The organism is Actinomadura rubrobrunea NBRC 15275 (assembly GCF_001552235.1).
Taxonomy (GTDB): domain Bacteria; phylum Actinomycetota; class Actinomycetes; order Streptosporangiales; family Streptosporangiaceae; genus Spirillospora; species Spirillospora viridilutea.
The window spans coordinates 1-43,943 of the sequence record NZ_BCQU01000058.1 but is presented as its reverse complement, the minus strand read 5'-3'; the positions used below and the strand labels follow the sequence as shown (position 1 = coordinate 43,943).

Sequence of the window (43,943 nt, the reverse complement as noted above, 5' to 3'; positions counted from 1 at the left end):
CGTCCGCGTCGCGGCCCTCGGCGCGGTCGGCGCCGCGCTCGGCGCGCCGCGCGTCGGACGACCCGTCGCCCCCGGCACCGGCGGAGCGGCTCCTGGCGCGCTCCGACCCGGGGGAGGGGACGGCGACGAGAGAGCGCTGCCCCGCGCCGCGCTCCGCGGTGGACGTCGGCGACGCCGCGCCCACGGCCGCGGGCTGCCGCACGGTCAGACCGTTCTCGGTGGTCCGCTCGGCCACGACCTGCGGCCCGGTGCCGCCGCGCCGCGCCGTCGGCTCGACCACCAGCTCGCGCGGGATGACGACGACGGCGGTGGTGCCGCCGTAGGCCGAGCGCTTGAGCGACACCTGCACCCCGTACCGCTCGGCCAGCTTGCCGACCACGAACAGACCCAGCTGCACCGAGCTCTGCATGTTGAACTCGGGCGGGTGGGCGATCCGCTCGTTGATCTCGGCGAGCTTCTCGTCGGTCATGCCCAGGCCGCGGTCCTCGATGTCGATGGCGAAGCCGCTGGCCACCATGTGCCCGCCGACCTGCACCACGGTGTCCGGCGGGGAGAACGACACGGCGTTCTCGATCAGCTCGGCCAGCAGGTGGGTGATGTCGCCGACCGCGCGCCCGGTCAGCTCGACCGGACCGAACGGCAGCACCTGGACGCGGGTGTAGTCCTCCACCTCGCCGACCGCGGCGCGGACGACGTCCACCATCGGCACCGAGCGCCGCCAGCCGCGCGCCGGGATCGCGCCCGACAACACGATCAGGTTCTCGGCGTTGCGCCGCATTCGGGTCGCCAGGTGGTCGAGGCGGAACAGCTCCTGCAGGTCCTTGGGGTCGATGTCGCGGCGCCGCTCCATCTGGTCCAGCAGGCTCAGCTGACGGTGCACCAGCGTCTGCGTGCGGCGGGCCAGGCTGAGCAGAACGTCCCGGATGCCGCGGCGCAGTTCGGCCTGCTCGACCGCGGTGCGGATCGCGGTCTCGCGCACCGCGTTGAAGGCGCGTCCCACCTGCCCGATCTCGTCGGTGCCGAACGCCAGCGGCGGCGCCTCGGCGGCGACGTCGACCTTCTCGCCGTGCTCCAGCCGCTGCACCACGCCGGGCAGCCGCTCCTCGGCCAGTTCCTGCGCCGCGTTGCGCAGCTTCTCCAGCTGCCGCACCAGCGCCCGGGCGGTGGTGATCGACACGATGATGGACGCGATGACCGCGATCATCCCCAGACCGCCGGCGAGCACCAGCCGGAGGATCACGCCGACGGCGATGGGCGCGGAGCGCTTGACCAGCCGGTCACCGGTGGCCTGGATCCGCTGGCGCATCTCGGCCACGGCGGGCTCGGCCACGGCGCTCCACTCCTGCGCGCTGAGCGGCAGCCGGTTCGCGGCCCGGCTCTGCCGGGCGGGCGGCCGGTACTGCATGACCCTGTCCTCCAGGGCGCGCACCTGGGCGAGCCTGGCGCTCTTGGTCATGCCGTCGTAGAGGACGTGGTCCGAATGCTGCAATTCGGTGAGCGCCCGCGCGGTGTTCAGCCGGCGGGCGCCGACGAGCTGGGTGAACTGCGTGTGCTCGGCGGCGGTGAGCCGGCCGCTGGTGAGCGCGCCGACCAGCAAAGCGTCTTCCTGGGACAGCAGTTCCCACTGCCGGTTCAACTGCAGCAGCGCCCGGGTGTCCTTGGCGATTTGTTCGTCGTCCAGCGCGGAAATCTCGTCGTACGCGCGGAAAACCGATTCCACGGCCTCGCTGTAGAACGACACCACCTGGGGGCGGCCGATCGTCCTGGCGTCGATCTGGCGCCGGGTGCCGTCCAGCCGGTCCAGCTGGGCGAGCATCTCGTTCACGCGGCGCATGAGGACGTCGTCCGCCGCCATCTCCAGGCTGCGGCTGCGCGCCAGCCGCCGGACCGTCGCCCGCTCCTTGTCGGTCCGGGCCCGCTGCGCGTCCAGCGCCTGCCGCTGCGCGGTGCCGGGCGAGGCGAGGTAGACGGTGCTGAGCCGTCGCTCGCGCTGGAGTTCGACGAGGAGCGGGTCGGTGGGGGTTGCGAGCTGGCTGTCGTAGGTGGTGACCCAGAGCAGGTTGATCCCTTCCCGGAGGGTCACCCAGGCGGCGAAAGCCCACAACGCGGCCAGTGACACGAGCATGGCCGTGACCTTGGTCCGCAGTCTTGAGTTGCGGAAGCGCATTTACAACCGACCCAACAATAGGTAAGGGAGTGCCCGCGAACTGCGGCGCGCTGATTTGCGGTCGCGAAACACTTGACAGTAACGCGCGGAGAGGTGCCGGAGTGCGCCGTTCCGCACCGCCATGCACCTTAGCAACGCGGGGAAACCCGCTCAAGGCGGATCGGTGAAGTCGGTGGACGTTAGCAGCTATCTTCGCGCTATAGGTGTGTTGTATTTCACCTTCTCGAAATGAGCTGCGCGCGTTCGGCCAGGTAGAGGGCCGACAGCACCGCGGCCTGGATGATCGCGCCCGGGGCGTACAGATCCTTGTCATGCCACAGGGGCGGGTCCGCCGCCGCCTCGGCGGGCGTGCGCCCGGCGTAGCGCGACAGGAAGCGCGCCCCGCGTGCCGCGACGGTCCCGGACGGACCCTCCGCGGCCCCGGTGAGGAGCAGGACCAGCAGGGCGTACGCGGTCTCCTCGGCGGTGCCGTCCCACCATCCCCACGAGCCGTCGGGGCGCTGGGTGCGGGCCACCCAGTCCACGGCGCGCCCCACCGCCGTGGCGGCTTCGGGGCCGCCGAAGCGGTTCAGCGCCAACGCGCAGCAGGCGGTCGCGTAGTACGGGGAGGCGTGCCAGCGATCGCGCCAGCTTCCGTCCTCCTCCTGGCGTTCGCACAACCAGTCCGCCACCTTGGCGACGGCGGCCGCGTAACGGGCGTCGCCGTCCGCGGGGACGTCGGAGGCTGCGGGCGTCTCTCCGTCGGGGGACGCCGAATGCCGGGCGAGGTGCCGGCACCAGTGTCCGAACGCCTCCAGGACATGGGCGTTGGTGGTGACTGATTTGCCGTCTTCACCCTGCCATGTACAAAAGTGCGTCTCGGTCTCGTACGCCCACAACGCGTCGGGAGGCTGCGGAGCGCCCAGCAGCGACAGCGAGGTCAGCACCGCGCCGGTGGTGTCGGCGTCGGCGGGCAGCCCCGGCGTCGTGACCGCGCCGCGCGGGCCGACGCTCTGCGCGAGCTCCTTCGCCATGGACTCCGGGACGGCGACGGGCACACCGCACCGCAGCAGCCACGACAGGACCCAGGACCGTTCCATCACCGTGATCGGCGTCGCGCACGGCATGAGCCGGTCATGCCGCCGCACCGCCGTCTCCAGATAGCGGCGCGCCGGATCGTCGTCCGCGGGCTCGTGTCGGCCGAGCCAGGCGGCGGTGGCCGCCGGTGCCGCGCCGATCGCTCCCGTCTCGGGCACCGGGCCGACGGCGCGGGCGCGGACCGCGTCGTCGCCGGCCACCTCCAGCGCATGCCACAGCTTCTCCGGCAGCGGCGTCCCCTTGCGCAGCGCCGCGGAGAGCAGGGTGAGCCGCCGCGTCCCCATGTCGGGCGGGAGGGGCAGCCGGCGGTCCGCCCAGTGCTCCAGGCCCGGCACCGGCTCCCGCGACAGCGTCTCCAGATGGCGGTTGATCGACGCGATGAGGCTCGGGGTGATGAGCTCGATCGCCGGCATGTCGGGCAGATCCGTCAGCTCTCCGTCCAGCCATCCGGAGAGGGCGCGCAGCCCCCGGTCCGCAGCGGCGGCGAGGCGCGCCGACGGCACGTCCCGGGCGGCGCGGCGACCGTGCTCTCCGCACAGCGCCGACAGCAGCGCCTCGGTCGCGCTCAACGTCGGCACCAGCGCGTAGCCGGGACGCGAGGGCCCCCACGCGCCGTCGTCGCGTTGCGTGCCGAGCAGGTGGGCGAGCCGATCGGTGTGCCCGGTCAGCCATGGGGCGAGCGACGCCACCCGCCCCGTCTCGTACACCGAAGGAGAAACGTGTCCCCATGGACGCTCCTCCATGTCGGCGATGAGGGCGGCGGCCTGCGCGGTCAGGTCGGCGCCCGCCGGAGGGGCGGGGCCGTCGGCCGGGTCGACGGGCTCGGCCGGAGGGCGTTCCGCGATGTCACGGGCTTGACGTAGGACGGGGTCGTCGATGGTCACAGCTCACCCCAGTAGTCGGTCCCTCCGTAGAACCCGAGGCTGTAGCCGATCTGCCGTTCCAGATAGCGGACCTCGCGGGGGCACGCCTCCCGCAGCGGAGCCAGGAGCCTCCGCGAGCGGTCGATGCGCTCGCCGATCTCGCGGGTCACCGTCGACCGCTCCACGCCGGGCAGCAGCAGGGCGTTCAGGTCGCCCCAGTTCACGTCCCGGTGGTAGGTGGCGAGGTCGTTGAGCAGCCGCAGCACGCGCTGCACCTCGTCGCTGGCCTCCCGCAGCGCGTCCAGGCGGTCGAACGCGGCGGCGTCGCCGGTGACGATCCAGTGCGACACGTTGACCAGCGACGAGCCGAAGTTGTCGGCGTTGTCGAGGTACTCCTGGAAGGACGGCCGCGCCGCCCCGTGCTTCCACTCCCATTCGCGGGCCATGGCCCGCAGCATCCGGGCCAGCTCGTCCCGCCAGACCGGCCGCAGCCGCTCGAACGCGGGCGCCGCGGCCAGCCGGTCGCGCAGGTCGGCGAGGAAGCGGGTGAGCGGCGTGGCGTCGTCGTCCGTGCCGTCGGCCGCCGCCAGGCACTCCGCGACGATCCTGTCGACCGTGGCCCGCTCCTCGGCGAGATAGTCGATCTGCCAGTCCAGGGCGAAGATCCACAGGGAGGTGCGGGCGGCGACGGCCACGTCGTCCGCGCGGTCGTCGGGGGAGCCGAACGCGTTGGCCAGCGCCACGGCGCCGAACAGCGTGGCGTCGAACGGCCGGCCGGTGAACAGCTCGGGATACGCCTCGGCCGCCTGCTGCAGGTCGCGTTGGACCTCGGCGGACAGCGCGCAGATCCGTCCGTGCTCGGCCGCCTGCGCGAGCGCGTCGCCCTCCGCGGCGCCGCGGGGGAGCGACGGCGAGGCGGCCGAGTCGGTTGCCGAGTCGGTTGCCGCGGCGGTCGTCATTCGGCGCCGCTCCCGGAGCCGTTCGCGATCGGGGTCAGGCGCATCTCGACCTCCACCTTGGGGCGCAGCGTGGCGCCGATGCGCGGACGCGCCGGGACCTCGCCGGTGAGCTCGAAGTCGAACCGGGACAGGATGCCGGTCAGGATGAGCTGGGCCTCGGCGTTGAAGACGTGGCGTCCGATGCACTGGTGGGGCCCGCCGCCGAACGGGTAGTAGGCGTAGCGGTGGTAGGTGCGGGCCCGGTCGGGCCGGAACCGCTCCGGGTCGAAGTCGTAGGGGCGGTCCCACACCGACTCCAGGTGGTGGGTCAGGTACGGGCTGATGATCACGATGTCGCCCGGCTTGATCTCGACGCCGCCCAGCGTGGTCGGCTTGGTGGCGATCCGCGAGAACGCCCAGCCCACCGGGTACAGGCGCAGCAGCTCCTGGATGACCTGGGTGACGTACGGCAGCTCGCGCAGGTGCGCGACGGTCACCCGGTCGCGGCCGACCACGCTTCGGATCTCCTTCTTCAGCCGCGCGGCCACGTCCGGGTGCTCGTGCAGCAGCGGCCACAGCCACGTCAGCGCGGTGCTCGTGGTCTCCGTGCTGGTGGCGAACATGGCCATCAGGTTGTCGCGCAGCCACTTGGCGGTGGGCTCGGCGCCGTCGGCGGTGCGGGCGTTGCACAGCGCGGTGAAGATGTCGGTGCCCTCGCCGGGATCGTCGCGGTACCGCTCGACCAGCTCGTAGAGCGTCTCGTCCATGATCCGCTCGCCCTCGCGGTACGCGCGGTCGCCGGGCAGCGGGATCGCGTCCGGCACGAACGGCAGCAGGAACCGGAAGGCGATCGACGTGGCGACCTGCTCCATCGCGGGGATCAGCCGGTCCGCCTCCACCGGAGTGATCTTGCCGCCGAACAGGATCTTGATGACCGTCTCGTTGACGATGCGGCTCATCTCCGGCATCACCTGGATGGGCCGCCCCTCCCGGGCCGGCTCCTCCAGCTTGTCGATGGCGGTGTTGATCGCCTCGGCCATCGCGTCGGTGAGGGTGCGCAGGTGGCGCGTGGAGAACACCGGCTGGAGCACCCGCTTGCTGTGCTCCCACACGGCGCCCTCGGACATGATGCTGTCCCCGAACAGCTTGGCGAGCGGACGCCAGAACGTCCCCTCGCGGATGAAGGTCTCCGACTCGCGGCGCAGCACCTGCTGGACGTGGTCCGGATGGGTCACCAGGTAGGGGCGGGACGCGCCGAAGTCGAGCCGTGCGATCTCACCGTTCGCGGCGCGGCTGATGCGCTCCAGCTCCGCCATGGGGTCGCGCATGAAGCCGCGGATGGTGCGGTAGAGGCGAAAGGTCCTGGCCTTGCGTCGCGTGGAGGTCGGGTCGACGGCAACGGACATACTCGGCTGCCCCTCTTGCGATATCCGGTTGTCATGTGAGCCGTCCGTGCGGGGTGTGCGACGAACAGGCGTTTTTATGGTGCTTGTTGACTTCTGGGCACGTTGTGAGCTATGGGGGGTTTTGCGGCAGTATCACATGATCAATTAACGCGATCAAGGTGCTGCGGGGTGAAAAATGTGTACATCCAGGAGTGATGTTGGTCACTTGCACGGATGTTGTCTATGACGTTAATGATTTCTTGACTGACACGAGACAGTCAACGATCAGTGTGAGCCGGACCGCATCCGGGACAGGTGATCGAACGAATCATCGATATCGGCGATGCCCAATGAGGGCGTCCGACTCGGGCGGGGGCATGCGTCGTCCCGCCGAGAGGAAACAGCGGAAGCCCGTCCCCGGAACGGGACGGCGGACTCAGCGCTTGAGAGCGGCGTCGGCGATCTGCGCGTTCAGCGGCGTCGGCAGCAGGTCGGTCCACGGCCGCTTCGTGGACACCTTGAAACCCCCGACGATCGTCCGGCCGCCGCAGCGGGCCGTCACGTCGTACAGGCCGGGACGCGCGTCGCGTCGGATCACCGCCGTGCCGACGCCGAGGTCGTCCTCCCCGCCCAGCGCGACCGTCCCGGTGAACGCCGCCGACCGCGCCCAGCGGCGCTCGGCCGCCGTGCAGCCGGGGACGGCGATGTCGACCCGCTGGCCGGGACGCGGCGTGCTCGGGGACACCAGCACCGGCCGCGCGCCGATGGCCGTGATCTGGCCGGAGACCGGGCACACCAGTCCCGCCGCGATCAAAGCGGTGCCGACCACGGCGAAGCCGCGCAGGCGCAACCGTACTCCTCTTGTGTCCGAATGCGGGGAGGCGCCGTCCTCGGGGACGCGCCGAGCGGCACTCTAGTGGCTTCCGGGCGCTCCCTCTAGGGATGTCCGCAAATACCGGAAAAGGTCAGGCGGCTTCGGGGGCGGGGCGCCGCAGGGTCCGGCGCGTCCGGCGCCCCGCGGACATGCCGTCCACGGTCAGCACCACCAGCGCCGCCCACACCAGCAGGAACCCGATCCACCGGCTCGCGGGCATGTCCTCATGCTGCACCAGCAGCCCGATGAGGAACTGCAGCACCGGCGCCAGATATTGCAGCATGCCGACCACGCTCAGCGGGATCCGGGTCGCCGACGCGTTGAACAGCAGCAGCGGGATCGCCGTCACCACCCCGGCGCCCGCGAGCAGCACCATGTTGCCCAACCCGTGGTGCCCGAACGCCGCCGAGCCGTCCGCCTCCAGGACCAGCGCGAGGACGAACGCCGGCGCGAACATCGCCGCGGTCTCCACCGCCAGGCTCTCCACCGACGGCGTGTTCGCGTACTTCTTGATGAGCCCGTACACCCCGAAGGAGCAGGCGAGCACGAGCGCGATCCACGGCAGCCGCCCGTAGTCGGCGGTGAGCACCGCGACCGCCGCCGCGCCCAGCCCGACCGCCGTCCACTGCCCGGCCCGCAGCCGCTCCCGGAACACCGCCACCCCGAGCAGGATGCTGATCAGCGGATTGATGAAGTAGCCGAGGGACGCCTCGATCGTCTGACCGGTGTTGACGGCATAGATATAGGTGCCCCAGTTCGCGCTGATCACCAGGGCGGCGACGCTCAGCAGCAGCACCCGCCGCCGGGTCAGCGCGCGCACCCACGACCAGTGCCGCAGCGCCGCGCACAGCACCAGCGCGGCCGCCAGCGACCACATGATCCGATGCGCGAGGATCTCCACCGGCCCGGCCGGCTTGAGCAGCGGCCAGTAGAGCGGGAACAGCCCCCACAGCCCGTAGGCGGCGATGCCGTACAGCATCCCCCGTCGATCTACCACAGCGCCCACCGTACCAGGACGTAATCCCCCAAACCTGGTCACGGTCCTGTCGATCGCCCCCTTCAGGGCGCCGACACGGCGAGCTAGTGTGGACGACATGTTCGGCTTCACCAAGACCGAGATGGTCTCCCCGGAGAAGGCGCTTCCCGGCCGGGACGAGCCGATGCCCGTCCCGCCCCGCCACGAGGTGCTCGACGCGCCGCTCACCCCGCCCTACCCCGAGGGCTCCGAGGTGGCGGAGTTCGCGCTGGGCTGCTTCTGGGGCGCCGAACGCACGTTCTGGCAGACCCCCGGCGTTATCTCCACGTCCGTCGGCTACGAGGGCGGCTACACGCCGAACCCCACCTACGAAGAGGTCTGCACCGGCCTCACCGGCCACGCCGAGACCGTCCGCGTCGTCTACGACCCCGCCAAGATCTCCTACGAGGAGCTCCTGCGCGTCTTCTGGGAGGCGCACGACCCCACCCAGGGCATGCGCCAGGGCAACGACATCGGCACCCAGTACCGCTCGGCCGTCTTCTACCACGGCGACGCGCAGCGCAAGGCCGCCGAAGCGTCCCGCGACGCCTACCAGAAGGTCCTCGCCCAAGCCGGCTACGGCCGCATCACCACCGAGATCACCCCGGCCGCGACCTTCTACTTCGCCGAGGACTACCACCAGCAGTACCTCCACAAGAACCCCAACGGGTACTGCGGCCTGGGCGGCACGGGCCTGTCCTGCCCCGTCGGCGTCGCCCCCGCCGAGTAGGGACGTCAGTCGCGCCGGGCGCCGTCCGGCCAGAAGACGCGGACGGGGATGCCGTGTTCCCGGGCGTAGGCGACGACGTCGGCCGTCCCGCCGTAACCGCGTGCGGGCTTGCCGTCCCAGACGGCCCACAGCTCGTCGGCGCGGTCGAGCATGAAGGCGCTCGCGGCCATGTGCGCCTCTGAGTCGGACTCGACGTAGGGCAACCGGTGCACCGTGGCGGCGGCCGCCAAGAGCCGGTCGTACTCCGCGTGGGCCTCCTCGGGCAGACCGTCGCGGTACTGCTCGGCGGGGACGATGACCTCAAGTGCGTATCCGTGGTCGTGGACGGCCCGGGCGAAGATCTGGTCGGCGCCGTCCGCGAGGCAGGACAGGCCGACGATCGGGCCGTCATGGTCGGCGATGGCGGCGCGGAGGGCGCGGTCGACGAGGCGTTCCGTCTCGGGCGGCAGTCCGCGGTGCCCGGAGATCGCGATTCGCGGCATGGTCGCTCGTTTCAGGCCAAGGTGGCTCGAAGACGCCGGTCGAACTCTCGTACTTTCGGGGTTATAGGACCGGAGTACTCCCGACGGAACCGCCGGGCCCGCTGGATGACGCGCTCGGACGCGTAGGTCACGCCGGTGCCCAACGCCTCGTCCGCGAGCCGGAACGCCTCGTCCACTTGCGCGTCGTCGTGACGGCGCTGACCGCCCTGACGGACGGCGGTCGCGACCTCGAGCATGATGACGGCCCGCTGCTTCGGCGCGGGCTGGGCGCTCGTCAACGACTCGGCGAATGCCGCGAGCGCCGGGCCGGGCTGGCTGAGGCGGACCGCGACCAGGGCTCGGTATCCGGCGAACTTGGCCTGATCGAAGGGGAAGACCCACGGCCAGGGCGGCGGCGACTGCGCCGCCTCTTCGACGGCCTGCTCCGCGACGAGGAGCGCTCGTGTCGCCTCGTCCTCGTTCCGGCGCGCGGAGTGCGCGAGCGCCTCGATCGACGCAAGCCATGCCCGGGGCGTGGGGTGCTGCTTCGGCCCCATCTGCTCGCGTGCTTCGTTGAGAAGAGCGAGCCCGAGCACGGGGTCGCCCGCGTCGATCTCGAAAGCGGCGAGGCTGCCGAGCATGTAGGCGGCGAGCAGGTCATGCTGCGCGCGGCGGGCCCTGTCGATGGCGTGGCGGTAGTAGGTGCGGGCGGTGCCGATGTCGTGCATGTCGGCGTGCAGCCACGCGGCGAATCCCGCCGCCTCGCTGACCGCGGCGGCGATGCCGGACGCGAACGGGGACCGTTCGGACCGCGCGTAGAGCCGGTTCGCCATCTCCACGTGGCCGGTCACGCTGCGGACCAGATCTCGCGCCGGAGTGCCGGCGTCCAATCTCCGCTGGCTGCCGGTGATGGCGGTCAGGGTGGACGCGGTGCTCTCGTCGACTTCGCAACGAGCGGGAACTGGGAGCATCGCCAACGCGATGGTCTTACCGAAGTCTCGGCGCTTCGTGGTGCTCTCCCCTTCTGGTGTACCGAAACGGAGCAAATGCACGGGTATTCCGAGTTTGTGGGAAATCTCCCGAATCTGGTCGACGGTGAGCGGCTGGACGCCCCTGAGCACCTTCGACACCCAGCTTTGGGAGTAACCGAGCGCTGCCGCCAGATCGGTCTGCGCCCACCCGTGGGCGCGCCTGATCTCATCGAGAAGCGTCGGCATGTCGCAGCAAGAAAGCGCAGCGGCGACGGCAGGCGCGGACCAAAACTCCGGTGGCAGGCTCCGCCCTGTCTGACCCATGAGCATAAGGCTACGTCCGCACCCTTGTTCCCTCTCATTCCTCAACCGCATAGGCATTAGTCGCCTCTGTGGTAGCCGCTACCGCACGCGCTCGTGAGCTCCGAGGATCCCTGACAGTACGACAATCCTTGAGAAAGGCAGACTGTGGAGTACGCGACCGTAGGAGCGCACTTGGCCGGCTTGGGGGCGCATCTGTCCGCGCGGCGCCTCGCAGTTGGAGTCGCCAACCGGGCGGTACAGGGCAAATGCACCGAGGTGGCGCATGCATTGGGCATGATCACCTTCCGGCGGCGTCCCGAGAACATGGGAGTGCAGTGGTTCTCCACCAGTCGCCAAAAGTCGATCGCCTTGGTGGACCAAATCGAAGAAGCAACTCTCTATGTATCGCGATGCCCAGTATCGGAGAGGGCGACGTGATGGCCGCGCGGTGGCCGAAGGGAGAGGTGACGCAGGGCTCAGCCGAACTGGACGCTCCCCGCGCCCTGGCCGAACTGCGGCGCGCATTCCCAGGGGTGATGACCTGGTACGGGCACCACACCGATCGATGGTTCGCCTTGCTGGGACGGGGGCGTGGCGCACGACTCCTCGAGGCGGCATCGCCTGCGGACTTGGGGCGGATGCTGAATGCGGCCGGTCTGCGATCGGCTCACCCGGTCTCGGGTGCGGACAGGTTGATGCCGGCCGTCTGCTCTACCTCTGCGCTGTCGACGAGACCGCCATCGGGATCGCCGTGCCCAGCACCCCCATCGTCGCGATCGCGAGGGCAGCATGAGGCGGCGCGGCGACAGGGGTGGGTGCACCGACTGCTGGATGCGGTGACCTGGAACAAGAGCTGGTCGCCGTGATGAGCCACCGCAGTCACGGCACGTGACGCGGCAAGCCGTGACTGCGCGCTGGGCCTCGCGCCGCGGGTGACCCGCCCCCTTCCTCGCGGTGCGAGGCGGACCCTCGGGGCGCCGCGTTCTTCCCCGCCCCGAGGGTCCTTCCAATCGCTCGCGCCCTGGATACCCACGCCAGGTGGTTGATCGCCGCTGTGCACGACGCACCATCGCCACACGCAAGGTCTCCGTTGCCGAGAACACTCTCCTTGAGGCCGAGGCCATCGCACCGGACTGGATGCGCCACCACGCCCTTGCTCGCGACGTGGTGCGCGAGGTCGCCGAGCGAACCAAACGGCGCACGACGCCGATTCAAGAGCTCGCGCAGCGATTGCGCGTCGAACTCTGAAGCCGACTCGGGCGTGTTTCGAAGTAGGTGGAGCCATTCGTTGATCCCGCATTCCACAGCGTGGCGGCCCCCGGGAGTTGACCGGGTCGAAGGCAGGGGATGGCCACCGCGGCCGCCCTGCCGCTGCCGGGCCGGGTCGGCCAGGACGGGCAATGCCACGGCGGCGCAGCTGGGCACGGTCGCGCGTAGGAGGAGACGCCTTGTCGGCGCGCACCCGTTCGGGGGGCCACGGACGGCCGATGCGGGCGATGCCGAGGCCGCCCAATCACGGCCTCGAACCGCCGAGCATCTGCGCGCCGGCCAGCGGTCACCACCGGCGACAGCGGCGTCTGCCGGCCGGCTCGGTGGCTGCGGCTTGACTTTTGCGGACGTCAGTGCGAATAGCGCATGCAGGCAGGTGGTCGGTGCCCCGGCGCATCAGAAGAGCCAAGGGCGCAGCCGTGGTGCAGGCCGCTGACACTCGGTCTTTGCGCAGATGTGCGGGGCCTGGTGCGGGAGCATCAGACTGGCGGCCGGTCAGGCCGCGTGGGCGTCCAGGATGTCGCGCACGTCCGGAATGTCGCGGAACGGCTCCAGTTTCGCCAGGACGACACGGCTCCGCGCGGTCGTCCGGTCGCTCGCGATGTCGGCCGTGAGGCTGAGCATGTGGTCTGCCGTGCGGGCCGCCTCTTCCGGCTCGTTGGCGTCCACAAGGGCGACCGCCAGCCAGGAGAGATAGAAAGCGAACTCGCGCGTGTGCGCCGCGTCGTAACGACTCAAGACTTCGTGTAGGAGGGGGACGGCGCGCAGAGGCTTTCGCAGCTCGGTGTAAACGCGCGCGTCCATCACGTCGAGTTCTTCGGGGGAAACCCAATAGGCCCAGAGGGGCGCCTCTTCGTGTTCCCCGGCCGCCAGTGCTTCGTGAGCCTGGCTCAGAGCGCGCATGGCGAGCTGTGCTTGTCCCGCCATGGTGTGCGCCCAAGCCACGCGGTCGAAGTAGAGAGCTCTCGCTCTTGCCGGGGCATCGGGGCCCGCCTCTTCAAGCGCCGCGTGTGCGAGGCTTACTGCCTCATCCTCGCGTCCCGTGTTCGCGTACTGGTAAGCGAGGCTCCCGGCGATGTGGCCCACGAGGGCGGCATCTCCCGCTTCCCGTGCTGCCGAGACACCGAGCCTGTACGCCCGTTCCGCCTGGTCATGCCGTCCCGCGTCGCTTGCGATCCATCCCGCGATCTGGGCGATCTCGCCGATGCCGGCGAGCAGGGCTCGGCCGACGTCCTCCGTGTGCGTCGTCTCACGGTAGAGCCGGACGGCCCGGTTCAGCTCCCGGAACGCCGGGGCCAGCAGATCCCCGCCCGCTACCACATCATCGGCGAGGCGCAATCCGTGTGCTCGGGCAGCGAGGGCCGCCGCCGTTGACGCCCCGACACGGTGGCCTCCCGCGTCGGCGAGCGGCCCCAGGTGTTCGCCGTCCTCGGGGAGGAGTACCGAGAGAGGCTCAGCCGGGCCGGGCGCCGCGGTGTAGCTTGTGGTGCCTCGGGCGTAGGCCGCCGCCCGTTCAAGATCGTCCAGTGGAACCTGCAGGGCCGCCGCCAAGGGCTGTAGCCAGACATCGGGGACCCGTTCGCCGCGCTCCCAACGGCTGATCTCGTGGCGGGTGACCGACGCCGTACCGGCAATCCGGCACAGCAGTTCCGCCAATTGCCGCTGGCTTTTGCCCGTATTGCGGCGCAGTCGCGCGAGATGTTCGCCGAACCGCTTGCGTCTCTCATTGATCACGATGGCCCCCTCTCTTTCCCAGTCTGACCTTTCTCTGGCCCCCTGGCTGGCTCCTCTGGGGAATCCGTGCGGACGGCAGGCTCAGAGACAGGCGACTCCGGTGGGGAACGCAATGCGCGAGCCCGAAGGAAACCACATGAGCGACAACGGATGCGTTGTCTCCGGTGGACGAAACGCCTCCGAGCGCAGTGGCGAACGTACCGGCCGGGGTCTTGGAGCGACCTGGTGAGGAGGTCAACCGTCCATGACAGCCGCCCCTAAGGTCAGATACAACCCATTGGCGGCGCTGGGTGCGCGATTGTCCGCGAGCCGGATGGTCGTTGACTACGCCGCGCGCGGGCTCAAGGTGAACAACCCGGCGGTGCCAGGGTGCTGTGCGGAGGTGGCGCACCCCTCGGTCCTGATCACATGTCGGCGGCGGGCCGATGACGGTGGCCGCAAGTGGTTCTTCACTTCGTGGGGCGAGGCGCTCGCACCCGTCGACGAGGTGGACGATGCGGCGATGTTCGTCGTCGGGTACCTCGTCAGACAGTCGCAACAGGCTCATCTGGAGCGAGCGCGATGCCTGCCGACATGAATCTGTTGGCGGTGCTGCGGCATCGCTACCCCGGGATGCTCATCTGGTACGGCGGCTGTACCGGTGGGTGGTTCGCGTTACTGGGGCGTGGCAGAGAGGCGGCGTTGATCGAGGCGTCCAGTCCTGCGGAGTTGGGGCGTTTGCTGGATGCGGCAGGTTCGCATTCGACTGCCCGCCCGGTGTCAGGGCCTGCTGGGACGGGTGGGCTGGTGTCGGCTCTGTGGTCGTCTCCGGTGCATCCGCCTCGGCCGTCTTCGGAGCGGCGGCCGCCGTCGCCTCCGCGGTCGTCATCCGTAGCGTCCCGCTCCTTGCACTCGTCGGGGACGCGGGGGCGGCATGAGGCGGCGCGGCGGCGGGGGTGGGTGCGCCGACTGCTGGATGCGGTGACCTGGAACAGGAGCTGGTCCCCTTGAGGGGGCCGCTGTCGGCGTCGTCATAAGCCACCGCGGTCACGGCACGTGGCGCGGCAAGCCGTGACTGCGGTGCGATGGCTCGTGCCGCGGGTGACCGTCCCCTTCCTCGCGGTGCGAGGCGGACCCTCGGGGTGCCGCGTTCTTCCCTGGCCCCGAGGGTCCTTCGAGACTGCTGCCACGGGAGCTGCGGCCTTCCATCCAAGTGGGTAACGGCCGGCCTGGCGAGGGTCGCATCCACTCGGAGGGGCCACCGATAAGGAGGGCCGCAATCGCCGTTGTGGCCGTTTCGCCTGGCTGTCGCTTTGGGTAAGAGCCGCGCCGACCGGAACTGTGGGCTGCTGGCTGTGGTCGAGGGTTGGGTCTCGCGCGGTGCGGTAGGGGTGGGCGTCCATTGCGTTTGCCGAGGGCTGTGGACGCACGTGGCGGGTGCTGCCCACGCGCAACGCGGGCGGTGGCCGACGCGTACCTGGCTCCGCGCGCAGCAAGGGCCTGACGGCCGTCTATCCCACCTGTCGCGCGTTCACTAGATCAACGGTCGAGGAGGCTGGGCGAGCGAGTCACTCCGAGTCTGGCGACCAAAATCTGCATCCGGCCAGATTCATCCAGCGGACCACTTGTGAGTCCTCGTGCGCTCCGGGCATCGGGCCAGGGCGTTTCAATGTCTGGACTGTCCAGGAGGATGACTGGAGGATGTGCCATGTGAAGCTCGTGACATCTGGATTTCGGATGACCGATCCAGCATGGGACCGTAGAAGAGAGAGCAGCGGCCAAGTGGCGCCCGGCATGTTGAGCGGTGATGACGGATGCTGATCATCGTCTGGACTGGGCTCGGGCTCCTGGTCGTGCCGCTCCTGATGGGTGTGGGAATCGTCGGCGCGATCCTCCTGGAGAACCTGATCGGCCCCGTCGGCATGCCGGTGGGGCTGGCGATCGGCACCGTCCTCCTCGTTGTCCTGGGCCGGGCCATGAACAGGGACTACAACGAGCACTCCCTGTACGGCATCCCTGTCCAGCACTGGGCGTGGATTCAAGGATTTTTCACCGTGTTCAGCGTCGTCCTCATCCTGCTGTCCTGATCGCTCCCAGATAAATCGCCACCTTGACGAATAGGCGCCGTGCGCGTCGCCTCGGTGGCCTTTGGGTCGTGGGCCGGCCCAGGCGGAGCGGTCGTGACCTGGTTGCGTGACGGACCTGGCCGAACAGGCCGCTCGACTCTTGGATTGTGTCGACAAGGATGACGCCGATCGGCAACGAGGGCCTCGAATACATGGGTTTGATGCACGTCCAGAAGGCGGTTCGGGCGTCGGGCTCCTCGTGGCCGTTCTGGGTCTGCTCAGACACATCGGGACTTTGACGCCGACGCGGCGGGGGAGGTCCTGCGCACTGGTTGCGCGCCTTCAAGGCGCCGCTGAAGAACTCCCCGCCATCGGCGGCAGTCGTGCTGTGGTGCGCGGGTGTTAAGCGGAGTCCTCCTGGTCGGAGGACCGCCAGATGCCGCGCAGCGGACGCATGCCCTCCTCGACGTAATCGGCGATGGGACGGCTGCCGCCGTCCAGGTACCACTGTTCGAGCGCGGCGAAATAGCCGAAGACGAGGGCGTTTGCTACCACGCGGGCCTGTGTTTCGGTCAGCTCGCCTGTCGCCGCGATCAGCGGGGCGATCCGCCGGCCGGCGCGGTCGAGATTGGCGCAGACGGCCACGCGGACCGACGGCTCGGCGAAGAAGTAGCGGACCCTGCGCCACGGACTCTTCTTGAACCGGGGGCCTTCGCCCGCGTCCTCGGGCTCGGATGAGCCCTTCGCCGCGGCTTCGTAGGCGCGGACGGCTCGGAGCAGGCTGTCGATCGGATCGCCGGAGCCCAGGAAGTCCTTGAGCGCCTCCGGGCTCATCCGGTCGAACTCGTCGGCGACCAGGATCCCTTCCTTGGTGCCGAAGAGGCGGTACACCGACGACGGCGACACCTCGGCCGCGGCCGCGATCTCCTCGATCGTGACCGCGGCGAATCCCTTCTCATCGAACAGGTCGAGGGCGCGTTCCTGGATCGTGTGCATGGCCTTGAGCCGCCAGCGCTCGCGAAGCCCGCTCATGCCGCCCAGGCTAGCAGAAAGCGAGACGCTGGAGAGAGTGACTGTCAGCAGACATTGACTGTCTGAACCGAAGTTCGTACAGTCGCTGCCTAGAGAAAGTGACTGTCTCAATGGATGTGGCAGCCGAACGGCCCCGGTCTGCCTAGGCGCGGGGGGCTCATGGCGTTCTGGAACGCCCCGGCCGCCACCTCACCCGCTCACAAGGAGGACGCATGCCATGACGACGTCGAAGCACAGATCGCGTAACCGGACCCCTGAGGCGCTGATGTACATCGGGGCGGGGCTCACCGCGGTCGCCACCCTCTTTCCGTTCATCGACCGATTCACGACGACCGTCCTGGCAGACCACATCAGGGCGGGCTATCCGGACTACACGCCCGACGCGATCGACTCCGCTGTCACCGCGTATCTGGCGATCCTGTCCACGGTCGGGGTGCTGGGGCTCCTCGGCTGGCTCGGCACTCTCTGGGCGATCCGCGCCGAGGTGCGGTGGGCTCGCCGGCTCGCGGCCGGGCTGCTCACCATCGGGATCTGCTTCGCAGTCGCGGTACTGACCGTCCGGGACACCTCGGGCGATGTCGGCCTCGCGCCGCTGCTGGGCTGGCTGCAAGTTCTTCCATGCGTCCCCGGGCTCGCCGCAGTCGTGTTGTGGGGAGGGAGAGAGTGAGCGAAGGTCCTGCTGAGGCGCGCAGCATGAGTCGTGTGGTTCTAGGCGGGGTCGCGGCCCTCAAGCGCGTGATGTACCGAGGTGGGCGGCCGAACACGTTCATGCGATTCGTGAACCGGCTTGACGTCCTGCTGTACGGGGCTCGGCGGCTGTCACCACGTTCTGGTGCCGTGCTGAAGGTGAAGGGACGCCGCAGCGGGAACATCACTTCGGTCCCGGTCGCTGTCACGACCTACCGCAACGCCGAGTTCCTCGTATCGATGCTCGGGCCGGACGCGAACTGGGTGCGGAATGTCCAGGCCGCAGGCGGCAAGGCCACGCTCCGCCGGCGGGGGCGCGAGACACCGGTCCTGCTTGAAGAGGTCCCGGCCGAGCAACGCGCTGAGGTACTGCGCCGCTACGTCGCCGTCGCGCCTGGTGCAAGGCCGCACCTGGGGCTGGGTCCGACGGCGCCGTTGCCGGAGTTCCGCCGGATCGCCCCGCGTCATCCCGTGTTCCGGATCCGCGAGCGCCCCCGTTAGCGAGCGGCGAACGATTGAGCGGCGGCCGACTTGCGGCACTGCCGGTGGGGTTGCATGACTCTCAGCAGCCCGGCTTTCCAGAAGCGACGGCAGCGCACGAGCGGGGGCGCGTCGACGCGGAGCCCGCGCCGAGCTCTGCGCCGGCATGTCCGGTGTGCTGGACGCCGTCCTCCTCGCCAGGCGGCGTGGCAAACGAGGTGTCGACCGCGGGGCCCGGCGGGTTGGCGCACCTAACGCTCACATTGGCAGGGCCGACGTCGCTGGAGGACGGCGGTGATGCCTTCCAAGGGGCTTTCCGCGCCTGCGGGTGTGGACTATGGCGTCGACTGATGCGTCTGGCTGAGCAGCCTGACGCGGATGCCGCGGCGAGAATCGGACGTCTGCGCGCTGGCATTCCTCTTCAGGCCACTGGAGGTGCGGGGCTTGCCGCTATGAGCTTTGGGACCTATGCGCGGCGGGTGCGTGACGAGAGCCTGCCCGCGGGACTTCGCTATAGAGCGCTCAGGTGTTCTGTTGCGCGTTACCACCCGCTCGGTTTTCACGCGACGTGGGCTTACGTGACGGCTGTCGCGCGTCCCTCGCCGGATATCCACCGCGATGTCTCGGCGTGGGTGAGGGCGCTCGACGTGCTGGAGGAAAGCCGTGCCGTCTGGCTGGCAGAGGTGGAGGCGTTCGCGGCCGCCCGTCGAGCCGGGAAGGCCGCGGGACGGAGGATGCCCACAAAGGCCGACAAGGCCATCTTCGTGAGGCCGAGGTGGCCCGGCGCCGTGTCCAGGCTGGGGCTCGTCGCGGCCGTAGCGGATCGCCACCGCTGGTTCCGGAGGCTGCCCCTGCCCGACAGGCCGTCGGAAGGCCACCTCGCCTTGCGTGGACTTCTGGACGAGGCGGCCACCTCCTACCTCGCGGAACTCGGCAGTCTTGAGCCCGACGAGCGGGAGTCCGTCGTCGCTGCGGCACGTCAGGTCGAGCAGGCGGCGCATCCGCGTCCCGCCGAACTGGAGCTATGGCGGCGGTTCGCCGCTCTTCTCCGGTACGCCGCGGAAGCTGTCTGAGCAGACATGATTCATCGCTTGTCCTCTACCCGATTCACAGGGTTAGTGCGTAGAAGGAGCTGGCCGCAGATGTATTGGGCGGTTCTCTCAGACGGCGCCCCTTTGGGTGTCGTCGCCGGTAAGCGATGGCCGCTCCAACGGCGCGGCTTAGCCATTCACGATGAATGTGTCGCAGGGACGCGACTGCGGGGCCGAGTACGAGAGTGTGCAGTGATGGTGATCGTCCCAGGCAGGCCGTCTACGCGTAGGTGACCGACACCGGTCGGAGTCTTCTGATCAGAGCGATGGGTGGATTACGTTTCGTCACGTTACGGCCAACGGGTCGGCCCTGGGGCTGCTCCGCTCGGACTTCGCTTCCGTGAGCCGCGCGGCACCCCCATGCGGCCGGGCCATATCCACAGGAAGAACTCTCGGCTATATGAGGTACATACGATCCGCCCTCTACCTCGACTTCGACAATGTGTTCAGCGGGATTTTCAAACTGGATCCAAAGGTGGCGATCCAGTTCGCGAGCAATCCCAGGACGTGGCTGCGGCGGTTGTCGACGGCGTTGACCGAAGATGCCGAACGGCGCTGGCTGATACTGCGCTGCTACCTCAACCCCGCGGGACATGTGGAGGTGCCGGGGGAGTCGCGGGTGTACTTCTCCCGTTTCCGGACGGCCTTCGTGCGGGCAGGGTTCGAGGTGGTCGACTGCCCTCGGTATAACGCCACCAAGAACGGCGCCGACATCAAGATCGTGGTGGACGCCCTCGACGCGTTGTGGGGGGACGCGGTGCACGAGGAGTTCGTCATCGCCTCCGGGGACTGCGATCTTACGCCGCTGCTGCACCGGTTGCGCCGGGCGGATCGACGGACCGTGATCGTGTCGTCGGCGGACACGGCTGAGGCGTTCACCGCGAGCGCCGACCAGGTACTCGACAGCCAGTGGTTGCTGGCGTTGGTGCAAGGGGAGCTGGTCGACTTCGACGACGAGGCGGACGCGGCCGACGAGGCAGCCGCCGGGGACGCGGGAGGATCCGCGGGTGCGCAGCTCGTATCGGCCGACCAGGACGAGGCCTACCAGGCGTTCCGGTCGCTGGTTACGGCCGAGTACGACAACGCGTCTACTCCCTTGAACATGGCGGCGTTGGCGCAGCAGGTGCGCGACCGACTGGGTGGGGTGATCAACGAGACCGACTGGTTCGGCTTCCACGGTTTCGCCCGGGCGGTGAACAGTCTGAATCTGCCCCACCTGCGCATGTCGCAGCACCTGTTGTGGGACGAGAGTCGGCACGTTGCTCCAGCGGATGCGGTCACCATGTCGTGGGGTGCCGTTCTGCCCGAGCCCATCGAGCGTCTGGCGGAGCTGACCGGGCTTCCGCGGCTGCCCCAGGAGTCGTGGCCGGCGATCTATCGAACGCTGTCCGACTACGTCCACGCCCACCAGTTCAATCTGACGGAGTGCACGGGCTGGTCGCGGGACCGGCTGCGGGAGCAAGGGCATGCCGTCAGCCGCAAGACGGTCGCATTCGTCGCGCGCGGCACCGCTTACGGCGGGTGTCCGCTGTACCAACAGCCGCCGCCGACGGCGGAGCAGATCGCCGTGGCCTTCGTGCGGAATGTGCTCAATCGCGCTGAGGAGCAAGAACTGACGTTGACGGAGGACGAGATCGCAATGGTTCGGACATGGCTGGGGGCGGAGGTTCCGGTCCAGGTCGAAGCCGCGACCGTTGAGCCCGACTTCAATGGACCCGTTCCGGACGATCAGAACCGCGAATAGTGCCCTGCTCGCGTCGGTTCGCACCATCCCGTGTCAGTAAGGCAGGAGGGGTGAGGCCGAGCGGGCTGGGACGTGGGGGGCATTGTCGCCGAGGTGTGGGCTAACAAGGGGGGCTTGAGCAAGACAAGATTGCTTGGCGCCGCGGATGGCGTCGCCAGTTCACCGGCCGGTCGGCGGCGGAGCGGCGTCGCGGCTCAACGCTGGTAGCGCGTGCGGTAGGCGTTCGCGGCGTCCGGTGTGTGGGAGAGGGTTAACGTGGCGGGCATGGAGTTGGGGCCGGGGCTGCGTGCTGACATCGAGGTCACGGTGGGCCGGGACGACACCGCTGAGCGGGTCGGAAGCGGTGACGTGCCGGTGCTGGCGACGCCGCGTCTGTTGGCGTTGGCCGAGGCCGCGACGGTTCGGGCCGTCGCGGGACGCCTGGGAGAGGGGCGGACGTCGGTCGGCACGCGGGTGGAGCTGAATCACCGGGCGGCGAGCCCGGTGGGGGCACGGGTCACGGTGACGGCCGAACTGACCGCCGTCGACGGCAGGCGGCTGTCGTTCGCCGTGTCCGCCACGGACGACCGCGGAACGGTGGTCGGCGACGGGATCGTCGAGCGGGTCGTGGTCGACCGCGCCCGTTTCCTGGACGGCGTCGCGCGGTGATCCGGCGGTCGCCGCGGTCGGCCGGATCACCGCGCGTCCGCTGACCGGAGCCGTGCGCCGTCGCGCCATGCGCCGCGCCCGCGCTTGCGGCCTGCGCCGCGTCAGTAGGGCAGCAGGCGGCCGGATGGGGTGCGCAGGTCGAGCGGGCAGGGACGGCGTGGGGGTTTCGGACGCTTGACGAGTTGCTGCCGGGCCATGTCGATCATCTCCCCCGCGGTGGCGATGACGTAAACCCTGATTCCTGCGATGGTGCAGACCCAGTCGAGGTTTGCCGAGTTTAGGCACCGATCTCGTCGTGTTCGACCGAATTTTTTGTCAGGTGCCGATGGTCGGAGCGGCTTGGCGCGGGGGCGTAGGCGTCAGGCGCCGTGTGGCACCTGGTGAGCCATCCCGACCAGGTCGCGCTGGTCCGCCGCCACCCCGCCCCGCTGGACGCGGCGATTGAGGAGTCGCTGCGCCACTCGGGACGTCTGGCTCGCGGAGGCCGAAATCCGCAAGGGCGACGTGGTCCGGGTGCCGGTCGCGGGCGCCAAGCGCGACCCCGAGCGACCCGGACCGGTTCGACGTGCGGCGCGCCTGCGGCGTCTGCTGGACGCGGGCGTCGACCTGGCGCGGCTCTGTGCGATCGTGCTGGGCTGCGCGGCCCCCAGGCGGCGAATGAGCCGGGCGGCCAGGTGGCCATTGGGCGCCATCGACGAGCGGCGCTGCGACGGGCTGGTCGCCGAGGTCGTGCGGCCGTGCGCGGTGTCGCGTGGCGACGTCGCGGCGGGACGTACCAAGGCGCGGCGGCGGAACCAGGGCCGTGGCGGCGTGTGCCGCGGCTCCGGCGGTCAGGAGACGACGTCGCGGTCGCGGAAGCGGCGGAAGGCCAGCGCGAACAGCACCAGGGAGTACGTCACCGACAGGGCGGCGCCCTTGGCCATGCCGGTCCACTGGATCTGCGGCTGCAGGGCGTCGGTCCACGCCCACATCCAGTGGGTGGGCAGGAGTTCGCGCCAGCCGCCGAGCGCGGTCACGGCGTCCAGGATGTTGCTGACGATCACCAGGCCGACCGCGCCGCCGACGGCGCCGAGCGGCGAGTCGGTGGTGACCGACAGCAGGAACGCCAGGGCCGCCACCACGAGCTCGCTGACCAGCACGAACGCGACGACGATGAGCATGCGTTCGAGGGCCGTGCCGACGGGGACGCTGCCGCCGCCGGGCAGCCGCACGTCGCCCCAGCCGAACGCGACCGTGCCCGCCGCCAGCGACATCAGCGGCACGGTGAGCACGGCCGCCGCCGCGTACGCCAGCGCGACGACCAGCTTCTGGCGCAGCAGCCGGGCGCGCGGCACCGGCGCGGCCAGCAGGTAGCGCAGGGACGACCAGCCCGCCTCGCTCGCGACGGTGTCGCCGCAGAACAGCGCCACGGCGACGACCAGCAGGAACCCGACCGACACGAACATCGCGAACAGCGCGAAGTTCATCGCGCTCTCCGTCGCGACGGTCACCAGGCCGGGCGCCTCGCCGGGCTCCGGAGGGTCCCCGCCGATGAGGAACGCGGCGACCAGCACCCACGGGAGCACCAGCAGGATGCCGAACGCCACCAGCGTGCGGCGGCGCCGGAACTGCCGGACGGCCTCCACGCGCAGCGGCAGCGTCCGCCGCGCGCGGTAGCCGGGCGCCGCGGCCGCGTCGGCCGCCGTCGCCCCGATGACCGTCGCCGCGGCCTCCTCGACACCGCTCACGCCGTCCCTCCGCTTCCGATGATCTCCAGGAACGCGTCCTCCAGGCGCCGCCCGGACCCGACGATCTCGGCGACCGGTCCGGCCGCGACGCGCCGTCCGCGCGACATGACCACCGCGTGCGTGCAGGTCTGCTCCACCTCGGCCAGCAGGTGGCTGGACACGATGACGGTGCGTCCGGCCGCCGCGTACCGCACCAGCACCTCGCGCATCTCGCGGATCTGCGGCGGGTCCAGGCCGTTGGTGGGCTCGTCGAGCACCAGCAGGTCGGGCAGGCCGAGCATGGCCTGGGCGATGGCGAGCCGCTGCCGCATGCCCTGCGAGTAGGTGCGGACGGAACGGTCCAGGGCGGCGCCGAGCCCGGCGATGCGCAGGGCCTCGTCGACGTGCGCCTCCTCGGGCGGACGTCCGGTGGCGCGCCAGTACAGGTCGAGGTTGTCGCGGCCGGACAGGTGCGGCAGGAACCCGGGCCCTTCGACGAACGACCCGAGCCGCGACAGCACCGGCGCGCCGGGCGTGACGCGGTGCCCGAAGATCCGGATCTCCCCGGCGTCGGGGTGGATCAGGCCCATCAGCATGCGCAGCGTGGTCGTCTTGCCCGCGCCGTTCGGGCCGAGCAGACCCAGCACCTGCCCCTTCTCCACGCGGAACGACAGGTCGTCGACGGCCAGGTGCCCGTTCTTGTGCCCGTTCTTGTACGCCTTGGTCAGCCCGGTGATCTGCAGCGGGACGTCGGCGAGCGCCGGGTCGAAGTCCCGGGCGGGGCCGCGGCGGCGGCCCGTGAGCACGATCGCCGCGGCGGCGGCCAGGCCCGCCGCGGGCAGGCCCCACACCCACGCGGGCACGGGCGCGGGCGGCGTGGTCAGCGACGGGACGGTCGGCACCGTGAGCCCCGAGACGGCCCGCACCTTGTACGAGGCGGGCTCGGCGGGCGTGGCGAATCCCATGTCGGTGGTGGACAGGACGAGGCGCAGCCGGTGCCCGCGGTCGAACCGGTAGTCCATGCCCGGGAGGGTGACGGCGACCTCGCGTCCGCCGGCCGCGTCCCGCACGCGCAGCGGCGCGGCCAGGCGGCGGGCGGGCGTCGCCGTCCCGTCGGGCGCGACGTCGTACAGCTTGGCGAACAGCGTCGCGTCGCCGTCGGCCTGGACCCGGACGCGCACCGTCGGCGCGCCGGTGAGCTGCAGCGGCTCGGTCAGGCGCGGCGAGTCGAACACGGCGGACTGGCCGGGCATGTCGGCCGGGAGCCGCCCGGCCATCGCGCCGGCGCCGCCCAGGTCGGCGAGGCCGCCGAGAGCGCCGAGCCCGGGGAGGGCCGAGATGGAGGGCGGCGAGCCGCCCGCCGGGTTGTGGACCGTCTGCTCGGGCCCGGACAGCGGGACGGTCCGCCGGGAGGCGCCCGCCAGCCCCGGGTACCTGTCGGTGGACGCGGCCCGCACGACCAGCTGCTGGCTGGCCGAGTCGATGCCGCCCGCCCGCGTCACCGTGAAGCCGGCCACGGGCGGGGCGTCGGCGTCGCCCCGCAGCCGCCGGTCGAACCAGTCGCGGACCAGCCGCCGGACGCGCTCGGTCTCGGGGTCGCCGCCGTCGTGGCCGCCCTGGAACCACACCACCGACACCGGCGCGCCGTTGCGGGCGATCGCGCGGGCGTTGGCGTCGGCCTGGTCGAGCGGGAACATCGAGTCCGACTGGCCCTGGATCAGGAGCGTCGGCACCGTGATCCGGGCGGCGACCGACGCGGGGCTGGAGCGGCGCAGCGTCTCCACGGCCTCCGGGGTGGGACGCCCCGACTCGGCCACCTCCTGGTACATCGAGCACAGGGACGGCAGGAACCGTCCGCACGGGTCCTGGCCGCCTTGGCCGGTGAAGAAGATCCCGGCCCACAGCTTCTTGAAGACGCCGGCGTCGGCGCCTTCGCCGGTGGCGTTCGGGAACAGCGCGTCGGACAGGCTGTACCAGGTGATCTGCGGGGCGATGGCGTCCACGCGGGGGTCGTGGGCGGCCGTCATCAGCGCGATCGCGCCGCCGTAGGAGGCGCCGGCGATGCCGACGCGCGGGTCGCCGGGCCGGTCCAGCACGACCTCGGGGCGCCGCGCCAGCCAGTCGATGAGCTGCCGGACGTCCTTGACCTCGTAGTCGGGGGAGTTGAGGGCGATCTGCCCGGTGGACGCGCCGAACCCGCGGGCCGACCAGGTCAGCACCGCGTATCCGGCGCGCGCGAGCTCCTCGGCCTCGGCGCGCATGTCGTCCTTGGAGCCGCCGAACCCGTGGGCCAGCAGCACGGCCGGGCCTTTGGCGGCGCCCACGGGCGCGAAGAAGGTGGTGTCGAGCCAGACGCGCTGGTCGTCCTTCGGTCCGTCGACGACCTGGATGCGCTGGTGCCGCGAAGTGACGGGCGGTTCGCCGGACGCCGCGTTCCATGCCAGCCCGCCGCCTGCGGCCGCCGCCGCGACCGCCGCCGCGGCGGCCGTCCAGCGGGTGGCGCGTCCGGCCCTGCCCCATCGCTCCCGGAGTGTGCGCGCTCCCCCCAGCCTCATGGCCAGAACCCTATGCCGGTCTCGGGGGACGGCCGCTCCGCCCTCAAGATGATTGAGTCTCCTCCCGTCGCCGTATCCGGTCCGCCGGGGCTGCGTCCGGTGACGTATCACGCCTCGCCGAAGCCGGTCCGGGAGGCGTGGGACCAGGCGGGGGCCGGGCCGGCAAGGGCGGCGGTGAACATCGCGGTGAGGCGTTCGGTCAGCTCGGACGGGTCGGCGGCGCGCAGGTCGTCCAGGCCGAACATGCGGCGGACGGGGCCGATGCCCATGATGAGCTGCGCGGCGAGGGTGGCGCGGGCGCGGGCGTGGGGGCCGTCCAGCCGGGCGGCCAGCGGCTCGACCAGGACGCGTTCGGTGTGCTCGCGGAGGATGGCCTGGACCTCGGGGTTGCCGACGGAGCGGTCGACCATCCGCGGCAGGGGTCCGGGGGCGGTGCGGTGCACGGCGCGGACGACGTGTTCGGCCAGCCGCCGGGGCAGGCCCGCCGCGTCGCCGCCGCCGATCACCCCGGCCAGCGTCGACTCGCCCGCCAGCACCTCGGCGAACAGCGCGGCCTTGGAGCCGAAGTAGCGGTGCACGAGGGCCGCGTTGGCGTCCGCGGCCGCCGCGATCATGCGGACGGTGACGCCGTCGTAGCCGTGCTCGCCGAACAGGTCCCGCGCGGCCTCCAGCAGGCGCCGCCGGGTGGCCTCGCGGTCCCGGGGCCGGTCGCGCCGCGCGGCGGGGCGATCGGAGGCGCCCGTGTCCGGCCGCCGGGCCGGACGCGGCGGTCCGTCGACCGCGCTCCGGTCCCGTTCGTCCGGTGTTTCCTCTCCCGTTGACACGGGCCTCAGTATCGCCTGGTTTGCAAGTAAACAAGCGACTACCTAGGATATGTGCAGAGCACAGGTAATTGACCTGCTATGGGGGCAGTGTGACGAGAGCCAGCGCGACGCCGGAGGTCGGCGGGCGGCATGCCGCACCGCGCGACGAGGCGCCGGTGCACTATACGCATCGCCAGATCCTGCAGATCCTCACGGGCCTGCTGCTGGGCATGCTCACGTCGATGATCTCCACGTCGATCGTGTCCACCGCGCTGCCCACGATCGTCGGGGATCTCGGCGGGCAGGACCAGCTGTCCTGGGTGGCCAGCGCCACGCTGCTGACCATGACGGCGTCCACCCCGCTGTGGGGCAAGCTGTCGGACCTGTTCGGCCGCAAGTTGATGTTCCAGACCTCCCTGCTGCTGTTCGTGCTCGCCTCGGTGGGCGCGGGCCTGTCGCGGAACATGGGGGAGCTGATCACGGCCCGCGCCGTGCAGGGCCTGGGCGCGGGCGGTCTGTCGGCGCTGGCGCAGGTCATCCTGGGCGACGTGGTCTCGCCGCGCGAACGCGGCCGCTACGCCGGCTACATGGGCGCGGTGTTCGGGGTGTCCACCGTGGCGGGCCCGCTGCTCGGCGGGTTCATCGTGGACGCCGACGGGCTCGGCTGGCGCTGGTGCTTCTACGCGTGCGTCCCGTTGGCCGTGGTCGCCTTCCTGGTGATTCAGAAGGTGCTCACGCTGCCCAAGGTCAAGCGCGACACCCGGCTGGACGTCTTCGGCGCGTTCACCATCACCGGCGGCGCCGCCGTGCTGATGCTGCTGCTGTCGCTGGGCGGCAAGGAGTTCGCGTGGGCGTCCGGCTGGACGTACGGGCTGCTGGCCGCCGCCGCCGTGCTGCTGGTGCTGGCCGTGGTCGCCGAGCGGATCGCGCGCGAGCCGATCCTGCCGCCCCGGCTGTTCCGCAACCCGACGTTCGTGCTGACCAGCCTCGCCTCGGCCGCGCTGGGCTGCGCGATGTTCGGCGGCATGATCTACATGCCGCAGTTCCTGCAGATCGTCAAGGGCATGAGCCCCACGGCGTCCGGGCTGATGACGCTGCCGCTGGTGCTCGGCATGTTCGTCTCCTCCACCGCCTCCGGCCAGGTCGTCACCCGCACCGGACGGTGGAAGGCGTTCCCGGTGATCGGCATGGTGCTGTCCGCGGTGGCGATGTACCTGCTGTCGCGGCTGCACACCGACTCCGGCGAGCTGGTCATCGGCGTCGACCTGACGGTGCTCGGGTTCGGCATGGGCCTGACCCTGCAGATCCTCATGCTGGCCGCGCAGAACGCCGCCGACCGCAGCGACCTGGCCGCCACCACCTCCGGCGTGTCGTTCTTCCGCAACCTCGGCGGCGCCATGGGCGTGGCCGGGTTCGGCGCGGTCCTCACCAACCGCCTCACCAGCGAGCTGAGCGACCGCATGAGCGCCGCGGGCGTCAGCGCCCCGGCGGGCGGGCGGCACCTCGGCTCGCCCGACGAGATCCACGCGCTGCCCGAGCCGTTCCGGGGATGGGTGCTCGACGCGTTCACCAACGCGCTGCAGCACGTGTTCCTGTTCGGCATCCCGGTCACCGTCGTCGGGCTGCTCGCCGTCCTGGCGCTCAAGGAGCTGCCGCTGCGCAGCGGGCGCGCGGCCGCCGCGGCGCGGTCCGACACCGCGGCGGGCCCCGCGCCCGCCGGGGCTTCGGCGGACGGTCCCGGCGCGGCCGGGACCGGGTCGACGGGCGGGCACGCGCGCGGCTACGAGGCGCCCGCCGACGCGGCGGAGCGGCTGGTGCCCGTCGGCGCCGGCGGCGTCCTGGGCGTCGGCATCGAGCAGAGCCCGAACGGCGCGGCGGCCCACCCCTCCGCGGACCCCTTGTCCGCGATCCCCAACGGCGTGGCGCCTCAGCCCGCCGCGTCCCGACCCGCGGCGACCGACACCGCGATGCTCCGGCCGCAGTCGGCGTCCGCCAGCGAGCTCGACACCGCCCCCGGAGACGGCGACGGCGGCCAGCTCCGGGGCGTGGTGCGCGGACCGGGCGGCGGACCGGTCGCCTCCGCCGCCCTCACGCTCATCGACGTGGCCGGGCGCCAGCTCGGCCGCGCCCTGACCGGGGCCGACGGGCGGTACGCCCTGCGCACGCCGGGCCCCGGCACGTACGTGCTGATCGCCGCGTCCGCCGAGCACGAACCGCAGGCCGCCACCCTCGTCGTCGGCGACAAGCCGCTCGACTTCGACCTCGACCTGGCGGGCGGCGGCGGCCTGACGGGCACCGTGCGCGCCCCGGACGGCGCCCCGGTCGAAGGCGCCACCGTGGTGGCCACCGACGTGCGCGGCGAGGTCGTGGGCAGCGCCCGCACCGGCGCCGACGGCGCCTTCGCCCTCCGGGAGGTGCCCGCGGGCTCCTACACCGTCGCCGTCAGCGCCGAGGGGCACCGCCCCGTCGCCCTGCAGGCCGAGGTCGCCGGCAACGGCGCCACCCGGCTGGACGTCGAGCTGCGGCCCGGCGTCCAGGTCCGCGGCACCGTCCGCGACGAGGCGGGCCGGCCCGTCGCCGACGCCCGGGTCACGCTCGTCGACGGCGCCGGCACCGTGGTCGCCCAGATGATCACCGGGCCGGACGGGGAGTACGCCTTCACCGACCTGACCGGCGGCCAGTACACCGTGATCGCCTCCGGCTACCCGCCGGTCGCCACGGCGGTGACCCTGCACGGCGACGGCCGCGACGGGCACGACATCGTGCTCGGCCACCCCGACGCGTGAACGGAATGCGGACCATGAGCGACACCCGAGGGCTGCGCGGCACCGTGCGGACCAAGGACGGCTGGGCGGTGCGCCACGCCGTCGCCACCGTCACCGACCTGACCGGGCGGCAGGTCGCGCGGGTGGAGGCCGACGAGGACGGGCGGCTGGCCGCCGGGCCGCTGCCCGCCGGGACCTACACGGTGATCCTCACCGCGGTCGGCTACGCCCCGCACGCCGCCACGCTGATCGTGCCGGGCTCGGGCGCCGCCGACCTCGGCACGGTCGCGCTGGCCCGCGCGGGCGGGTCCGACCTGCCGCCGCCCGGCCCGTGGACGATCGACCCGGTGCACTCCAGCGTCTCCGCGGTCGCCCGGCACCTCGGGCTGTCCAGCGTGCGCGGCCGGTTCGGGTCCTTTTCGGGACGCATCGAGATCGCCGAGCCGGTGGAGGCGTCCCGGGTGCGGGCGCGCATCGACGCCGCGTCCATCGACACCGGCAACAAGCTGCGCGACGACCACCTGCGGTCGGCCGACTTCCTCAACGTCGACGTCCACCCGGTGATCGAGTACGAGGGCGACGGGCTGACCGCGCTCGGCACCGACCGGTGGACCCTGCACGGACGGCTCGCCCTCAACGGCGTCACCCGCCCCGTCGACCTCGACCTGACCTACCTCGGCACCGGCCCCGACCCCTGGGGCGGCACCCGCGCCGCGTTCCGCGCCACCACCGAGCTGCGCCGCGCCGACTTCGGCATCCGCTACAACGACATCCTGGAGGCCGGGATCGCCGCGGTCGGCGAGCGCCTGCGCGTGGAACTGGAGATCCAGGCCGTCCAGGGCGAGGAGCTTCCGCAGATGTGACGCCCGCGGCGGCCGCCGCGGCGACCGGTGACACCGGCGCCGCGGTCAGCGGCCCTTGAGATCGCGCACCAGGCGGTCGGCCTGCGCCCGGTCGGCGGAGCCGGTGATGACGATCCGGCCGTCCAGGATCGGCATGTCCACCCGCGGCGCCGTGACGAGCCGGTCCCGCACGACGAACGCCAGGTCGCGGCCCACCGTCGCGCGGGTCAGCTCGGCGAACGCCGCGCGGTCGCGCTTGCGCAGCGTCATGGCCACGTCGTAGGCGCCGCTGTCGTCGTTGCGCTGCGTGCGCAGCTCGGCGACCTCGCGGATCGCGATGCCCTGCGCCAGCCGGTAGCAGGTCGGCCCGCTCGCCGTCTGCCCGGTGACCCCGGGCGTGCCCGCCGGGCACTGCCCCGGCGTCGTGTGCGTGACCGGGAAGATCTGCAGCGGCGCGGCCAGCGCCACCGGCCGGGTGCGCATCGACGCGGCGATCATCGCGCCGCTCACCGCCACCGCCGCGATCAGCAGCCCCAGCGTGACCACCATGACGAGCAGCGCGGACCGGTGCGCCCGCGCCGCCTGCTCGGCGTCGGCGTAGCGCCGCCGGTACGCGGCCCGGCTCCGCTTGACCTCGGCCGCCTCGCGCAGGCGCGCCGCCGCGCGCGCCCGGCGCCGGCTGTCGGGGTCCCCGGGCAGCGTGGTGAAGCCCGGGCGGTCCATGCCCAGCCCCACGCCTCGTTCGCCCTCCAGGGGGACGGTGACGGGCTGGGCGGGCGCCTCGGCGCGCTCGGAGTGCGGAGCGGGCTGCCCGTGCCGGGCCTTGCCCTTCTTCTTCCGCCGCCGGCGTCTCCCGCGCCGTTCGGACGTCTTCTCGGACGTCTTCGTGCTCCCGGGGGACGTCTCGCCGCGTCCCGACGCGCTCGCGCCGCCAGACTGCTCCGCGCCGCCGTCCGGCCCGCCGCCGCCCGGAGCGGACGGCGCGGCGTCGGCGGACGCGCGCGACGGCGGCTCCCGCTCCGCGGCGGCGGACTGCTGCTCGTCGTGTCCCGGCACGGCGACGCGCGAACGGTCACGGTCCCTGCTGCGGCGCGGAATGACCCGCATCGTCACCTCCCCGGCGGCTCGGCCCGCCGACCGACAACCTGGCTGCCCGACCCTGCCTTACCCAGCCGACCGCACGGCGATCTTCAGATGATCTAGCGATTGCGCCAGTCTTGCAGTACCCGGAGGGACGCCGCACCGCGGATGCGACCGAATCCGGTCACGCCGGACTCGGCGCCGCTCCCGAAGCGCGAGCAGGCCGCGGCGCCGACCGCGCCGACGGCGGCGGCGACTGGCCGGCCGGCCTGGTCCGCCGGGCCGTCGCCGACGCCAACGGCGACCACGGCGAGTACCGGCCCGACGTGGCCCTGGTCAAAGGTCCGGCGCCGCCCGCGCAGAAGCCCGCCGGACGCGAGAACGCGGGCCGACCCCCGTCGGGGACCGGCCCGCGTCGCACGGCCGTCACGTCGGCGGGGCCGCCCACCGGGGCGCGCCCGCCGCCCGGCTCGGTCTCGTCCGCCCGAGGGCGAGCCCTCCGCGGCCGCCGGCCGTCAGTCGATGCGCCAGGTGTCGCCGCTGGCCAGCAGGGCGGCCAGGTCGCCCTTGCCCTCCTTCGCCACGGCCTCCTCCACCTGGGCGCGCAGCAGCTCGTCGTAGGACGGGCGCTCCACCTTGCGGAAGATGCCGATCGGAGTGTGCTCGAACGACGGCGAGTCCAGCCGCGACAGGGCGAACGCCTGGGACGGGTCGGGGTTGTGGACGTCGTGCACCACGATCTCCGACGGGTCCACGTCCGCGACGTTCACCACCTCGAAGCCGCCCGTCGGGCAGCGCCGCAGACCCTTCTGGCGGTCCTTGCCGAACACCACCGGCTGGCCGTGCTCCAACCGGATGGTGACGTCGTCGCGGACCTGCGGGTCCTTCAGCGGTTCGAACGCTCCATCGTTGAAGATGTTGCAGTTCTGGTAGATCTCCACCAGCGCGGTGCCCTTGTGCTGGGCGGCCTCGCGCAGCACCGACTGCAGGTGCTTGCGGTCGGAGTCGATGGTGCGCGCCACGAACGTCGCCTCCGCCCCGAGCGCCAGGGAGATCGGGTTGAACGGCGCGTCCAGCGAGCCCATCGGCGTCGACTTGGTGATCTTGCCGAACTCGGAGGTGGGCGAGTACTGCCCCTTGGTCAGCCCGTAGATCCGGTTGTTGAACAGCAGGATCTTCAGGTTGACGTTGCGGCGCAGCGCGTGGATCAGGTGGTTGCCGCCGATCGACAGCGCGTCGCCGTCGCCGGTCACCACCCACACCGACAGGTCGGGGCGGGACGCCGCCAGGCCCGTCGCGATCGCCGGGGCGCGGCCGTGGATCGAGTGGAACCCGTAGGTGTTCATGTAGTACGGGAACCGCGACGAGCAGCCGATGCCGGAGACGAACACGATGTTCTCGCGGCGCAGCCCCAGCTCCGGCAGGAACGACTGGACCGCCGCCAGGATCGCGTAGTCCCCGCAGCCGGGGCACCAGCGCACCTCCTGGTCGGTCTTGAAGTCCTTCAGGGTCTGCTTCTGCTCCGCCTTGGGCACCAGCGCCAGGGCGCCGAGCCCGTTGCCGCCGCTGCCGTTCGCCCCGTTGGTGCCGTTCACCCCGTTGTCACTCACTGTCGATCACATCCTGGATGACGCCCGCCAGCTCCTCGGCCTTGAACGGCAGGCCGCGGACGCGGTTGTAGCCGATGACGTCGACGAGGTACCGGGCGCGCAGCAGCAGCGCCAGCTGGCCGAGGTTGATCTCCGGCACCAGCACCTTGTCGTAGGAGCGCAGCACCTCGGCGGTGTTGGCGGGGAACGGGTTGAGATGCCGCAGGTGCGCCTGGGCGACCGGACGGCCCGCCTTGCGGACGCGCCGCACCGCCGCCGAGATCGCGCCGTACGTGCTGCCCCAGCCGAGCACCAGCACGCGCGCCTCGCCGGACGGGTCGTCCACGGCCAGCGGCTCGATGTCGCGGGCGATGCCGTCCACCTTCGCCTGACGCAGCCGCACCATGGTGTCGTGGTTGGCGGGGTCGTAGGAGATGTTGCCCGCCCCGTCGGACTTCTCCAGACCGCCGATGCGGTGCTCCAGCCCCGCCGTGCCGGGGATCGCCCACGGCCGCGCGAGCGTCTCGGGATCGCGCTTGAACGGCTGGAACCCCTCCGGGTCGGACGGGTCGGCGGCGGCGAAGCCCGGCTCGATCTTCGGGAGGGAGTCCACGTCCGGCAGCTTCCACGGCTCGGACCCGTTCGCCAGGTACCCGTCCGACAGCAGCACCACCGGGGTGCGGTACTTGACGGCGATGCGGGCGGCCTCCAGCGCCGCGTCGAAGCAGTCCGACGGCGACCGCGGCGCGACCACCGGCACCGGCGCCTCGCCGTTGCGGCCGAACATGGCCTGCAGCAGGTCGGCCTGCTCGGTCTTGGTCGGCATGCCCGTGGACGGCCCGGCGCGCTGCACGTCGACGACCACCAGCGGCAGCTCGGTCGCCACCGCCAGGCCGATCGTCTCGCTCTTGAGCGCGATGCCCGGGCCGGAGGTGGTGGTCACGCCCAGCGAGCCGCCGAACGAGGCGCCCAGCGCCGCGCCCACCGCGGCGATCTCGTCCTCGGCCTGGAACGTCCGCACCCCGAAGCGCTTGTGCTTGGACAGCTCGTGCAGGATGTCGGACGCCGGGGTGATCGGGTAGGAGCCCAGGAACACCGGCAGCCCGCTGCGCTCGCCCGCCGCCACCAGCCCGTAGGCCAGCGCCGTGTTCCCGGTGATGTTGCGGTACAGCCCCGGCTCGTGCTCGGCGGGCTTGACCTCGTACGACACCGAGAACGCCTCGGTGGTCTCGCCGTAGTTCCAGCCCGCTCGGAACGCCGCGATGTTCGCCTTCATGATCTCGGGCTTGCGGGCGAACTTGCGCTCCAGGAACGCGATCGTGCCCTCGGTGGGCCGGTGGTACAGCCACGACAGCAGCCCGAGCGCGAACATGTTCTTGGCGCGCTCGGCGTCCTTCTTGGAGATGTCGAAGTCGGCGAGCGCGTTGACCGTCATCGACGTCAGCGGCAGCGCGTGCACGCGGTACTCGCTGAGCGAGTCGTCCTCCAGCGGATTGCCGGAGTAGCCGACTTTGGCCAGATTGCGCTTGGTGAACTCGTCGGTGTTGATGATCAGGTCGGCGCCGCGCGGCAGGTCGGGCAGATTGGCCTTCAGCGCCGCCGGGTTCATCGCCACCAGGACGTCCGGCGCGTCGCCGGGCGTCAGGATGTCGTGGTCGGCGAAGTGCAGCTGAAAGCTCGACACGCCGGGCAGCGTCCCGGCCGGGGCGCGGATCTCTGCGGGGAAATTCGGCAGCGTCGACAAGTCGTTGCCGAAGGCCGCGGTCTCCTGGGTGAAGCGGTCGCCGGTCAACTGCATGCCGTCGCCGGAGTCACCGGCGAAACGGATGATGACGCGGTCGAGCTGCTGGACCTGTTTGGTCACAGAGGAAGACCTCCTCGACGCGCAGCACCCGTCCCGGGGGAGGCGCCCGGGAACGTGATGCTACTTAGGCTTACCTTCATGGTATGTCCGGAATCTGATTTCTCTTCTCGGAGGCTGGTCGACTCTCAAGGAGGCCGTGAAACCGTGCCGGGGTGACACAACCGGGACGACCCCCGTGCTCACCGGCGACACAGGCAGCTGGCCAGGCGGCACAGGTCGACATGCAGACGCCGGACCAGTCGCGGAGGCTTGGCGGGGGAGCCGTCGCTCCCCGATGGCACGGATTCCACGTCTGCACTATAGAGAGCCGCGAATCGGCTCTTCCTAACCGACCCCGTCCCCTGTCACCTGCGGCGCACCGGAATACCGCCTTACGGATGGCACCAATCGCCCCAAACCGTCACGGACGTGCGGGCGACACGGCCACCGACGTCTTGGGGGCGGGGCTGCGACTGCGGCTCGGCGCCAGCGCGGCGCGCTCCCGGTCGAGACGGGCCAGCAGCTTGGCGACGTCCGCCGCCGTCAACGCCTGGCCGACGACCCGCGCCTGCGCCTCGTAGGCGTGCTCCCCGGGCGTGTCGCGGGCCTGCCGCATCCACGCCCGCCACGCCGGGCTGCGCACCGTGCAGCGCAGCACCAGCGAACGGTTCGCCGGCACCAGGCCCGACCCCGTGCAGGTCCCCAGCAGACGGCCCTCCGCGGTGATCGCCGCGCGCAGCTGCGCGCGCGTCCCGTCCGGGACCGGCCCGTCCTCCGGCACGGTCAGCGTCGCCGGGACGCTCACCGTGCAGCCGCTGACGTTCTCGTTGCAGTTGATGAACGACAGCCGGCCCGCCCGGAACCGCACCGTCGGATCGGCGGCCCCCACCAGCGCGGCCACCCGCGGCCGCAGTTCGGCGAAGACCGGCGCCAACCGCGTCAGCTTCGCGACCGTCAGCGACGGGTCGCCCTTGCCCGCGACCTGGACGCGCAGCAGGCGGTGCGGCGCCGCCGCGGAGAAGAAGTAGTGGGCCTTCGCCGTCTTCACCCGGTACGCGGGCGTGCCGCCGACGTTCTCGGTGGACGTGCCGCCCTTCGCCTTGGTGAGCGCCTCGGCGATCGCCTCGGGGGCCAGCACCTTCGCCACGTCGAAGCCGGGCATCGCTTTGGGCGTCTTGCTCCACCGGTCGGCGTAGTTCTCCGGGTGGGCGGTGTCGCTGCCGTACTGGCGCCAGAACGCAACATCCGCCTTCACGTACGTGGCGTCGCCCACCGCCACCATGTCGTACTGCCGTGCGCCGACCACGAGCCGCCCCGTGGCCGCCCCGGACCGCGTCATCTTCAGCCGCATGCGCACGGCCTGCGCACCGGTGCCGCGGAGCGTCCCTTCGTACTGCAGGCCCGGCACGGCTTGCAGGTCGCGCCCCGCCTCCAGGGCCCAGCTCGCCACCGGCGGATCGGCCTTGCGTTCGCGCTCGGCGTCACGCCCGTCTCCGTCCGACCGCAGCGCGAACGCCACCGCGCCGCCCGCGAGGACGACGACCGCTGCGACAGCCCCGACCGCGAGCCACGCCCGCGACTTCTTCTCCTTCTTGGGCGCTTCCTGCCGTTGCTGCGGGGGCGGTGCGGGAGCCGGGCCGCCCGCGGGAGGCTCCATCGCCACCGGCTCGGTCGACTGCATGCCCCTGCCCGCCACGAGCACGTCCCCGGGCTCCGGCGGCACCACGGGCGGCTCGCCGGTGCCGTGCATCCCGCCTGACGCCGGGCCGGATCCGCCGGCCGCACCGGCCCCGGGCGTTCCATGGGCGACGTTTGCGTCCGCGGGCCCGTGCACGTGTCCTCCGCCGGCCGGACCGCTCGGCGCGGACCCGCCGCCCGCGCTCGGCCCGTTCGCCGACGCGGGCGCCGCTTGCGGGGCGCGGCCCGCCGCGGGCGTCCCCGCCGTCCCGGGCCTGCCGCCCGCCCGGGCAGGGCCTGACGCGTCGTGAGCCGGGGGCGCGCCGGCCGTCCCCGCCTGGCCGGGCGGGCTCGTCGCGGCGGGTATGTCAGGAATGGTCGTCTCCGCGAGCCCGGGCATGGACGCGGCGTCCGACGGGCCCGGGCCCTGCGCCGGCCCTGAGGCCGCACCCGGGGGAGGACCGCCGGCCGGTCCCTGCGCGCCCGCTGCCGGATGGGGACGGCCCGCCGCGGCGGAGTCGGACACGGCGGGATGCGCGGAGCCGGCGTGATGCTCAGGCTCCGCATGTGGGGGGCGGGGGCCGTGCCGCGACGGCCCCTCCTGCTCAACGCTCACTCAGCGACCACTCTGTTCCCGACTGCCGATGCCAGACATAGAGTGCCGGACGATCCGGACCGGCGGAGGCACAAGCGCCGATCATCTCGGCCGCGGTACCGGCCACCCAGCGCCGATGCCTCGCTATGACCTACGTCTCAACGTCCGGGGACGGGTCGATCATGGCGGTCGGAAGGGGGCCCGGGCGGCGCCGGGCGTCCCCGGCGCCGCCGCCCGTCAGTCCTGGGCGAGCGCCGACTGCATCTCCCGGATGTCGGCGTCGGTCGCCCCCGGGACCCTGAAGTCGGCGCTGACGTAGTAACGGGTCTCGCCGCTGCGCGACCAGCTCCGCCACGCGGCGCCCGACACCCGGCACTCCGCCCACACCGGCTGGGACGACGACACCGTCACCGTCGTGGTGCAGTTGCCGAGTTCGCGACCCGTCGTGGTGCCGGCCCTGAGCGTGTAGCGGACCTCGATCCGGGTGGTCGAGTTCGTGCCGAGCGGGGGACGCACCCGCCCGCGCACCCGGCAGCTGTTGCTGTTGGTGGAGCACAGCCCCTTCTCGGTGTCGATGAGGCTGGGCTGGCCGCGGGTGTCGAAGGAGTCCTTCAGCTCGCCGATCGTGTTGCGGATCTGGGTGACGGTCGCGGCGCCGGTGCCGCCCGACTGGACCGTCACGTCGGCCGCGACGCGCGGGTAGGTCGACTCGTACCGCAGCAGCTCGGGGCTGTCGGAGTCGGTCAGGTAGAACGTCGCCAGCGACGAGGACACCCGCACCGCCTTGCGGCCCTTGACCGTGGTCTCGGACGACCTCAGCCGGTAGGACGCGCTCGACCGCATCTCGGAGGCCAGCGCGCTCGGCGTCAGCTTCCGCTTGAACGACAGGTCGACCTCGGTGGGGGCCACCTTGCCCCACTGCGTCCCGTTTTTGAGGAAGTACGGCTGCCGCAGGGCGCCGAGCTGCTCCAGCCAATAGGAGCGTTCCGCCTTGACGTACAGCCTGTCGTCCACCGAGAGCACGGTGATCTGGGAGCCCTGGGCGGTGACGTTGCCGATGATCCGGCCGCTCCTGGTGAGCTTGAGCTCGCCGCTGAGGCTCCGGGAGAGCGAGCCGAACGAGCCGTTGTACGTGACGGCCCGCGCGGACGACACGTTCCTCGCCGCGGCGTTCAGCCGTTCGGCCGGGGTCATGTCCTCTCCGCCGCGCACGGCGAACACCACCACGACGGCGATGAGCAGCACCACGACGAGCCCGCCCCCGACGAGGAGCGCGATGAGCGCGCCGCTGGTCGACTTGGGCGGCGGACCCGGCGGCGGTCCCATCGGGCCGCCCGGAACCGGCGGCGGGTAGAAAGGCGGCGGAGTGCCGGGGCCCGCATGGCCTCCGGCAGGGGGCGGCGGCGCCGCGCCGCCGGGTGGACCGCCGGGCGCTCCGGTGCCGGATGAACCGGGAGGATTGCCGGGACCGCCCGGAGGGGGCGGCGGCCAGGAAGGGCCGGCGGGGGGTTCCCAGCCGGGGGAGGGCGGAGGAGTGCTCATCCGGTCACGTCCTTACAAGTCTCAAACCCCGTCTCGTCTCAGTGTGCAGTAAAGAGGGGACGATGTAAGAGACAGTCGTCGGCGTCCGCGGGTTCGGCCGGGAGGGGACCTTTCGGAGATACTTGACGGAAGGCTCTCCAGGAGGTCACCGTGCGGGACTACTTCGACTCCTACGCGGTCGTCGCGGTGCTGCTGCTCCTCGGCTGCGGCATCGTCGCGGGCGCGCTGGCCGCCAACCGGATGCTGCGCCCGCATCGCCCCACTCCGGAGAAGCTCACCACCTACGAATGCGGCGTCGACCCGGTCGGCGGGGACTGGGCCCAGTCGTACGTGCGGTACTACGTGTTCGCGTACCTGTACGTGGTGTTCGCCGTGGACGCGGTGTTCCTCTTCCCCTGGGCGACGGTGTTCTCCGCACCCGGCTACGGCCTCACCACCCTCGGGGAGATGTTCGTCTTCCTCGGCTTTCTCGCCGCGGGACTGGCGTACGCGGGCAAGAAGGGCGTGCTGTCGTGGGTCTGACAGCGCGGCCGGCCGGTAAGAATGCTGCTGTGAGCCCGGACAGCCCCGGACGGGAGCGCCCCGATGAGCACCGTTGACCTGCCGACGCCCGGCGTGGGACCGCTGGCCAGGATGGCGCCCAAGCCGATCAAGTTCGTGCTGAACTGGGGCCGCCGGTACTCGCTGTGGGTCTTCAACTTCGGGCTGGCCTGCTGCGCGATCGAGTTCATCGCCTCCTCGATGAGCCGCCACGACTTCATCCGCCTCGGCGTGATCCCGTTCGCGCCGGGCCCCCGGCAGGCCGACCTGATGGTGGTGTCCGGCACGGTCACCGACAAGATGGCGCCCGCCGTGCGGCGGCTGTACGAGCAGATGCCCGAACCCAAGTACGTGATCTCGTTCGGCGCCTGCTCCAACTGCGGCGGACCGTACTGGGACTCCTACTGCGTCACCAAGGGCGTCGACCAGATCATCCCGGTGGACGTGTACGTGCCCGGCTGCCCGCCGCGTCCGGAGGCGCTGCTGCACGGCATCGTCCGGCTGCAGGAGAAGATCGCCCAGGAGTCGCTCGGCGACCGCTACGGCAACGGCGGCGAACCCGTCGCGCCCCCGCCCCCGCCGCGGCCACTATCGGCCACGGTCTTGCGCCGCCCGCTCCAACCTGCCCCAGACGCAGCACCGGCCACGACCGACGCGCGAGCTTCTGACGCCGCACAGACCGCGGTGCTCCCCGAGCCCACCGCACCGGAAGACGCCGCCCAGCCCGTCGAGCCGACTGCCCGGGACGCCGGCGGGAGCGGTGACGCCGCGCGACCTGGCGGACGTGACGGGTCCCGTGCGGTTGCCGAGGTGTCCCGCTCGGCCCAGAGCGGGCAGACGCAGGGCGTCGTCGAGGCGGACGCCAAGGCTGCTGCTGGACCGGGTGACGTCACGCAGCCTGTCGAGCCGGTCGCTGAGGCCGACGCTCACGCAGGAGGCGACGAGGCCGGAGCGGAAGGGCGCCGTGGTGGTGGCCCGCGGTCCCGTGCGGCCGCCGACGAAGAACGCCCAGCCGAGAGCGGCCGTACGCAGGCGGCCGAGGTCGCTGAGCCGGATGCTGGGTCCGTTGCCGGGGCGGCCGACGTCACGCAGCCCGTCGAGCCGACTGCCCGGGAGGCCGGCGGGAGCGGTGACGCCGCGCGACCTGGCGGACGTGACGGGTCCCGTGCGGTTGCCGAGGGTTCCCGCTCGGCCGAGAGCGGGCAGACGCAGGGCGTCGTCGAGGCGGACGCCAAGGCTGCTGCTGGACCGGGTGACGTCACGCAGCCTGTCGAGCCGGTGGCGCCGGATGCCGGTGGGGCCGACGCCGCGACATCTGGCGGAGGACGTGACGAGGCCGAGGCGCGGCGCGGTGGTGAAACCGGGCCCGACGCAGCCGGCGAAACCGCCTCGGCCGAGAGCGGGCGGGGGCAGGCGGCCGCTGCTGACTCGGCGCGGGATTCCAGGGCCGATGCCGGGCCCGACGATGTCACCCAGCCTGTGGCGGTCACCCAGCCTGTGGCGGCGGTGGACGAGCCCGCCCCGGAGAACCGCGGCGAGGCGTCCACGTCCGAGGAGCGGCCCGTGGTGAGCAGGCCCTCGGACGCGGGGCCGCTCGCGGGGGCCGCGGACGCGACCATTCCGCTCGAGCCGCCGCGGCCCGCCAAGCGCGGGCGCCGCCGCCGGCGGACCGCCGAGCACGACCCGTCGATCATCCCCGGGCTGGCGGACGACGACGGCGACGAGAACGGACGGAGCGGCCGGTGAGCGCCGATCTGACCGCCGCGTGGCGGGAGCGGTTCGCCGACGAGGTGACCACAGAGGAGACGCACGGCGGGCTGGCCGTCGGCGTGCCGCCGGAGCTGTGGGTGGCCGCCCTGGAGTTCGCCCGCGACGAGCTGGAGTGCGGGTTCTTCGACTGGCTGACCGGCGTGGACGAGCTGACCGAGGGCTTCGCCGTCGTCGCGCACGTCTACTCGCTGGAGCGGCGGCACCACCTGCTGATCCGCACCCGGGTGCCCCGGGACGACCCGAGGCTGCCCACCGCCACCGGCGTCTACCGGGGGGCGAACTGGCACGAGCGGGAGACCTACGAGATGTTCGGCGTGGTCTTCGACGGACATCCGGATCTCAAGCCGCTGCTGCTGCCCGAGGGCTTCGAGGGGCATCCGCTGCGCAAGGACTTCGTGCTGGCCGCGCGCGTCGCCAAGCCGTGGCCGGGCGCCAAGGAGCCGGGCGAGGGGCACGGCGCGCCGAGCCGCCGCCGCATGCGCCCGCCCGGCGTGCCCGACGACTGGGGCCCGGCGGCCGCCGACGAGCCGCCGCCCCGGGGCGGCCGGGCGCGGGGCGGCGCACGCGGCGGCCGACCTGACGAAGGGCGGGAACCCGGTGCCTGACCTGCTGGAGATCGTCGTCAAGCTGGCGCTGGTCGCCGCCGCGTTCGCCGTGCTGCCGCTGCTGGTGGGGCAGGCGGAGCACAAGGTGATGGCGCACATGCAGGGGCGGCTCGGGCCCATGTACGCCGGGGCGTTCCACGGCTGGGCGCAGCTCGTGGCGGACGGGGTGAAGTTCGCGCAGAAGGAGAGCGTGGTCCCGCGCGCCGCCGACCGCACGGTGTTCAAGCTGGCCCCGGCGGTGGCGATCGTCCCGTACCTGCTGGTGCTCGTGGTGGTCCCGGTGGGGCCGGACGGGCAGGTCGCGCTCGACCTCGGCCTCGGGCTGTTCTTCGCGCTGGCGGTGATGGGCGTCGGCGTGATCGGCGCGATCATGGCGGGCTGGGCCAGCGCCAACAAGTACTCGCTGCTGGGCGGCATGCGGGTGGCCGCGCAGCTGATGTCGTACGAGCTGCCGATGGTGTTCGCCGCGTCGTCGGTGGCGATGGCGGCCGGGACGCTGTCGCTGAGCGGCATCGTCGAGGAATGGCGCTGGTGGTGGCTGCCGTGGCAGGCGGTGGGCGCGGTGGTGTTCTTCGTCGCCGGGCTGGCCGAGCTGCGCCGCCCGCCGTTCGACATGCCCGTCGCCGACTCGGAGATCATCTTCGGTCCGTACACCGAGTACGGCGGGCTGCGGTTCGCGCTGTTCCTGCTGGCCGAGTACGCCGGGATCGTGGTGCTGTGCGCGCTGACCACGGTGCTGTTCCTGGGCGGCTGGAAGGGCCCGTTCCTGAACGCCGAGCTGGGCTGGCTGTGGACGCTGCTCAAGGTCTTCGTCCTGGCGTTCGTGGTGATCTGGCTGCGCGTCACCTACCCGCGGATGCGGGAAGACCAGCTGCAGAAGCTCGCCTGGGCGTACCTGGTGCCGCTGTCGCTGGGGCAGCTGGCCCTGACCGGCGTCCTCAAGGTCGCGCTCGCCTGACCCGGACGGGACGCCGCCGCGGGCCTCAGCCGGGAACTCGACCGGGAACTCGACCGGGAACTCGGCCGGGAACGGCGTCAGGGCAGGAAGATGGCGTACTCGGACAGCTGCGGCAGCAGGCCGGGCGGCAGGTCGAGGTCCACCGACAGCTCCTCGGCGGAGACGAAGCCGCCCTGCTCGGCGCGGCGCCGCACGATCTTGTCGACGAGGTCGGGCGTCATGCCCGGCAGCGTGGCCAGCGCCTGCGGCGGGGCGTGGTTGACGTCGACCAGGCCGCCGTCGTCGTAGGTGCGCGGCAGGTCGGGGCGGCCGATCCGCAGCTCGTGGGCCAGCGCGGGGTCCTCGGCGGCCAGCGCGCGGGCCTCCTCGCGCAGCGTCCGCCGGTACTTGGCGACCTGCACCGCGTACTGGTTGGCCTGGCTGCGCGGCGCGGGGCGCGGGAACACCCACGGGCGGATGGCGAAGGCGTGCACCGCCCCGGAGATCCACAGCACCAACATCATCGTCTGGGCGATGAACTGGAGGAACGGGTTGCCGGTGTGCGACAGCGCCAGCGTCAGGCCCAGGGCGGAGCCGTAGCCGAGGGAGGCCGCCACCAGCTTCCGCGAGCGGCGCCGCGCCGCCGCGTACAGGAACGAGAACGGCGTGCCGAAACCGAAGGTGAAGAGCGGCACGAACGCCCACAGGACGCCCTTGGTCGCGGGCTCGGCGGGCGGCGGCACCGGAAGCGGCGGCACCGGCGGCGGGGGATAGGGCGGACGCCAACCGGGCGGCGGCATCGACGGAGGGCCGGGATGCCGCGGCCCGTGGTGCGGGTGCGGGCGGTGCGCCGAGGGGCCAGGCCCGCCCGTGCCGATGGGATCGTCCACACCGTAGGTCACGTGGCCTCCTCCGCCGGCTCGACGTGCTGTGGGCCTGGTCGGACGGCGTCCCGCCGTGCCCGGCTCACGTGTGGTTGGACGAACGCGGACGCCGCCGCGTTCCCCCATGGCGTTTCGTACGGAATCATGGGGGCCGTGGGACGGCTACCAGGAGGCGGGCTGGCCAAGGGGCTGGCGGTGACGTTGCGGACGATGACGCGGCGGTCCATAACCCGTCAGTACCCCGAGGTGCAGCCGGATCTGCCGCCGCGCAGCCGCGGCGTGATCGCGCTGTTCGAGGAGAACTGCACGGTCTGCATGCTCTGCGCCCGGGAGTGCCCCGACTGGTGCATCTACATCGACTCGCACAAGGAGACGCTGCCCGCCGAGGGCGGCGGGCGCCCCCGGACCCGCAACGTCCTCGACCGCTTCGCGATCGACTTCGCGCTGTGCATGTACTGCGGGATCTGCATCGAGGTCTGCCCGTTCGACGCGCTGTTCTGGTCGCCGGAGTTCGAGTACGCCGAGTACGACATCGCCGAGCTGACCCACGAGAAGGAGCGCCTGCGCGAGTGGATGTGGACGGTCCCGCCGCCGCAGGCCCACGACGCGGGCGCCGAGCAGCCGAAGGAGGTCGCCGCCTCGCAGCGCGCGGCCGCCCGCGGCCCGGCGCGCGGCGCGGCCAGGGCGACGGCGCGC

36 protein-coding genes are annotated in these 43,943 nt (G+C 71.9%); 16 read left to right on the top strand and 20 right to left on the bottom strand.

Annotated features, from left to right (window positions below):
- The 6 genes from AR3_RS18565 to rarD form a co-directional block, all read right to left on the bottom strand.
- A partial coding sequence (locus AR3_RS18565; protein ID WP_067915486.1) for a sensor histidine kinase occupies positions 1-2,125 on the bottom strand: 2,125 nt, incomplete at its 3' end.
- A gap of 257 nt (positions 2,126-2,382) precedes the next feature.
- Positions 2,383-4,128, bottom strand: a complete 1,746-nt coding sequence (locus tag AR3_RS18560) for a prenyltransferase/squalene oxidase repeat-containing protein (RefSeq protein ID WP_227023229.1) — start codon at positions 4,126-4,128, stop codon at positions 2,383-2,385.
- Positions 4,125-5,066, bottom strand: coding sequence for a terpene synthase family protein (locus AR3_RS18555; RefSeq protein ID WP_083951671.1), 942 nt, complete (start codon positions 5,064-5,066; stop codon positions 4,125-4,127). Before AR3_RS18555 ends, AR3_RS18560 begins: the two co-directional genes overlap by 4 nt.
- Positions 5,063-6,451: a cytochrome P450 gene (locus AR3_RS18550; RefSeq protein WP_067915485.1), complete on the bottom strand. Its 1,389-nt coding sequence runs from the start codon at positions 6,449-6,451 to the stop codon at positions 5,063-5,065. The genes AR3_RS18555 and AR3_RS18550 overlap by 4 nt, the downstream gene beginning before the upstream one ends.
- A 415-nt stretch (positions 6,452-6,866) precedes the next feature.
- On the bottom strand, positions 6,867-7,280 hold the full coding sequence (locus tag AR3_RS18545) for a hypothetical protein (protein WP_067915484.1): 414 nt from the start codon (positions 7,278-7,280) through the stop codon (positions 6,867-6,869).
- A gap of 115 nt (positions 7,281-7,395) precedes the next feature.
- Positions 7,396-8,283 carry an EamA family transporter RarD gene (gene rarD / locus AR3_RS18540; protein WP_067915483.1) on the bottom strand — a complete coding sequence of 296 codons (888 nt, stop codon included), beginning with the start codon at positions 8,281-8,283 and terminating at the stop codon, positions 7,396-7,398.
- A 115-nt stretch (positions 8,284-8,398) separates the two neighbouring features.
- Here rarD and msrA point away from each other — a divergent pair, with 115 nt between their 5' ends.
- A complete protein-coding gene (gene msrA, locus AR3_RS18535) occupies positions 8,399-9,049 on the top strand; it encodes a peptide-methionine (S)-S-oxide reductase MsrA (RefSeq protein ID WP_067915493.1) in 651 nt (216 codons plus the stop codon).
- Positions 9,050-9,054: 5 nt separating this feature from the next.
- Here the strand turns inward: msrA and AR3_RS18530 are convergent, their stop codons facing one another.
- Both AR3_RS18530 and AR3_RS18525 read right to left on the bottom strand, forming a co-directional pair.
- Entirely contained in the window at positions 9,055-9,531 is a 477-nt protein-coding gene (locus AR3_RS18530) for a hypothetical protein (RefSeq protein ID WP_067915482.1), read from the bottom strand.
- 11 nt (positions 9,532-9,542) lie between these two features.
- Positions 9,543-10,727: a helix-turn-helix domain-containing protein gene (locus tag AR3_RS18525; RefSeq protein ID WP_227023230.1), complete on the bottom strand. Its 1,185-nt coding sequence runs from the start codon at positions 10,725-10,727 to the stop codon at positions 9,543-9,545.
- Between the two features lie 1,095 nt (positions 10,728-11,822).
- Here AR3_RS18525 and AR3_RS30705 point away from each other — a divergent pair.
- Complete coding sequence (locus AR3_RS30705; RefSeq protein WP_146150312.1) at positions 11,823-12,032, top strand: hypothetical protein; 210 nt, start codon at positions 11,823-11,825, stop codon at positions 12,030-12,032.
- A 516-nt stretch (positions 12,033-12,548) separates the two neighbouring features.
- On the opposite strand, the gene AR3_RS18520 is transcribed toward AR3_RS30705, so the two are convergent.
- The gene (locus AR3_RS18520) at positions 12,549-13,787 is read right to left on the bottom strand and encodes a helix-turn-helix domain-containing protein (RefSeq protein ID WP_227023231.1); all 1,239 of its coding nucleotides are present in this window, start codon (positions 13,785-13,787) and stop codon (positions 12,549-12,551) included.
- Between the two features lie 313 nt (positions 13,788-14,100).
- On the opposite strand from AR3_RS18520, the gene AR3_RS18515 reads away from it, so the two are divergent.
- The gene (locus AR3_RS18515; protein ID WP_067915480.1) at positions 14,101-14,364 is read left to right on the top strand and encodes a hypothetical protein; all 264 of its coding nucleotides are present in this window, start codon (positions 14,101-14,103) and stop codon (positions 14,362-14,364) included.
- 1,216 nt (positions 14,365-15,580) lie between these two features.
- A complete protein-coding gene (locus AR3_RS18510; RefSeq protein ID WP_067915479.1) occupies positions 15,581-15,853 on the top strand; it encodes a hypothetical protein in 273 nt (90 codons plus the stop codon).
- A gap of 381 nt (positions 15,854-16,234) precedes the next feature.
- Here the strand turns inward: AR3_RS18510 and AR3_RS18505 are convergent, their stop codons facing one another.
- Positions 16,235-16,864 carry a TetR/AcrR family transcriptional regulator gene (locus AR3_RS18505; protein WP_067915478.1) on the bottom strand — a complete coding sequence of 210 codons (630 nt, stop codon included), beginning with the start codon at positions 16,862-16,864 and terminating at the stop codon, positions 16,235-16,237.
- A 217-nt stretch (positions 16,865-17,081) separates the two neighbouring features.
- On the opposite strand from AR3_RS18505, the gene AR3_RS18500 reads away from it, so the two are divergent.
- From AR3_RS18500 to AR3_RS18480, 5 genes are all read left to right on the top strand, one after another.
- A complete protein-coding gene (locus AR3_RS18500) occupies positions 17,082-17,531 on the top strand; it encodes a hypothetical protein (RefSeq protein WP_067915477.1) in 450 nt (149 codons plus the stop codon).
- Positions 17,483-18,052 (top strand): nitroreductase/quinone reductase family protein, encoded by a 570-nt coding sequence (locus AR3_RS18495; protein ID WP_313819698.1) that lies wholly within the window; start codon positions 17,483-17,485, stop codon positions 18,050-18,052. Before AR3_RS18500 ends, AR3_RS18495 begins: the two co-directional genes overlap by 49 nt.
- A 431-nt stretch (positions 18,053-18,483) precedes the next feature.
- Positions 18,484-19,104 carry a hypothetical protein gene (locus tag AR3_RS18490; protein WP_146150313.1) on the top strand — a complete coding sequence of 207 codons (621 nt, stop codon included), beginning with the start codon at positions 18,484-18,486 and terminating at the stop codon, positions 19,102-19,104.
- Between the two features lie 418 nt (positions 19,105-19,522).
- On the top strand, positions 19,523-20,866 hold the full coding sequence (locus tag AR3_RS18485; protein WP_083951670.1) for an NYN domain-containing protein: 1,344 nt from the start codon (positions 19,523-19,525) through the stop codon (positions 20,864-20,866).
- Positions 20,867-21,130: 264 nt separating this feature from the next.
- Entirely contained in the window at positions 21,131-21,514 is a 384-nt protein-coding gene (locus tag AR3_RS18480; RefSeq protein ID WP_067915491.1) for a thioesterase family protein, read from the top strand.
- A gap of 830 nt (positions 21,515-22,344) precedes the next feature.
- On the opposite strand, the gene AR3_RS18475 is transcribed toward AR3_RS18480, so the two are convergent.
- From AR3_RS18475 to AR3_RS18465, 3 genes are all read right to left on the bottom strand, one after another.
- Positions 22,345-23,241 carry an ABC transporter permease gene (locus AR3_RS18475; RefSeq protein ID WP_227023232.1) on the bottom strand — a complete coding sequence of 299 codons (897 nt, stop codon included), beginning with the start codon at positions 23,239-23,241 and terminating at the stop codon, positions 22,345-22,347.
- Complete coding sequence (locus tag AR3_RS18470) at positions 23,238-25,775, bottom strand: alpha/beta fold hydrolase (RefSeq protein ID WP_067915474.1); 2,538 nt, start codon at positions 25,773-25,775, stop codon at positions 23,238-23,240. Before AR3_RS18470 ends, AR3_RS18475 begins: the two co-directional genes overlap by 4 nt.
- 107 nt (positions 25,776-25,882) lie before the next feature.
- Positions 25,883-26,599 (bottom strand): TetR/AcrR family transcriptional regulator, encoded by a 717-nt coding sequence (locus tag AR3_RS18465; protein WP_083951669.1) that lies wholly within the window; start codon positions 26,597-26,599, stop codon positions 25,883-25,885.
- Positions 26,600-26,688: 89 nt separating this feature from the next.
- Between AR3_RS18465 and AR3_RS32795 the strand changes: the two genes are divergently transcribed.
- Together AR3_RS32795 and AR3_RS18455 are read left to right on the top strand one after the other, a co-directional pair.
- Complete coding sequence (locus AR3_RS32795) at positions 26,689-29,364, top strand: MFS transporter (RefSeq protein WP_083951668.1); 2,676 nt, start codon at positions 26,689-26,691, stop codon at positions 29,362-29,364.
- A 14-nt stretch (positions 29,365-29,378) separates the two neighbouring features.
- Positions 29,379-30,206, top strand: a complete 828-nt coding sequence (locus AR3_RS18455; protein ID WP_067915488.1) for a YceI family protein — start codon at positions 29,379-29,381, stop codon at positions 30,204-30,206.
- 45 nt (positions 30,207-30,251) lie between these two features.
- Here the strand turns inward: AR3_RS18455 and AR3_RS18450 are convergent, their stop codons facing one another.
- The 6 genes from AR3_RS18450 to AR3_RS18425 all read right to left on the bottom strand — a co-directional run bounded on the left by AR3_RS18450 (position 30,252) and on the right by AR3_RS18425 (position 38,295).
- Entirely contained in the window at positions 30,252-31,292 is a 1,041-nt protein-coding gene (locus AR3_RS18450) for a SecDF P1 head subdomain-containing protein (RefSeq protein WP_083951667.1), read from the bottom strand.
- Positions 31,293-31,780: 488 nt separating this feature from the next.
- Positions 31,781-32,875: a 2-oxoacid:ferredoxin oxidoreductase subunit beta gene (locus AR3_RS18440; RefSeq protein WP_390099115.1), complete on the bottom strand. Its 1,095-nt coding sequence runs from the start codon at positions 32,873-32,875 to the stop codon at positions 31,781-31,783.
- On the bottom strand, positions 32,868-34,718 hold the full coding sequence (locus AR3_RS18435) for a 2-oxoacid:acceptor oxidoreductase subunit alpha (protein WP_067915471.1): 1,851 nt from the start codon (positions 34,716-34,718) through the stop codon (positions 32,868-32,870). The genes AR3_RS18440 and AR3_RS18435 overlap by 8 nt, the downstream gene beginning before the upstream one ends.
- A 179-nt stretch (positions 34,719-34,897) precedes the next feature.
- On the bottom strand, positions 34,898-34,999 hold the full coding sequence (locus tag AR3_RS32965) for a putative leader peptide (protein ID WP_390099127.1): 102 nt from the start codon (positions 34,997-34,999) through the stop codon (positions 34,898-34,900).
- A 119-nt stretch (positions 35,000-35,118) separates the two neighbouring features.
- The gene (locus AR3_RS18430) at positions 35,119-36,447 is read right to left on the bottom strand and encodes a LolA-like protein (protein WP_067915470.1); all 1,329 of its coding nucleotides are present in this window, start codon (positions 36,445-36,447) and stop codon (positions 35,119-35,121) included.
- 759 nt (positions 36,448-37,206) lie between these two features.
- Positions 37,207-38,295 carry a hypothetical protein gene (locus tag AR3_RS18425; protein ID WP_067915469.1) on the bottom strand — a complete coding sequence of 363 codons (1,089 nt, stop codon included), beginning with the start codon at positions 38,293-38,295 and terminating at the stop codon, positions 37,207-37,209.
- 366 nt (positions 38,296-38,661) lie between these two features.
- On the opposite strand from AR3_RS18425, the gene AR3_RS18420 reads away from it, so the two are divergent.
- From AR3_RS18420 to nuoH, 4 genes are all read left to right on the top strand, one after another.
- A complete protein-coding gene (locus tag AR3_RS18420) occupies positions 38,662-39,033 on the top strand; it encodes an NADH-quinone oxidoreductase subunit A (protein WP_067915468.1) in 372 nt (123 codons plus the stop codon).
- A 63-nt stretch (positions 39,034-39,096) separates the two neighbouring features.
- A complete protein-coding gene (nuoB, locus tag AR3_RS33050) occupies positions 39,097-40,797 on the top strand; it encodes an NADH-quinone oxidoreductase subunit NuoB (protein WP_285564201.1) in 1,701 nt (566 codons plus the stop codon).
- A complete protein-coding gene (locus AR3_RS18410; RefSeq protein ID WP_067915467.1) occupies positions 40,794-41,426 on the top strand; it encodes an NADH-quinone oxidoreductase subunit C in 633 nt (210 codons plus the stop codon). Before nuoB ends, AR3_RS18410 begins: the two co-directional genes overlap by 4 nt.
- A complete protein-coding gene (nuoH, locus tag AR3_RS18405) occupies positions 41,419-42,384 on the top strand; it encodes an NADH-quinone oxidoreductase subunit NuoH (RefSeq protein WP_067915466.1) in 966 nt (321 codons plus the stop codon). Before AR3_RS18410 ends, nuoH begins: the two co-directional genes overlap by 8 nt.
- A 77-nt stretch (positions 42,385-42,461) precedes the next feature.
- Here nuoH and AR3_RS18400 read toward each other — a convergent pair whose 3' ends face one another.
- Positions 42,462-43,265, bottom strand: a complete 804-nt coding sequence (locus AR3_RS18400; protein ID WP_067915465.1) for a helix-hairpin-helix domain-containing protein — start codon at positions 43,263-43,265, stop codon at positions 42,462-42,464.
- Positions 43,266-43,400: 135 nt separating this feature from the next.
- Here AR3_RS18400 and AR3_RS18395 point away from each other — a divergent pair.
- Positions 43,401-43,943 (top strand): NuoI/complex I 23 kDa subunit family protein (locus AR3_RS18395; RefSeq protein WP_157406697.1); only part of this gene is annotated, 543 nt, incomplete at its 3' end.

Coding starts and splice junctions, on each gene's coding strand:
- AR3_RS18555 (WP_083951671.1), bottom strand. CDS start 5,066: ATGACGACCGCCGCGGCAACCGACTCGGCAACCGACTCGGCCGCCTCG.
- AR3_RS18550 (WP_067915485.1), bottom strand. CDS start 6,451: ATGTCCGTTGCCGTCGACCCGACCTCCACGCGACGCAAGGCCAGGACC.
- rarD (WP_067915483.1), bottom strand. CDS start 8,283: ATGCTGTACGGCATCGCCGCCTACGGGCTGTGGGGGCTGTTCCCGCTC.
- msrA (WP_067915493.1), top strand. CDS start 8,399: ATGTTCGGCTTCACCAAGACCGAGATGGTCTCCCCGGAGAAGGCGCTT.
- AR3_RS18530 (WP_067915482.1), bottom strand. CDS start 9,531: ATGCCGCGAATCGCGATCTCCGGGCACCGCGGACTGCCGCCCGAGACG.
- AR3_RS18525 (WP_227023230.1), bottom strand. CDS start 10,727: ATGCCGACGCTTCTCGATGAGATCAGGCGCGCCCACGGGTGGGCGCAG.
- AR3_RS18515 (WP_067915480.1), top strand. CDS start 14,101: ATGGTCGTTGACTACGCCGCGCGCGGGCTCAAGGTGAACAACCCGGCG.
- AR3_RS18510 (WP_067915479.1), top strand. CDS start 15,581: ATGCTGATCATCGTCTGGACTGGGCTCGGGCTCCTGGTCGTGCCGCTC.
- AR3_RS18505 (WP_067915478.1), bottom strand. CDS start 16,864: ATGAGCGGGCTTCGCGAGCGCTGGCGGCTCAAGGCCATGCACACGATC.
- AR3_RS18500 (WP_067915477.1), top strand. CDS start 17,082: ATGACGACGTCGAAGCACAGATCGCGTAACCGGACCCCTGAGGCGCTG.
- AR3_RS18495 (WP_313819698.1), top strand. CDS start 17,483: ATGCGTCCCCGGGCTCGCCGCAGTCGTGTTGTGGGGAGGGAGAGAGTG.
- AR3_RS18490 (WP_146150313.1), top strand. CDS start 18,484: ATGAGCTTTGGGACCTATGCGCGGCGGGTGCGTGACGAGAGCCTGCCC.
- AR3_RS18485 (WP_083951670.1), top strand. CDS start 19,523: ATGAGGTACATACGATCCGCCCTCTACCTCGACTTCGACAATGTGTTC.
- AR3_RS18480 (WP_067915491.1), top strand. CDS start 21,131: ATGGAGTTGGGGCCGGGGCTGCGTGCTGACATCGAGGTCACGGTGGGC.
- AR3_RS18470 (WP_067915474.1), bottom strand. CDS start 25,775: ATGAGGCTGGGGGGAGCGCGCACACTCCGGGAGCGATGGGGCAGGGCC.
- AR3_RS18455 (WP_067915488.1), top strand. CDS start 29,379: ATGAGCGACACCCGAGGGCTGCGCGGCACCGTGCGGACCAAGGACGGC.
- AR3_RS18450 (WP_083951667.1), bottom strand. CDS start 31,292: ATGCGGGTCATTCCGCGCCGCAGCAGGGACCGTGACCGTTCGCGCGTC.
- AR3_RS18430 (WP_067915470.1), bottom strand. CDS start 36,447: ATGCACGGCACCGGCGAGCCGCCCGTGGTGCCGCCGGAGCCCGGGGAC.
- AR3_RS18425 (WP_067915469.1), bottom strand. CDS start 38,295: ATGGGACCGCCGCCGGGTCCGCCGCCCAAGTCGACCAGCGGCGCGCTC.
- nuoB (WP_285564201.1), top strand. CDS start 39,097: ATGAGCACCGTTGACCTGCCGACGCCCGGCGTGGGACCGCTGGCCAGG.